Origin of the sequence: uncultured Halopseudomonas sp. (genome assembly GCF_963977355.1) — a bacterium.
Classification (GTDB): domain Bacteria; phylum Pseudomonadota; class Gammaproteobacteria; order Pseudomonadales; family Pseudomonadaceae; genus Halopseudomonas.
Map to the genome: position 1 here is coordinate 1 of NZ_CAXBOV010000023.1, position 57,671 is coordinate 57,671.

General features: G+C 59.3%; 30 protein-coding genes (1 of these 30 running past the window's edge). 19 read left to right on the top strand and 11 right to left on the bottom strand.

Annotated features, from left to right (window positions below; all coding sequences use genetic code 11):
* Positions 1 to 430: 430 nt before the first annotated feature.
* Genes cysP through AAC076_RS13075 form a run of 5 tightly spaced genes read left to right on the top strand, consistent with a single transcriptional unit; the run spans position 431 to position 4,969 of the window.
* Positions 431 to 1,456, top strand: a complete 1,026-nt coding sequence (gene cysP / locus AAC076_RS13055; RefSeq protein ID WP_339846355.1) for a thiosulfate ABC transporter substrate-binding protein CysP — start codon at positions 431 to 433, stop codon at positions 1,454 to 1,456.
* 24 nt (positions 1,457 to 1,480) lie between these two features.
* Positions 1,481 to 2,332 (top strand): sulfate/thiosulfate ABC transporter permease CysT, encoded by an 852-nt coding sequence (gene cysT / locus AAC076_RS13060; RefSeq protein ID WP_339846358.1) that lies wholly within the window; start codon positions 1,481 to 1,483, stop codon positions 2,330 to 2,332.
* Between the two features lie 7 nt (positions 2,333 to 2,339).
* On the top strand, positions 2,340 to 3,209 hold the full coding sequence (cysW, locus tag AAC076_RS13065; RefSeq protein ID WP_339846359.1) for a sulfate/thiosulfate ABC transporter permease CysW: 870 nt from the start codon (positions 2,340 to 2,342) through the stop codon (positions 3,207 to 3,209).
* Positions 3,209 to 4,306 carry a TOBE-like domain-containing protein gene (locus AAC076_RS13070; RefSeq protein ID WP_339846360.1) on the top strand — a complete coding sequence of 366 codons (1,098 nt, stop codon included), beginning with the start codon at positions 3,209 to 3,211 and terminating at the stop codon, positions 4,304 to 4,306. Before cysW ends, AAC076_RS13070 begins: the two co-directional genes overlap by 1 nt.
* A 42-nt stretch (positions 4,307 to 4,348) precedes the next feature.
* Entirely contained in the window at positions 4,349 to 4,969 is a 621-nt protein-coding gene (locus AAC076_RS13075) for a class I SAM-dependent methyltransferase (protein WP_339846363.1), read from the top strand.
* A 71-nt stretch (positions 4,970 to 5,040) separates the two neighbouring features.
* Here AAC076_RS13075 and AAC076_RS13080 read toward each other — a convergent pair whose 3' ends face one another.
* A complete protein-coding gene (locus AAC076_RS13080) occupies positions 5,041 to 6,066 on the bottom strand; it encodes an alpha/beta fold hydrolase (protein ID WP_339846365.1) in 1,026 nt (341 codons plus the stop codon).
* 151 nt (positions 6,067 to 6,217) lie between these two features.
* Between AAC076_RS13080 and glnT the strand changes: the two genes are divergently transcribed.
* From glnT to AAC076_RS13095, 3 genes are all read left to right on the top strand, one after another.
* Positions 6,218 to 7,579 (top strand): type III glutamate--ammonia ligase, encoded by a 1,362-nt coding sequence (gene glnT, locus AAC076_RS13085; protein ID WP_339846437.1) that lies wholly within the window; start codon positions 6,218 to 6,220, stop codon positions 7,577 to 7,579.
* Between the two features lie 178 nt (positions 7,580 to 7,757).
* Complete coding sequence (locus tag AAC076_RS13090) at positions 7,758 to 8,777, top strand: putative urea ABC transporter substrate-binding protein (RefSeq protein ID WP_339846439.1); 1,020 nt, start codon at positions 7,758 to 7,760, stop codon at positions 8,775 to 8,777.
* 60 nt (positions 8,778 to 8,837) lie between these two features.
* Positions 8,838 to 9,464 carry a TetR family transcriptional regulator gene (locus AAC076_RS13095; RefSeq protein WP_339846367.1) on the top strand — a complete coding sequence of 209 codons (627 nt, stop codon included), beginning with the start codon at positions 8,838 to 8,840 and terminating at the stop codon, positions 9,462 to 9,464.
* 43 nt (positions 9,465 to 9,507) lie between these two features.
* Here AAC076_RS13095 and AAC076_RS13100 read toward each other — a convergent pair whose 3' ends face one another.
* The gene (locus AAC076_RS13100; protein WP_339846369.1) at positions 9,508 to 11,472 is read right to left on the bottom strand and encodes an alkyl sulfatase dimerization domain-containing protein; all 1,965 of its coding nucleotides are present in this window, start codon (positions 11,470 to 11,472) and stop codon (positions 9,508 to 9,510) included.
* Between the two features lie 306 nt (positions 11,473 to 11,778).
* Here AAC076_RS13100 and AAC076_RS13105 point away from each other — a divergent pair, with 306 nt between their 5' ends.
* The 6 genes from AAC076_RS13105 (at position 11,779) to recD (ending at position 25,064) form a co-directional block, all read left to right on the top strand.
* On the top strand, positions 11,779 to 12,876 hold the full coding sequence (locus AAC076_RS13105; RefSeq protein WP_339846371.1) for a carboxynorspermidine decarboxylase: 1,098 nt from the start codon (positions 11,779 to 11,781) through the stop codon (positions 12,874 to 12,876).
* Between the two features lie 46 nt (positions 12,877 to 12,922).
* Positions 12,923 to 14,161, top strand: coding sequence for a saccharopine dehydrogenase family protein (locus AAC076_RS13110; protein WP_339846373.1), 1,239 nt, complete (start codon positions 12,923 to 12,925; stop codon positions 14,159 to 14,161).
* 229 nt (positions 14,162 to 14,390) lie between these two features.
* Positions 14,391 to 15,740, top strand: a complete 1,350-nt coding sequence (locus AAC076_RS13115) for a glutamine synthetase family protein (RefSeq protein WP_339846376.1) — start codon at positions 14,391 to 14,393, stop codon at positions 15,738 to 15,740.
* A gap of 86 nt (positions 15,741 to 15,826) precedes the next feature.
* Positions 15,827 to 19,315 carry an exodeoxyribonuclease V subunit gamma gene (gene recC / locus AAC076_RS13120; RefSeq protein ID WP_339846379.1) on the top strand — a complete coding sequence of 1,163 codons (3,489 nt, stop codon included), beginning with the start codon at positions 15,827 to 15,829 and terminating at the stop codon, positions 19,313 to 19,315.
* On the top strand, positions 19,312 to 22,971 hold the full coding sequence (gene recB / locus AAC076_RS13125; protein WP_339846382.1) for an exodeoxyribonuclease V subunit beta: 3,660 nt from the start codon (positions 19,312 to 19,314) through the stop codon (positions 22,969 to 22,971). The genes recC and recB overlap by 4 nt, the downstream gene beginning before the upstream one ends.
* Positions 22,968 to 25,064: an exodeoxyribonuclease V subunit alpha gene (recD, locus tag AAC076_RS13130; protein ID WP_339846384.1), complete on the top strand. Its 2,097-nt coding sequence runs from the start codon at positions 22,968 to 22,970 to the stop codon at positions 25,062 to 25,064. Before recB ends, recD begins: the two co-directional genes overlap by 4 nt.
* Here the strand turns inward: recD and AAC076_RS13135 are convergent.
* The 4 genes from AAC076_RS13135 to ggt are packed head-to-tail and all read right to left on the bottom strand — an operon-like array spanning position 25,042 to position 29,165.
* Positions 25,042 to 25,674, bottom strand: coding sequence for a YigZ family protein (locus AAC076_RS13135; RefSeq protein WP_339846386.1), 633 nt, complete (start codon positions 25,672 to 25,674; stop codon positions 25,042 to 25,044). The genes recD and AAC076_RS13135 overlap by 23 nt on opposite strands.
* 6 nt (positions 25,675 to 25,680) lie before the next feature.
* Positions 25,681 to 26,352, bottom strand: a complete 672-nt coding sequence (locus tag AAC076_RS13140; protein WP_339846389.1) for a gamma-glutamyl-gamma-aminobutyrate hydrolase family protein — start codon at positions 26,350 to 26,352, stop codon at positions 25,681 to 25,683.
* On the bottom strand, positions 26,349 to 27,350 hold the full coding sequence (locus AAC076_RS13145; RefSeq protein WP_339846391.1) for an amidoligase family protein: 1,002 nt from the start codon (positions 27,348 to 27,350) through the stop codon (positions 26,349 to 26,351). Before AAC076_RS13145 ends, AAC076_RS13140 begins: the two co-directional genes overlap by 4 nt.
* A gap of 60 nt (positions 27,351 to 27,410) precedes the next feature.
* Positions 27,411 to 29,165: a gamma-glutamyltransferase gene (gene ggt, locus AAC076_RS13150; RefSeq protein ID WP_339846394.1), complete on the bottom strand. Its 1,755-nt coding sequence runs from the start codon at positions 29,163 to 29,165 to the stop codon at positions 27,411 to 27,413.
* An 89-nt stretch (positions 29,166 to 29,254) separates the two neighbouring features.
* On the opposite strand from ggt, the gene AAC076_RS13155 reads away from it, so the two are divergent.
* On the top strand, positions 29,255 to 29,446 hold the full coding sequence (locus AAC076_RS13155; RefSeq protein WP_339846396.1) for a hypothetical protein: 192 nt from the start codon (positions 29,255 to 29,257) through the stop codon (positions 29,444 to 29,446).
* 287 nt (positions 29,447 to 29,733) lie between these two features.
* Positions 29,734 to 31,395, top strand: a complete 1,662-nt coding sequence (locus tag AAC076_RS13160; protein WP_339846399.1) for a BCCT family transporter — start codon at positions 29,734 to 29,736, stop codon at positions 31,393 to 31,395.
* 80 nt (positions 31,396 to 31,475) lie between these two features.
* Here the strand turns inward: AAC076_RS13160 and AAC076_RS13165 are convergent, their stop codons facing one another.
* Genes AAC076_RS13165 through AAC076_RS13175 form a run of 3 tightly spaced genes read right to left on the bottom strand, consistent with a single transcriptional unit; the run spans position 31,476 to position 34,757 of the window.
* The gene (locus tag AAC076_RS13165) at positions 31,476 to 32,213 is read right to left on the bottom strand and encodes a 3'-5' exonuclease (RefSeq protein ID WP_339846401.1); all 738 of its coding nucleotides are present in this window, start codon (positions 32,211 to 32,213) and stop codon (positions 31,476 to 31,478) included.
* Positions 32,210 to 34,108, bottom strand: a complete 1,899-nt coding sequence (locus AAC076_RS13170) for a DUF294 nucleotidyltransferase-like domain-containing protein (RefSeq protein ID WP_339846403.1) — start codon at positions 34,106 to 34,108, stop codon at positions 32,210 to 32,212. Before AAC076_RS13170 ends, AAC076_RS13165 begins: the two co-directional genes overlap by 4 nt.
* A 16-nt stretch (positions 34,109 to 34,124) precedes the next feature.
* Positions 34,125 to 34,757: a methyltransferase domain-containing protein gene (locus tag AAC076_RS13175; RefSeq protein WP_339846406.1), complete on the bottom strand. Its 633-nt coding sequence runs from the start codon at positions 34,755 to 34,757 to the stop codon at positions 34,125 to 34,127.
* Between the two features lie 364 nt (positions 34,758 to 35,121).
* Here AAC076_RS13175 and AAC076_RS13180 point away from each other — a divergent pair, with 364 nt between their 5' ends.
* The 3 genes from AAC076_RS13180 (at position 35,122) to AAC076_RS13190 (ending at position 53,662) form a co-directional block, all read left to right on the top strand.
* On the top strand, positions 35,122 to 35,835 hold the full coding sequence (locus AAC076_RS13180; protein WP_339846408.1) for a SapC family protein: 714 nt from the start codon (positions 35,122 to 35,124) through the stop codon (positions 35,833 to 35,835).
* Between the two features lie 244 nt (positions 35,836 to 36,079).
* Positions 36,080 to 51,985, top strand: coding sequence for a leukotoxin LktA family filamentous adhesin (locus AAC076_RS13185; RefSeq protein ID WP_339846411.1), 15,906 nt, complete (start codon positions 36,080 to 36,082; stop codon positions 51,983 to 51,985).
* A 42-nt stretch (positions 51,986 to 52,027) separates the two neighbouring features.
* Positions 52,028 to 53,662, top strand: a complete 1,635-nt coding sequence (locus AAC076_RS13190; RefSeq protein ID WP_339846414.1) for a ShlB/FhaC/HecB family hemolysin secretion/activation protein — start codon at positions 52,028 to 52,030, stop codon at positions 53,660 to 53,662.
* A gap of 32 nt (positions 53,663 to 53,694) precedes the next feature.
* Here the strand turns inward: AAC076_RS13190 and AAC076_RS13195 are convergent, their stop codons facing one another.
* Positions 53,695 to 56,508 (bottom strand): FAD-binding and (Fe-S)-binding domain-containing protein, encoded by a 2,814-nt coding sequence (locus AAC076_RS13195; protein WP_339846415.1) that lies wholly within the window; start codon positions 56,506 to 56,508, stop codon positions 53,695 to 53,697.
* A 28-nt stretch (positions 56,509 to 56,536) separates the two neighbouring features.
* Positions 56,537 to 57,671 carry the 3' portion of an FMN-dependent L-lactate dehydrogenase LldD gene (lldD, locus tag AAC076_RS13200; protein WP_339846418.1) on the bottom strand. It continues 11 nt past the right edge of the window, so only the last 1,135 of its 1,146 coding nucleotides appear in the window; its start codon lies beyond the right edge, outside the window; the stop codon is at positions 56,537 to 56,539.

Below are 57,671 nucleotides of genomic sequence, written 5' to 3' on the forward strand. Positions count from 1 at the left end.
AGCGCTATACCAAAACCCCGGTTATCGAAAGATGACCGGGGTTTTACTTTGGGCGGTGGAAAAGCGGCAACCAGCAAAGAACCCTAAAACCACAGTCGGGCACACCCCCGTCATCCTCGCGAACGCGGGGATCCATTAGGCCGGGACAGGCGCACATCAGCCAAATCATTACACCCGTGGTCCCTGGCCGCTTGGATTGCCGCCTGCGCGGGAATGACGTGAAGGTATGGCGGACTTCTGGGGGAGTAGAAGTCGATTAGTTGGATCCCAGCATCACACTGAACAGCTTCTAACTTACCTTATGCTTTAGAGGCTTAAGTAATAAGTAAAACCGTATAACCAGCAAGTTGTTATATATCGAGCGGTTCGATACCCTGTGCAGCCTGATCGGGAAGCCGTATGGCGTTCCCCCTACATCTTTGGAGGATTTATGGCTGGTAAATCGATACGTACTCGCATCAGCGCAGTCGCAGGTGGTTTGCTACTGGCGGCGGGTGCCGCTTTAACTCCGGTTCACGCTGCTGATCAGCAACTACTGAATTCTTCTTATGACATCGCTCGAGAGTTGTTCTCCGCCTACAACCAGCAGTTTGCTGAACATTGGCAGGAAAAAACGGGTAACTCCGTAGAAATCAGTCAGTCACACGGAGGCTCGTCCAAGCAGGCCCAGGCTATTATTCAAGGCCTGCGTGCTGATGTCGTGACCTACAATCAGGTGACTGATGTCGATATTCTGCATACCCGGGGCAATCTGATTCCTGAAGATTGGCGCCAACGTCTACCGAACGCAAGTTCGCCCTACTATTCGACCATGGCGTTTCTGGTTCGTGAAGGAAACCCCAAGAACATCCAGAACTGGGACGACCTGGCTCGGAATGATGTCAGCTCCATATTGCCTAACCCCAAAACCTCAGGTAATGGCCGTTACAGCTATCTAGCTGCACTGGGTTATGCGCAGAAAGCGTTTGCTGGTGATGAGGAAAAGATAGACCAGTTTCTGAAGACCATGCTGGGTAACGTTGCGGTATACGACACTGGTGGGCGTGGTGCGACTACCACTTTTATTGAGCGCGGAATCGGCGATGTGCTCCTAACGTTCGAGTCAGAAGTGAATAACATCGTCGCGCAGAACCCGGATGCTGGATATCAGGTTGTTGTTCCTAAAACGAGCTTCCTGGCAGAGTTTCCGGTTACCTGGATCGACCGCAATGTCGAGCGCAATGAAACCGAAGCCTTGGCGAAAAGCTATCTCGAATACCTGTATTCCGAGGATGCACAGCGTTTGATCGCCGGTTTCAATTACCGTGTTCACAATGAAACAGTAAAGGCTGAGTTCGCCGATCGTTTTCCTGATCTGGAACTACTACCGATCGAGGAAATTGCCGGTGACTGGGAAACAGCCATGAAAGTGCACTTCGCACCCGGCGGCAAACTTGATCAGTTGCAGCGCCGCTGATGCTGGCTACTTATGGATAAATCCATGACTGGAGCGCTGCCTATCAAACGCGGCGTTGCCAAGAGGGTATTGCCCGGGTTCGCTTTGAGCTTGGGCGTTTCCCTGCTTTTTATCAGCCTGGTTCTGTTGTTGCCGGTAACCGGGCTGATAGTACAGACCTCAGGCATGAGCCTGGCCGAGTACTGGACGGTGATCACCGACGAGCGGGTCGTTGCTTCCTACAAGGTTACCCTGTGGGCGGCAGGTATCGCGTCGATCATCAACGGCGTGGTCGGCTTGCTTATGGCCTGGGTACTGGTCCGTTACGACTTCTGGGGCAAGCGCCTGGTTGATGCATTGATGGACCTGCCCTTCGCACTGCCCACCGCTGTGGCGGGTATCACTCTCGCAGCCCTCTTTGCTGAAAACGGCTGGTATGGTCAGTATCTGGCTGAGCTTGCAATAAAGGTCGCATATACCCCCGTGGGCATTATTGTCGCGATGTCTTTCACCAGTCTGCCATTCGTGGTTCGGACGGTACAGCCGGTTCTCGAAGACCTGGCGCCGGAAGACGAGGAGGCCGCCATGAGTATGGGCGCTTCTGACCTGACGGTGTTCCGGCGAATTATTTTTCCTGCCTTGTGGCCAGCGCTGATGACCGGTGTTGCACTCTCTTTTACCCGTAGCCTTGGTGAGTTCGGCGCAGTGATCTTTATTGCCGGCAATACACCCTACGTCAGCGAAATAACCAGTCTGATGATTTTCGTCCGACTGCAGGAATTCGACTATGCGGCTGCCAGTGCAATCGCATCGGTAGTATTGATGGCTTCCTTGGTACTGCTGTTGGGTATCAATCTCTGGCAGGCGCGTTACCTCAAGCGCTTGCATGGTCGGTGAGGCAGTCATGAATCGATACCGGTCCAACCTACGAGTCGGTGAGCAGCCCTGGGCCAAGCGCCTGCTTATTGGTACAGCGCTAACGCTTACGCTGCTTATTCTGGTGATTCCGCTGGTACTGATCTTTTCCCAGGCGCTATCCGAGGGTGTGGGAATAGCCTGGACCAACCTCACCGACGCTTACACCTTGCATGCAATCGGTCTGACACTCTTTGTGGCCGCATTGACCGTGCCGATCAATCTGGTTTTCGGGGTGTTCCTGGCCTGGCTTGTAACTCGTTTCGAGTTTCCTGGACGCAAGGCTCTGATAACGTTAATCGATATCCCTTTCGCGGTTTCCCCCGTTGTCGCCGGTCTGCTCTATCTACTTCTGTACGGTACCAACGGCTGGCTGGGCAGTTGGCTGGCTGATCAGGATGTGCAATTGATGTTCGCCTGGCCTGGCATCGTCATGGTTACGGTGTTTGTCACCTGCCCGTTTGTTGCCCGTGAGCTGATTCCGCTGATGCAGCAGCAGGGTAGCGAAGAGGAAGAGGCCGGTGTGATTCTGGGTGCCAGCGGTTGGCAGTTATTCAGACGTGTAACGCTTCCAAATATCCGCTGGGCATTGATTTATGGCGTGGTGCTGACCAATGCCCGGGCCGTTGGTGAGTTTGGCGCGGTATCGGTGGTTGCCGGCAACATCCGCGGTCAGACCAATACATTGCCTTTGCATGTTGAGTTGCTCTACCAGGATTACAACGTGGTGGGGGCCTTTGTTGCCGCCTCGCTGTTGGCCGGTATCGCACTCCTCACGCTCTTGATCAAGAGCGTCGTCGAGTGGCGTCAGAGCAGGCAACAAGAAGTCCCCGAAAACAACCAGTCGGAAGTCCGCTGATGAGTATTACGGTCGAGCGCATCAACAAGTATTTTGGCTCCTTCCAGGCGCTCCGGGACATATCGCTGGAGATCCCTGATGGCAAATTGATTGGTTTGCTGGGTCCTTCAGGCTCGGGCAAAACCACTTTGCTAAGAGTGATCGCGGGTCTTGAGAATGCCGAAAGCGGGCGCATTCTGTTTCATGGAGAAGACGTCACTCCTCTGCATGTGCGTGAACGCCGAGTCGGATTTGTGTTTCAGCACTACGCACTTTTCCGGCATATGACTGTGGCGCAGAACATCGCTTTTGGCTTGGAGGTCATGCCGCGAAAGAACAGACCCGCAGCGCCCGAAATACGAAAGCGCGTTGGAGCCTTGCTGGAAATGGTGCAATTGTCCCATCTGGCCGATCGCTATCCAGCTCAGCTATCCGGCGGACAAAAACAGCGAATAGCCTTGGCTCGCGCCCTGGCGATGAAACCACAGATTTTGCTGCTGGATGAACCTTTTGGAGCCCTGGATGCGAAGGTACGCAAGGATCTACGCCGTTGGCTGCGCGCCTTGCACGACGAGCTGCACTTCACCAGCGTATTCGTGACCCACGATCAGGAGGAGGCGCTAGAGCTGTCTGATCAGGTAGTGGTCATGAGCGCCGGTAAGATAGAACAGGTCGATGATCCCCGGTCGCTCTATGCTCAGCCCGAAAGCCGATTTGTTTTCGACTTTCTTGGCCACGTAAATGTATTCGAGGGAAATCTGCAAGGACAGCGCCTGGCTCAGGGCAATGCTTGGGTTGATCTGCCCGAGAAATCGGAAGGCCAGGATGTACAGCTTTATCTCAGGCCTCACGAAGTACGTCTGCAGGATGAACCGGCAAGCCATGCTCATTTGCCGTTGCGTATTGATTCAATCAGCCTGATCGGTGCTGAAGTACGCCTGGAGCTTTCGCCCTGTGGCTGGCAAAGCGAGGAACCCTGGGAGGTTGGCATCAGCCACTCGGAGTTCAATCGGTGGCAACCCCAGCGGGGCGACCAATGCTATGCTGTTCCGGACGTCGCCCATCTGTTTGATTGCGAGGGGAAACCACCCCGTACGCTGAGCTGGGTGGGTCGCTGAATGAGGCTCCGATAGCGGCCTCGGGGCAAGCTGGGAGAGCCGATGAATCCATATGAACGTTACGTATTACCCCGCATGATCGATATCGCCTGTGGTATGGGTGATGTCATGAAGGCGCGGTCGAAGATTGTTCCGTTGGCCACCGGCGAGGTACTGGAGATCGGTATCGGCACCGGGCTCAACCTGCAGTTTTATAATCCGGACCAGGTCAGCTCGATTGTCGGGGTGGACCCGGCGGCGCAGATGCAAACGCTGGGACGCAAGCGTGCCGCGGCGATAAGTATTCCGGTTGATATGGTGGCGGTGGATGTCCAGGGTATCCATGCCGAAACAGACCGCTTCGATACTATCGTGATGACATTCACTCTTTGCAGTATCGCTGATCCCGTTCCGGCTCTGGAGGAGATGGTACGTGTTCTGAAGCCGGGTGGGCGACTGTTGTTCTGTGAGCATGGGTTGGCCCCCGACGCCTCTGTGGAGCGCTGGCAGCACCGATTGACGCCAATCTGGAAGCCGTTCGCCGGAGGCTGCCATCTCGATCGTAATATTCCGGCGCTGATAGAAGCCGGCGGCTTTTCTATAGAGCAATTACACCAGGAATATTTGCCCGGGCCGCGGCCCATGACCTATGTGTACAGCGGCTGGGCGCACCCAGCGGCCTAGACGCGGAAACCCTCAGCCAGATAGTCTGCCGCACACGGCGAGCATAAAGGGCGCCTCGCCATGATATGCGCTCATGACGAGGCAAGCAGCTCGGCGCAGGCGTCCAGAATACTGCGGGTATCCTTCGGATTGCGGCCTGGCGCCCCGGCGCAGTGGCCCCAGTCCGAAACGAGCGGACGACACTCGGCATTGGCCATCTGCTTCGCCTCCCAGGCAGCATCATATTCAGTGAAATACAGATCCGTACTGCAGGGCATTATCAGCGTGCGTGCCCGAATAGCCTGGAGCGCGGCGGTCAGATCACCAGCGTACTGCGCATTGGCGCTGATATCTGCATTTTGCCAACTGGCGAGTACAGCGAGGAGATTGTTCGCGTCCTGGCCAAGGTGGTCCTCCTCCCAGTAGGCCAGCAGTGCATCGATACTGTCATGGCCCAGTTCGCGATATAGCGCATTACGGAAGAAAGCCTGACTGTAGGCCCATCCCGCATAAACCCGGGCGAATGCTCTAAGCCCCGCTTCAGGTGCACGGGTATAAAAGCCGTCCTGCCAAGCCGAATCGCAAGTTAAAGCCGCTTTCACGCCTTCCAGAAAGACCTGATTGTGCGGCCAGCAGCGGGCTGTAGCGCAAACACTTATGATCCGGCGAACCTGGTCGGGAAAGCTGCAGCCCCACTGTAGCGCCTGCATGCCGCCCATAGACCAGCCCATTACCAACGCCAGGGTTGCATTGTCGAAACGTTCGACGACCAGCTTCTGCTGGGCCAGCACATTATCCAGCAGAGTGACTTGCGGGAAATGGCCGCCCATTTGGGTAGCGTGGGCAAAGGTAGGTGACGTGGAGCAGCCATTACCGATCAGGTTGGGAATCACGATGCAGTAATGTGCCGGATCCAGTGGCCCATGTGCACCAATAAGGGGCGTAATGCCCATGTGTGTTCCACCATAGTACGTCGGTAGCAGAATGAGGTTGTCTGCAGCGTCATTCAGTTCTCCGAACTGCAGATAGGAGAGTGTGGTATCACGAAGAAGAGCACCGCTTTGCAGGGGTAGGTCACCAACCGCAAACTGAAGCTCAACTCCTTTTAAATCAGTCATTTGTTCATCTCCTGGAGCATGGCTTCGTCGACCATACGATATTTACTTGGGCAGCTTTTCAACTTTATACATGCATGCTGGCATGTATGTTGAATGGAAGATTCGTACCAAGCTCGCCATTCCCGGCGAGATCACGATCTGGAGTGCAGTCATGACGGTACAGCCATCCGCCGAAAGCTTGAAGCAAACGCTCAGGGACAAGGGAGTCAAGTACGCTCTTGCCGGGTATGTCGACATCCACGGCATCATCAAGGGGAAGTTTGTACCTGTTGATCACCTGGACAGGATGCTCAAGGGCTCGGAGCTCTTTACCGGTGCCGCGCTGGACGGTGTCCCGCAGGAGATCAGCGATAACGAAGTGGCAGCGATGCCAGATACCGCCACCATGACCCAGTGCCCCTGGAACCCTGATCTTGCCTGGTTTGCCAGTGATCTGTATCTCGATGGCGCTCCGTTCGAAGCCTGCTCGCGCAATATTCTCAAGCGTCAGGTAGCCGAAGCTGCACAGATGGGTTACACCTTCAATCTGGGCATCGAGACCGAATTCTTCCTGTTCAAGGACTCTGCTGACGGTGGCTTCGAGCCGATAAGCGCACGCGATACTCTGGCCAAGCCCTGCTATGACCCGCGTAGCCTCGGCGACAATATGCATATAGTCGGGGAGCTGGTTGAAGCCATGAACAGCATGGGTTGGGACGTGTATTCCTTCGATCATGAAGACGCCAACGGCCAGTTTGAAACAGATTTTACCTACACCGATGCACTGGGCATGGCTGACAGGCTCGTGTTCTTCCGTTTGATGGCCGGTGAAATTGCCCGCAAGCACGGAGCCTTTGCCAGCTTCATGCCCAAGCCTTCGGCTACGCGCACCGGCAGCGGGGCTCACTACAACATGTCCCTGGCTGATCTGGAGACGGGCAAGAATCTGTTTGATACGGCCAACGGCGAGGATATCCACGGCTGTGGCGTGACCGAGATGGCCTATCACTTTATCGCTGGGATCATGAAGCACGCCAAGGCCATCAGTGCAGTTATCGCGCCCACGGTGAACAGCTACAAACGTCTGGTGCGCAAGGGCAGCATGTCCGGATCAACCTGGGCACCGGTATTTGTCTGTTACGGCAATAACAACCGCACCAATATGTTGCGCATTCCGTCCCAGGGCGCGCGCGTCGAATGTCGGGCAGCGGATATTGCCTGCAATCCTTACCTGGGCTCGGCAATGATCCTGGCGGCGGGCCTTGAAGGTATTCGCGAGGCTATGGATCCGGGCCAGCCGCACCGGGAGAACATGTACAGCTATACCGATCAGGAGGTTCGCGATATGGATATCGAGATGCTCCCGCAGAACCTGGGCGAGGCTATTGACGCCTTTGAAGCAGACCCGCTTTCCAGACAGGTATTCGGTGATGCGATGTTCGAAAGCTTTGTGCAGTACAAGCGTGAAGAGTGGACCAGTTACCACACCCACGTGTCTGATTGGGAAATCAACCGTTACCTCAAATTCTTCTGATGATGTCGCGCCAGGAAAAGCTGGCGCGGCTCTTGCTACGGTTTACCCCTATATGGACCCAAGATCTGGCAAATCGCCATATCCTTTCAGGAGTAGAAACATGAAAAAGCCTTTTGCATTCAAGCGCCGTCTCAAGCAGATACTCGGTGGCGCCTTTATCACCGCCGCTGTATCCACCATGCTGATTGTTCCTACAGCCAGTGCCCAGGAGCGTGACAGCTTCAAGATTGCCTGGAGTATCTACGCCGGCTGGATTCCGTGGAAGTACGTTGATGAATCCGGAATCATGAAGAAGTGGGCAGACAAGTACGGTATTGAGGTCGAGATCGTTCAGATCAACGACTATATCGAGTCGATCAACCAGTACACCGCTGGGGAGTTTGATGGGGTTGTGGCCACCAGCATGGATGCCCTGTCCATTCCTTCCGCCGGTGGGATAGACACCACAGCCTTGATTGTTGGTGACTATTCCAACGGTAACGACGGCCTGGTTATGAAGGGCAGCAGTGACGTAAAGGACCTGAAAGGTGAGCAGGTCAACCTGGTCGAGCTGTCTGTATCGCATTATCTGCTCGCACGCGCGCTGGACTCAGTGGGTATGAGCGAGCGTGACGTCACTGTAATAAACACCGGCGATGCTGATATGGTTGCAGCCTTCAGCACCGAAGGCGTCGAGAACGTGGTGACCTGGAACCCTCTGCTGGCAGATGTACTGGAAATGCCCAACGCCTACGGCGTATTTGATTCCAGCCAGATACCTGGCCACATCAAGGACCTGACCATTGTTAACACCCAGACCCTGGCGGAAAATCCGGCACTGGGCAAAGCGCTGGTAGGCGCCTGGTTCGAATTGATGGCCGAGATGAGTACTGACAGCGAAGCCGGGCAGGAAGCCAGAGCCTTTCTGGGTGAGGCATCAGGCACCGATCAGGCTGGCTACGAAGCGCAACTGGCCGGCATGAAGATGTTCTGGGAACCTGCCGATGCGGTAGCCTTCATCTCCAGTGAGATGGCTATGGAAGCAATGGACAGCGTTCGTCAGTTTTCCTACGAGAAAGGCTTGCTGGGCGAGGGCGCGAGCTCCGCTGATTTCGTTGGTATCTCTTTCCCCGATGGCAAGACCCTTGGCGACAGCGCTAATATAAAGCTGCGTTTTGATCCCACCTATATGCAGATGGCGGCGGACGACGCACTCTGATCTCAGCCCAAGCCCCCCATGTTCATCAGGCCGTGGGGGGTTGTCGCAAGCGGATAATTCATGCGCCGTACCAAGGAAGACGCCGAAAAGACGCGTCTTAAAATAATTGAAGCTGCGCTGACGCTGTTCAGTCGCAACGGTTACTCGAACACCACGCTGGGAATGATTGGCGCCGAGGCCGGTTATAGCCGCGGACCCATCTACTGGCACTTCAAGAACAAGGACGATCTCTATCAGGCCGTTCTCGCCTATTCGCAGGAACCGCTGGAAACACTAATCAACAATGCAGCCCGACCAGGTACTAATCCGTTTGAGGCGATAGATACCTTTGCGCGGCAATGGTTAGAACTGCTCGCGGACGATATCTGGTTCCGCCAGTCCTTCGAAATTCTCTTGAACAAGACAGAACTGACGGATGCGATAGCCCCCACCATCAAGCGGGAGAGGGAACTGACACGGCATATTGTCGATACCTTGTCTCACCTGGTAGCCAGGGCACAGGCATTACAACAGCTGCCTTCGACGGAGCCGGCCGACAAGCTCGGCTTGCTGATATATACCCACCTGATGGGCGTTACCCAGAGTTGGCTATTTGCGCCGGATCTATTCTGTCTGAGGCAGGAGCAGGATTTTTTCGTGGAGCGGCTGATGAACATGTTGATGCAACCCAAAGCCAGCAAAACATAAAAAAGCCGAGGCATTTGCCCCGGCTTTTTTCGCTTGCTCGACTTTACGGTTTGACCGGCTCAATGATCGGGAAGTTGGCCGGTGGCTCTTCGATCATCTGTAACAGACCAAAGAATGCCATCGGATTACCCGTCAGTTTAATATCGCCTGTCTTGACCGCATCAGGAAAGCTGATTTGGCGCAGGAAAATACGGTCCAGCGTTCCCCGCGTCATGCTCACGCTGGCGTCAGGATTGTCCTCCAGGCTGCCGGCCCGGTGGGTCAGCGTCGAGTTCTGCAGGTTAAGACGGTAGTTTTCGTCCCTATCCGTTAGCGTCCAGTTGATAACCAGATGCTTGCCCTCGGCTTTTTCAGCGTTTAGACGAACCGCCAGCAGGTCGAAGAACATGCCTGCCTCGAGTGCTTGCAGCAGATCGGGTGAAAGTGCATTTCCGCGACGCGGTTCGCCCTCGCCTTTACGCAGTTCCTGGGCGCCAGTCAGATAAGCGCCACGCCAGGTGCCTGCTTCAGCCTGGTAGCCCAGTTGTTCCAGCGCATCGGCTCCGAGTTCACGGGCGGCCTGGTTAGCTGGCTCGGCAAAGACGGCTTCACTCATCACCCAGGCTACCCAGCGATATTCGCCATTGGCAAAGTCCGCTCGCGCCTGCTCAAGCACCTTGTCCATCCCACCCATATAGCTGATGGTCTTTTTCGCATTTTCCTGCGGGGGCAGCGGGTCGAGGTGGGCTGGGTTCGCATCGTACCAGCCCATGTAACGCTGGTAGATGGCCCGTGCGTTGTGCTTCAGCGTGCCGTAATAGCCACGGGCATACCATTCCTGGTCAAGGCTCTCGGGCAGCTTGATGTTTTCAGCGATGTCGCCTGCAAGATGACCCTTGTTCATCATGCGCACGGATTGGTCGTGGATGTACTTGTACAGGTCGCGCTGTACCCCCAGAAAATGTTGAGCCTCTTCGCGCTTCCAGATTGGCCAATGGTGCTGGGCGACCAGAATGTCGGTGCGGTCACCAAAGCGTTCCAGCGCCTTGTCGATGTAGTGCGACCAGGCGCTTGCGTCGCGAATGGCGGCGCCGCGAATGGTGTAGATATTGTGCAGATGCTGACTGGTTATCTCGGCCGTGTTGAGCACCTTGAACTGCGGAAAGTACATCATCATTTCCGACTCGGCCTCGGTGCCATGGGCCATCTGGAATTCGATTTCGATACCGTCGATAGTCAGGGTTGCGTTGTCGGGTACGGTGTCAGTAGGGGCGATCAGTGTAATCGGGCCACTGGCCAGCGCCTTGCCCAGACCGGTGTCCACATGCCCACGCTCGCCTGGTGGGACTGACGCACCAAACTGATAGGTGGCCCGCCGCGTCATCGCGTTACCGGCGATCACATTCTCCGCTACCGCATGCTGCATGAAGCCGTAAGGTGCAAACACCTTCACCTTGCCCGAGCGCACGTCGGCTTCGCTGGTCACGCCTTTCACCCCGCCAAAATGGTCAGCATGGTTGTGCGTATAGAGCACTGCCACAACCGGCTTCTCGGGTCGATTCTGATAGTAGAGTTCAAGGCCCGCTTTGGCCGTAGCGGGGGTCAGTAGGGGGTCGATGATGATCAGGCCTGTTTCGCCTTCGATAATCGTCATGTTGGCCAGATCCATGCCGCGGATCTGATACATGCCTTCGGTCACCTCGAACAACCCGTGGATGGCGTTCAATTGCGCCTGACGCCATAGGCTCGGATTGACAGTGTCCGGTGCGGCCTTGCCGTTCAAAAAAGCGTATGCAGCCATGTTCCAGGCGACATTACCCTGACTGTCAATGACCTTGCCATCTGGCCATTGGGCAATAAAACCACGTCTGGCATCGTCAAAAGCCTGGGTGTTGGCAAAGGGCAGAGCCTCTAGAACAGCTACGTTTTTCTGAGCTGTGAAGCTTTCTGCGGGTTTTGGCTCGGCCAGGGCAGTCTGGGCGCAGCTTGCGACGAGAATGCTGGTCAGTAAAAGCGGGCGGTATCGCATGGGTGGGTACTCCCCTGTTGTTGTTATCGAATCTGAAGTGACGATATAAGCGCCAGGGTATATATGTCCAATGCGCTTTTTTCCTGTTTCCAATGCGTTTTGCGCATGGGAAGACCCTGTTTCCGTGAAGCCGTCTTGAAACCTGTTTTTAAATCGCCACACTAGGAAGCTAACCTGACCAGGGCGTAACGTTTTTTGCGTGTGCGTTTTCTCTCGAAGAGCAGGCTGTTTTTCACTATAATCGCGCGCTTTGCGTAGGCTGGGCATCTCCCGGTTTACCGGCAAGCAGCGGAGGGTCGTTGGGCCATGATCAAAACCCCGTACTACCTGATCGACAAGAGCAAATTGCTGCGCAACATGGAGCGTATCGCTTATGTGCGTGAGCATTCTGGTGCCAAGGCACTGCTGGCGTTGAAATGCTTTGCAACCTGGTCAGTGTTCGATCTGATGCAGCAGTACATGGATGGCACTACCTCCTCATCGCTCAATGAGGTCAAGTTGGGCCGCCTCAAGTTTGCCGGTGAAACCCATGCGTACAGCGTGGCTTACGCCGATGAAGAAATTCAGGAAGTCCTGGCTCATTCGGACAAGATCATCTTCAACTCCATTGGCCAGTTGCAGCGCTTTGCTGATGCGTCGGCAGACCATGTGCGCGGCTTGCGTCTGAACCCCGGTGTCAGCAGTTCGGAATTCTTGATCGCTGACCCTTCTCGGCCCTTTAGCCGACTGGGTGAGTGGGACGCCGGCAAGGTTGCCGAGGTGATCGATCAGGTCTCCGGGTTCATGATCCATAACAACTGCGAGAACAGTGATTTTGCTTTGTTTGATCAGATGCTCGGTCAGATTGAGGAGCGTTTCGGCAGTCTGCTGGAGCAGGTCGAATGGGTCAGCCTGGGTGGTGGTATTCACTTTACCGGTGACGGCTATCCGTTGGACGCATTCTGCGCGAGGCTAAAGGCGTTCTCCGAGCGGTTTGGCGTGCAGGTGTATCTCGAACCAGGTGAGGCTGCGATCACCATGAGCTCGTCGCTTGAAGTGACAGTGCTGGACACCCTTTACAACGGCAAGCATCTGGCGGTGGTAGACAGCTCTATCGAGGCGCACATGCTGGATCTGCTGATTTATCGGCAGCCTGCACGTATGGAGCCCTGTGAGGGCGACCATACCTATATGGTTTGCGGCAAGTCCTGCCTGGCCGGCGATATATTCGGTGAATTCCAGTTCGAGAAAGAACTGCAAATAGGTGACCGCCTCTCGTTTATTGATGCGGCCGGTTACACAATGGTCAAGAAAAACTGGTTCAATGGCGTACAAATGCCCTCAATAGCGGTGCGCCAGCTTGATGGCAGCGTTGAAGTGGTTCGCGAGTTCAGCTTTGACGATTTCGTAAACGGCCTCTCCTGAGGCGAATAAATCAGCCTTTTCCAAGGAGGCGTTTCGAGGAAGAGACATGAAGAAAAACGTTCTGATTATTGGTGCCGGTGGTGTTGCTCAGGTTGTCGCACACAAGTGCGCGCAGCATAACGATGTTCTGGGCAATATCCATATTGCTTCACGGACGGTTGAAAAGTGTCAGCAACTGGTCGAAAGCGTACGGGAGAAGGGCAGCCTCAAGGTTGCCGGTGAATTGCAGGCGCACGCCCTCGATGCACTTGATGTCGAGGCCACCAAGGCGCTGATCGACAAGACGCAGTCACAACTGGTCATCAATGTCGGATCGTCCTTCGTCAACATGTCGGTACTTCAGGCCTGCATTGAGACTGGCGCGGCTTACCTCGATACCGCGATCCACGAAGAGCCGGAAAAGATCTGCGAGACGCCGCCCTGGTATGCGAACTACGAGTGGAAGCGGCGGGAGCTATGCGAGGCCAATAATATCACTGCGATTCTGGGTATCGGCTTCGACCCAGGCGTGGTCAATGCCTATGCTGCCGTAGCTGTTAACGAGTACTTCGATAGTGTCAGCGATATCGATATCATCGACATCAACGCCGGTAGCCATGGCAAGTACTTCGCGACCAATTTTGATCCCGAGATCAATTTCCGCGAGTTCACCGGCGAGGTCTGGTCCTGGCAGAATAGCAACTGGGTCAGCAACCGGATGTTTGAGGTAAAGCGCACGGATGACCTTCCCGTCGTGGGTGAGCACACCAGTTACATGACCGGCCATGACGAGCTGCACTCGCTGTCGCAGAATCTGAACGTTCCCAACATCCGATTCTGGATGGGCTTTGGTGAGCACTACATCAATGTGTTTACCGTGCTGAACAATCTCGGATTGCTGTCCGAGCAGCCTGTGACCACGGCTGAAGGGCAGGAAGTGATTCCGCTCAAGGTGGTAAAAGCCGTGCTGCCCGATCCCTCTTCGCTGGCGCCAAACTATGAGGGGAAAACCTGCATTGGTGATCTGGTCAGGGGCAAGAAGGACGGCAAGGACAAGGAAGTATTCATCTACAATGTTGCTGACCACGCCGAAGCTTATCGGGAAGTGGGTAGCCAGGGTATTTCCTATACCGCGGGTGTGCCTGCCGTTGCTGCAGCAATCCTGATCGCCACCGGCGAGTGGGATGTGCAGAAGATGGTCAATGTAGAGGAGTTGCCGCCCAAGCCGTTTATCAACCTGCTGAACGGCATGGGTCTACCTTCGCGTATCCGGGATGAAGATGGCGACCGGGCGCTGAGCTTCTGATCCGTTGCTGTTGAACAAAGGCCAGCCTGTGTGTTCAGGCTGGCCTTTTTTATTGGGCAGCCATCAAGCAAGGCAGGTGCCATGCCAGGTTGTGCAACGCGCATGCTGCGCGGAAGGGCTTTTCCGCGTTCTGCCTCCGCGGGAAGAGCAGAGCGGTGACGCCCGTGTCGGGGCAGGCTATCATCCGTCCACGCATCAACAACCCCACTTCGGATCAAGGTATTTGCCCATGTCCTCGCCACTATCTGCGCTCTCGCTGGAAATGCGTCTGGCCGGAGTTTCCGACATCGAATGCGTGACGCCGGACCTAAACGGTATCCCCCGTGGCAAGGTGATGACGGTGGAGGGTTTTCTGGCAGGACGACGGTTGCAGATGGCCCGTGGCGTAATGCTCCAGGCGCTGATGGGCGGTTATCCCGAGCCACGCTTTTATGGCGATGACGACGGTGATCTGGAGCTGCGCGCGGTGCCCGAGCAGGTGCACGTTCTGCCCTGGGCCGATACGCCGCGCGCGTTGGCCGTCTGCGAGGCAGTTGAGCTGGATGGCTCTCTGTCCGGGCTCTCCAGCAGGGCTCTGCTCAAACAGGTAGTTGACCGATATACCGAGCGCAACTGGCAACCGATTGTCGCCACTGAGCTGGAGTTCTTCCTGTTTGAACGGCATACCGACGTCAACCAGCCATTCCAGCCACCGGTGGGTATCGACGGTCGCCGTGATCCTGGAAACGCCGCCTTCAGCGTTAGCTCCAGTAATGGCCTGCGGCCCTTCTTCGAAGAGATCAAAGTCGGCATGGCCGCGCTGGGTATCGCCCGTGACACCTTCATGCACGAGATGGGGGTGAGCCAGTTCGAGATCAACTTTGTGCATGGTGATCCACTGTTGATCGCCGATCAGACATTTCTGTTTAAACACATGTTGCACGAGGTCGCGCTCAAGCATGGTTTGATCGCGGTATGTATGGCCAAACCGCTGGCACGGGTGCCCGGCTGCTCCATGCACATCCATCAGAGCGTGATCGAAAAGACCCATGGCCGGAACATCTTCACTGATCCACGCAATGACGAGCCCACCTTCAGCTTTCCGCATTACATTGGTGGGCTGCAATTGTGCCTGGCCGATCTGACTCTGCTTATGGCGCCGAATATCAATTCCTATCAGCGCTTCTGTCATACCTATGCTTCGCCGAACAACCTGTGCTGGGCGCAGGATAACCGCAGTGCCGGTCTGCGCATTCCGGCCAGCACACCGGATGCGCGCAGGGTGGAAAACCGTTTGCCCGGGGCTGATGCCAATCCCTATCTGGCAATTGCAGCGAGTCTCGCTGCTGGGCTGCACGGCATTGATAATGAGATAGAACCGAGCGAGCCGGCCAGCGGTCAGTTTGATGCGCCCGATCACCTCAAGCTTCCGGGCTCACTGCACGAGGCGATCAACCGCCTGGGTCGCAGTACCCTGGCCCGGGAACTGTTCGATGACGAGTTCATCGATGGTTATATAGCGACCAAGACGCTGGAACTGGAGCACTTTCTCGACGAGATAACGCCCTGGGAGCGTCGCTATCTGGGCGCGCAGGTCTAGCTGCGACCTGATCTGTCGCGCCAACCCCTGATACTATGTTGATGACCTGCAATGCCCGTGCAGAGTCGATCGATCCAGGAGTACTGATGCACGACACTGCCAACCTCACTTCCTGCAGTCTGGCCCCCGGATTCATGGTCCTTCACGGTAACCATCTCGAGAGTCTGCGCCAGTTGGTGGTCGACTGGATGCGCGAGCATCCGCTTGGGCCGCTGGAGAATGAGGTGATCCTGGTGCAGAGCAACGGTATCGCCCAGTGGCTGCAAATGGCCCTGGCTGCTGATCCGGAGCATGGCGGCAGCGGCATCGCCGCTGCGCTCGATGTGCAGTTGCCGGCACGCTTTCTCTGGGACAGTTATCGCGGCGTGCTCGGGCGTGAAGCGGTGCCGGAACAGTCGCCGCTCGACAAGCAACCCTTGCTTTGGCGACTGATGCGCCTGTTGCCCGAGCTGTTGGCGCAACCCGCATTCGCGCCGTTGCAGCGCTTTCTCGCCGACGACAGCGACTGCCGCAAGCGCTATCAGCTGGCCGAGCGGCTGGCTGACCTGTTTGACCAATATCAGGTCTACCGTGCCGATTGGCTGAATGACTGGGCCGCCGGTCATGATCGCATCGGTCTGGCCCGCGAGGGTTATCGTCCGCTTGCCGAGGAGGAACTGTGGCAGCCGGCGCTCTGGCGTGCGGTGCTGGCAGACGTAGGCATTGAGCGACTGAGCGATAGCCGCGCCGGAATTCACCCACGCTTCGTCGAGCATCTGCTCGGTGCCGATCGGCGTCCGACAGCCCTGCCGCGCAGAGTCATTGTATTCGGTATTTCTTCACTTCCAGCGCAGACGCTGGAGGCGCTGGCGGTGATCGGGCGCTTCTCCCAGGTACTGCTGGGCGTGCTCAATCCCTGTCAGTATCACTGGAGCGACATCGTCGCCGACCAGGACCTGTTGCGGCATCAGTACCGTCGCCAGCAACGTCGGCCCGGTACGCCTGTTGTACTGGATGACAGCACGCTGCATCAGCATGCCCATCCACTGTTGGCAGCCTGGGGTAAACAGGGTCGCGACTATATCAATCTGCTCGACCAGCATGATGAGCGCGCCGCCTACGAGGCGCAGTTTGCCGACATCAACGGCGGCCGGGTGGACCTGTTCGAAGAGCCTTCAGGGCGCGGTCTGCTGGCGCAGTTACAAAGCGACATTCTCCAACTGCGCCCGCTGGCAGAAACCCGAAGCCAATGGCCTGCTGTAAAGCCTGGCGAGGATCACTCGTTGCGTTTTCACATCGCGCATAGCCCGCAGCGTGAGGTAGAGATCCTGCATGACCAGCTGCTCGCGGCCTTCGCCGGCGACGCCACGCTCAAGCCGCGCGACATCATCGTCATGGTGCCGGATGTGAACACCTACGCGCCGCATATTCAGGCGGTATTCGGCCAGTATGCTGCGGACGATCAGCGCGCCATCCCCTATACCCTGGCCGATCAGGGTCAGCGCGGCCAGGAGCCGCTGCTGATCGCGTTGGAACATCTGCTGCGGCTGCCAGACAGTCGGCTGCCGGTGAGCGAGGTATTCGATCTGCTGGACGTCCCCGCGTTGCGCAACCGCTTTGACCTGAGCGAAGCCGAGCTGCCGACCCTGCACCGCTGGATCGAAGGTGCGGGCGTACGCTGGGGAATGGATATGCAGCGGCGGGAGGCCCTGGGTCTGCCCGCCGGCCTGGAAGCCAACAGCTGGCGCTTCGGCCTGCGCCGCATGCTGCTTGGTTATGCCGGCGGCAGCGCGGCGGCCTGGCAGGAGATAGAACCCTATGATGAGGTGGGCGGGCTGGACGCAGCATTGATTGGTCCGCTCAGCCAGCTACTCCAGCACCTCGACCGGCATGAGCAGCAACTGCGTGAGCCGGCAGCACCTGCGATCTGGGGCGAGCGCCTACGTGAGTTGCTCGCGGACTTTTTCAGCGCCGAAACCGAGCGAGACCAGCTGTTGCTGGCGCAGTTGCAGGAGAGCCTGGCCAACTGGCTGGAGCTATGCGAGCGCGTGGCGCTGGAAACACCGCTGCCGCTGAATGTGGTCGCCGAAGCCTGGCTGGAAGGCGCCGGCCAGTCGCAGCTCAGCCAGCGCTTTCTGGCGGGCGCGGTAAACGTATGTACCTTGATGCCGATGCGTGCGATTCCCTTTCGGCACATCTGCCTGCTCGGCATGAACGATGGCGATTATCCGCGCGCACAGCCGCCGCTGGACTTCGACCTGATGGGCCGCGATTACCGCCCCGGGGATCGCTCGCGTCGTGAAGACGATCGTTACCTGTTGCTCGAGGCCCTGCTGTCGGCCCGCGACAGCCTGTATGTCAGTTGGGTGGGGCGCAGCATTCGTGACAATAGTGAGCGCCCGCCATCGGTACTGATCGGCCAGTTGCGTGACCATCTGGCGGCGGGCTGGCAACTGGCCGATGGCGGCGATCTGCTCACCGCGCTGACCACAGAACATCCGTTGCAGCCATTCAGTCGCAGCTACTTTGCTGCCGATTCCACGCTGTTCAGTTATGCCAGCGAATGGCGCGCCCTGCACGACGCCACGCAATTGGCGCCGGAGAATGCAGCGCTTCCGGAGCAGGCACTGGAAGCACCGATCGAGCTGGCCGCGCTGCAGCGTTTTCTGCGTCATCCGGTCGAGCATTTTTTCAACACCCGGCTCAAGGTCTGGCTACAAGAGCAGCACGCCAGCGCAGAGGATGACGAACCCTTCGCCCTCGATGGTCTGCAGCGGCATCAGCTCAGCCAGTGGCTGCTGGAGCGTGTACAGCAAGCGCCGCTGGATGCGGACTGGGATGCATTGCTGATCCACGAAGCGGCGCGCATGCGTCAGCGCGGCGAGCTGCCCCTGGCCGGCTTTGGTGAACTGCTGCGCGAACAATTGCTCGAGCCCTTGCAGGATCAGCTGCAGCGTTATCGGCAGCAGGCCCTGCTCTGGGATCAGGTGATGGCGCACCCGCTGCCGCTGGAAGCCAGGGCACCGGGGATCGAGGTGGTGAGCTGGCTGGCCGGCGTGCGCACCGCGGCAGACATACCGGGTCTGATGCGTCTGCAATTGCTGACCGGCAACGCACTGGACGCCAAGGGCAAGGCGCCACGCTGGCGCAAGCTGCTCAATGAACTGAGCCTGCATGTGCTGGCGGCTGCCAGCGGCCATCAATTGACCACTTGCCTGGTCAGTGCCGACGCCACTATTCAATTGCTGCCGCTGGAGCAGCCACGCGCAGTCAGCATCCTGCGTGACTGGTTGCTGGGCTGGCAGCAGGGCCTGTGTCAGCCGCTGCCTGTGGCGGTGGACACGGCCTTCGCCTTCCTGCTGGAGGCCGATGAAGACAAGGCGCTGGATAAAGCGCGGGCAGCCTATGAAGGCTCAAGCTACGCGCTGGGCGAGCGCGACAAGAGCGTGGCGCTGCAGCGCACTTACCCCGATTTCGCCAGCCTGATTGCTGGCGAGGAATTTGCCGGCTGGGCCGAGGCGTTGTACCGGCCACTGCTGAATGCCTGCGATGATGGTTGGCTCGAATTTCGGCCGGCCGGGGAGGGCGCCGCATGACTGCAATCCATTCACAATTGCCCCTGGCCCTGCGCTGTCCGTTACGCGGCAGCCGACTTATCGAGGCCAGCGCCGGCACCGGCAAGACGTTCACCATTTCGGCGCTTTACCTGCGCCTGGTGCTCGGGCATGGCGACGAGCACAGCGCCTTCGGCCGTGAACTGTTGCCACCGGACATACTGGTGGTCACCTTTACCGACGCCGCCACCCAGGAGTTGCGCGATCGCATCCGTGCGCGGCTGGTCGAGGCAGCGCAGGCGTTTCGCGGCGAGCTGGCTGACCCCGACCCGATTCTTGCGCATTTGCTTGCCGACACCGAGCACACGCAATGGTCCAGCTGCGCGCGCAAGCTGGAGATTGCCGCGCAATGGATGGACCAGGCGGCTGTCTCGACCATTCACAGTTGGTGCCAGCGTATGTTGCGCGAGCACGCCTTCGACAGCGGCAGTCTGTTTACCCAGACCCTGGAAACCGACCAGCGCGAGCTGTTGGCCGAGGTGGCGCGGGATTACTGGCGGCTGCACTGCTACCACCTGCAAGGCGATGCACTGCATTGGGTCGACAGCTGCTGGCAGCAGCCAGAAGCATTGCTGGCCAAGGCGCGAGTTCTGCTCGATCAGCCGCTGGCGCCTGGCGAGCCGGATCTGCATACGTTGATCGATACCGGTCTGCAGCAGTCCGCGCAGCAACTGACCGAACTCAAGGTGTCCTGGATTGGCTGGGTGGATGAGCTGGAAGCGCTGCTCGAGCAGGCCCGGGAAGCCAAGGCGTTCAATGCATCAAAGATGAATCGCGGCCATCTGGCTGGCTGGCTGGATAAGCTGCGCAGCTGGGCCGCTGATGATGACCAGATCAAACTGGATATCGGCAAGGGCTTCGAGCGGTTGACGCCGGACGGGCTCGCGGAGATCTGGAAGAACGGCTCGCCGCCAGCGCACCCGGCCCTGGATGCGATGGTGGGGTTGAAGGCATCGCTCGCAGCCATTCGCGGGCCCGAGCAGTCGGCCCTGCGGCATGCGGCGGCCTGGATCAAGGAACGTTTCGAGTCCGAAAAGCGCCGCCGCGCGCAGATGGGTTTCGATGACATGCTCACCCGTCTGGATGCAGCGTTGCAGGGCGCGAATGGCGAGCGACTGGCGCAGGTGATCCGTCAGCAGTTTCCGGTCGCGTTGATCGATGAGTTCCAGGACACCGATCCTCTGCAGTACCGGATTTTTGATCGCATCTATCGGCTACAGGACAACCATCAGGACAGCGCGCTGTTGCTGATTGGCGATCCCAAGCAGGCGATCTACGCCTTTCGCGGCGCCGACATTTTCACCTATCTGAGCGCCCGCGCCGCCACTGAAGGCCGGCACGAAAACCTGGATACCAACTTCCGCTCCAGCGACGCCATGGTCGCGGCGGTCAACCGCGTGTTTGCCCATGCCGAGGCGCAGTTCCCGCGAGCGGCTTTTCTGTTCCGCCAGGGTAAGGAGAATCCGTTGCCCTTTCTGCCGGTCAAGGCACGCGGACGCAAGGAGGTCTGGAGTATTGGCGGCGAGCCGGCGGCCGCGCTAACCGCCTGGTACCTGCCCAGCGAAGCGCCAATGAGCGGTGAGGCGTATCGCCGACAGATGGCCGAGCGCTGTGCCAGCGCCATGACCGAGCTGCTGCTCGCCGGGCAGCGCGGCGATGCCGGCTTTGCTCATCCCGAGCGCGGGCTGCAGCCAGTGCGGCCGGCAGACATGGCCGTGCTGGTACGGACCGGGCGCGAGGCGCAGGCGATTCGCCAGGCATTGGCGGCGCGGGATGTGCGCAGCGTGTATTTGTCGGACAAGGACTCGGTACTCAACACCCAGCAGGCCCAGGATGTGCTGCGCTGGTTGCGCGCCTGTGCCGAGCCGGGCAACGATCGCCTGCTGCGCGCCGCGCTGGCCAGCACCACGCTGGGACTGAGCTGGGCCGATGTGGAGCTGCTCAATCAGGACGAACGGCTGTGGGAGCAGCGCGTCGATCAGTTCCGCGACTATCGCCGGCGCTGGCAGCGACAGGGCGTGCTGCCGATGCTGCACCGCCTGCTGCATGACTTCCAGCTGCCAGCACGTTTGCTGCTGCAGAGCGATGGGGAGCGGAGCCTGACCAATCTGCTGCACCTGGCCGAATTGCTGCAACGTGCCGCCCGTGAACTGGACGGTGAGCAGGCACTGATCCGTCATCTGCGTGAGCTGATTCAGCAGGCCGCAGAGGGCGCTGGCGAGGATCAGGTGCTGCGGCTGGAAAGCGACGCCGAGCTGGTCAAAGTCGTCACCATCCACAAGTCCAAGGGGCTGGAATACCCGCTGGTGTTCCTGCCCTTCATCAGTCATAGCCGCCCGCCCAAGAAGGGCGAGCCGGTGCGCGTTCATGACGGCGAGCGCTCACGCCTGGAGCTTGAGCCCGATGAAGACACCCTGCGCCAGGCCGACCAGGAACGGCTGGGTGAAGATCTGCGCCTGCTGTATGTGGCTCTCACCCGCGCCCGACATGCCTGCTGGCTGGGCCTGGCGGACCTGAAAAGTGGTCAGAGCAAGGAGTCGGTACTGCACCACAGTGCCATCGCCTATCTGCTGGCCGGTGGCGAACGCTTGCCCACCAGCGAGGCGCTACCTGACTGGCTGCAGGCCTGGCAGCCGGATGGACAGGTGCTCAGCGTGGCCCCAGCACCCGAGGTTGACGGGCAGTGCTATCAGCCGCAGCTGATGCAAAGCACTAATCTGAGTGCGCGCACCCCCACTCATGCACGTTTTGCGTCCTGGTGGATCGGTTCCTACAGTGCGCTGACGATCAGCAGCGAGCAACCCGAGCTGGCGGTGGACAGCGCCCTGGCCGAGCGCATGACCGATGACGAACGCCAGTCCCGTTTCGTCCCGCTGCGCAAGGGCGAGCCGCCGAGTATTCATCGCTTCCCGCGTGGGCCGCAGCCCGGCACCTTCATTCACGGCTTGCTGGAGTTGGCGGCGGCGGAAGGCTTTGCCGTTCTTGCTGAACCGGCACAGGCACTGGATTGGCTCTACCCGCGTTGCCAGCGCCGCGGCTGGGGTGATTGGGCGCCCTGCCTGAGCGAGTGGCTGAGCGAGCTGTTGCGCCGCCCCGGTCTGGTGCCGGGTACGCAACTGGCGCTGGCGGCGCTGCAGCCCGGCCAATACCAGAGCGAGATGGAATTCATGTTCAGCGCCGCCCATGTGGATGTGCAGCAGATCGACCAGTTGGTGCAGGCCCGTACCCTGGACGGCATGGCGCGAGCGCCTCTGCAGCGTGACCGGCTCAATGGTCTGTTCAAAGGCTTTATCGATCTGGTGTTCGAGTACGAAGGCCGTTATTACGTTGTCGATTACAAGTCCAACTGGCTGGGGCAGGGCCCGGCGGACTATAGCGATGACGCCATGGCTTCTGCCATTGCCGAGCATCGCTATGACCTGCAATACGTATTCTACATTCTGGCGCTGCACCGCCAGCTGCGTGCGCGTCTGCCTGACTACGACTATGACCAGCATATCGGCGGCGCCCTTTACTGGTTCGTGCGCGGGATCGAGTCAGCCAATGGCGGGGTCTGGCAGGATCGTCCACCGCGCCGTTTGATAGAAACACTGGATCGGCTGTTCGCCGGTCAGTCTGTAGCGGAGGTCAGCGCATGATCGGCGATCAACTCGACTTGCTCGGTGAGTCCCTTGCCGGGCCAGCCACAGAGGCTATCGCACACCCTGGCGCGGATGCTTTTACCGACCCATTGAGCGACAGCTCCGCGCTTCTGGAGCTGCTCGGACAATGGCAGGCCAACGGCTGGTTGCGTGCGCTGGATATCGCTCTGGCCGACTTTCTGCTCGAGCAGGTAGCCGACACCCCTGCCAGCGTGCTGCTGGCTGCTGCGCTGGTCAGTCATCAGTTGGGCCATGGCCATGTCTGTCTGGATCTGCCGGCTACGCTGCAGGCGCCGGATTTTGCTCTTTCACTTCCACCCGAAGGCGAAAGTGCCGGCAACACTCCGCTACCCTCACAGTGTCTGGCCAACCTGGGCTTTGAGCAGTGGCAACGTGAGCTGGCGCAAAGCGGCGTGGTGGATGCGCATGACAGCGCACAGTCAGGCAGCCGGCCGTTGGTGCTGGTCGGGCAACGGCTATACCTGCGACGCTATTGGCAGTACGAGCAACAGGTCGTGGCTGGTCTGCGTGAGCGCCTGCAGCCCATGCCGGTGGCAGCGGATCTGCCGCAACGTCTGCAGACGCTGTTTGCGGATAGCCAGCAGCATCCCGATTGGCAGCGCATTGCCTGCGCGCTTGCGGCGCGCGGGCGTTTCAGCATCATCACCGGCGGCCCCGGCACCGGTAAGACTACTACCGTGGTCCGGCTACTGGCGTTGCTGCAGGCGCCAGCCGTCGAGAATGGCCAGCCGCTGCGCATTCGACTGGCGGCGCCGACCGGCAAGGCCGCGGCGCGTTTGACCGAATCCATCAGTAAACAGGTGGATCAGTTGCCAGTCGACCAATCGGTCCGGGACGCTATTCCGACCGAAGTGGGCACCTTGCACCGGCTACTCGGCAGCCTGCCGGATAGTCGGCATTTCCGTCATAATGCGGGTAATCCGCTGGCGCTGGATGTGCTGGTGGTGGATGAAGCCTCGATGATCGATCTGGAGATGATGGCCTGCGTGCTTGATGCCCTGCCGCCGGGCGCGAGGCTGATTCTGCTCGGCGACAAGGATCAGTTGGCGTCGGTCGAGGCCGGCGCGGTGCTCGGCGATCTGTGCCGGGATGCCGATGCCGGTTTTTACAGCGAGCAGACCCGTGACTGGATGGAGCAGATCAGTGGTCAGTCACTTTCTGGGGCCGGACTGCAGAACGGTGACCCGCAGGAGCATGCCCTGGCTCAGCAGACCGCCATGTTGCGACATTCCCACCGCTTTGTTGGCGATAGCGGCATTGGCGAGCTGGCTCGGGCGGTGAACCGCTGCGCCGCCGAGCCAGCCCGCGAACTGCTCAGCGGTGGTTCCTTCAAGGATATTCGCAGTCAACGCCTCAGCGGCCCATCTGATTCGGCCTTTGCTGCACTGGTACTCGGCGGGGACGATGGGCTGCCCGGTTACGCTGCCTATCTGCAAGTGCTGACGGGCAAACCGCGACCGGATGCCGACGTACCCGCCGGTGACCCGCAATGGCAAGTCTGGGCGCGCGCCGTACTGCAGGCGTTTGACCGCTTTCAGCTGCTATGCGCAGTGCGCCGTGGCGACTGGGGCGTGGAGGGGGTGAATCAACGCGTAGCTGCATTGCTGCAGCGGCGCGGTCTGTTGCGCAGCGACCCGCTCTGGTACGAAGGCCGGCCGGTGCTGGTGACGCGTAACGATTACAGTTTGGGATTGATGAACGGTGACATCGGCATCGCCCTGCGTATCCGCGAACCCGCGTTGGTGCCGGGGCAGGCCGAGACGGAGGCATTGCGTGTGGCCTTCGCGCGCAACGATGGCAGCGGTGGTATCCGCTTCGTGCTGCCCAGTCGTCTGCCCGAAGTCGAAACAGTATTTGCGATGACGGTGCACAAATCCCAGGGCTCGGAATTTGAGCACGCGGTGCTGGTGTTGCCCGAAGCGCGCAATCCGGTGCTGACCAAGGAACTGGTCTATACCGCGATTACCCGTGCCAGCAAGCATTTCACCCTGGTTGAAAGCCGTCCCGGGGTATTCGAGGAGGCGGTGCGCACACCGGTGCGCCGTATCAGTGGTCTGGCGCTGGACTGATTGGCCCTTGGCGGGGCTGATCGGCATCCATGTCGGTCCAGCACAGCTCCCCGCGACTGGCTGTTTTCAGTTGCTGCAGAAAATCCTCTGCAGCCGGAGCCGTCAGTTGCACCTCAAGTTGCACGGTGTCGCTGTGTTGCACATCTAGCAGCTCACCATCCAGTTGTTGCAGTAACCGCCGGGCCATACTTTCCTGGGCGAAGGGCAGTTGGCAGCGCAACAGGCGCTGACGAACCACCGGGATGCGCTCGGCCTGCAATAATGCCTGGGCAATGGCGTCGGTATAGGCTCGCACCAGGCCGCCGGCGCCGAGCTTGGTGCCTCCAAAATAGCGCACCACTGTTGCCAGAACACCCTCCAGTTCCTGATGTCTCAGCACCTCCAGCATTGGTCGCCCGGCCGTCCCGGAGGGCTCGCCATCATCCACCGCAGCACTGTGCCCGCCAGCCAATAGCGCCCAACAGACATGCGCCGCATCCGGATGCTCGGCGCGCAATTGAGCCACGCGTTCCAGTGCAGTTGCACGATCAAGAATGGGTTCGACATTGCCTATAAAACGGCTTTTACGAATTTCAATTGTGCTACTTACGGTGTGGGCGAGGCTGTACATGGGGCTCTAAAGTCGATCCCTGGCGGCCTCGATCAGGGCGCCGAACAGGCGCCGCTGCCGACCGTTGAAAAGCAGAAACTCCGGATGCCACTGCACACCCACCAGGAATGCACGGCCTGGGTCCTCCACTGCCTGGACAATGCCGTCCAGGTCGCGTCCGCTGACCTGCAGGTCAGTGCCTACGCGATCAATGGCCTGATTATGCAGGCTGTTGATTTTGCACCTGTCAGTGCGCAGCAGTTTGTTCAAATAACTTTCAGGTTCGGGGAGCAGGGTCTTGAGTGGCAGCAAAGTCCGCCTGTTGGAAGTCAGTTTGCGTTTTGACTTCAGGTCCTGAAACAGATTGCCGCCGCGTCGGGCATTGAGTAGCTGCGCACCACGGCATATGCCCAGCAGGGGGAGACCGCGCTCTAATGCGTCATCGATGACCGCGGATTCCAGTTCGTCGCGCTCCGGGTCGTACTTGGGGTGTACCTCAGGTTCCTCTGCATACAGGACCGGGTCGATATCGTGCCCGCCGGTCACGACCACGGCATCATATTGCAGCGCGTTGATGTCTTCGCCGGGGCGTACCTGCAAGGGTTTCGCCCCGTACCAGCGCACGGCACAGGAGACCATGAAGCGCGGACCAATAGCGCCACGGCGTGGGCCGGTGATGGCAATGACCGGTCTACTCATGCAGCGCCACTCAGCCACTTTTCCTGTACTTCATCCTCCCAGTTGTGCAGAAGTCGACCAACACCCCTGTCCAGATAAACACCGTAGGCCTGGCAGCACGCGTCAAGACGCTCTTGATCTGCAGCCAGTCGTTCCACTTCCACCCAATCGTTCCAGGCTACGTGGACACCCCAGTCCGGTTGGTCGATCAGGCAATCGGGGAGTCGGTAATGAAAGGTCGGGCGTGATTTGATGCGCTCATCACCCACCTTGCTGACTACCCGGTCCTCATCGATATGCTTGAAGAGCGGCAGCATATCGAGGGCGCGGTTGCGGGTCGGGTTGTCTATCAGGTAATCATCTATCAGTCCGCTCATGTCGGGCGCATAGTCTTTGTTGATTACCTTCCTGACATAGGGGGCCGGAAACGGATCAACGTAGCTGGTCAGGCGGCGGGTCATGTTGATATCGGCGCGGGTATTGAGCCAGTCAAACAGGCACAGGAACGCCTTGAGGTAAGCCGTAATAACCCCGGCTTCACAGGCGGGCACCTCGGGATTGAACTGCATGCCAAATGCGTTGGTTACCCGGTCCCCTGTGCCCTTAGCACCCGCCTTGCGAAGATGCGCTATCAGCTGATCGACTTGCGGTAGGCGGTCCATGGGCAAGGGTGGACTGACCAGTTCGTGGGGCACCAGCCCGTCGGCGAACCATTTGATCACGTCTTCGGCGCCACTCTTGATTTCATCGCCCAGGTCGCTTGCGACACGCTGTTCCCGACCCATTTTTTTCAATAACGTAAAGTCGAGCTCGACTATCCACTCACCCGCCGGATCGCCCTTGAGGGAGCGCTCATAGCGGCTGGTCTGCGTCACCTCGCAATTCAGAAAATCGGCTGTGAGCTGAGCTATCTCATCAAGCTCCAGGCCGTTCATTTCCAGCTCTATACCGACCCGGCGCAACTCGCCTTCTGTCGTGTTCTGCCAGGGCGGCAGTGCAAAATCACCTTCTTTGGTCATGCCTGCCTCCTTCGTCTAATGGAAATGTTTATAGCCTAGCATGGCCTATGGTTGAGCGGCTCATTCGCCACGTGCAACCCCATCAAGGCGGGGGTCAGCCCCGCCGCGCCAGCCTGTTTCGATTCGCTCGATACCGTGTAATCCACTGGTCATAGGCACTATGCTGACTTTGTGACCCAGGGCTTCAAGGGTGGGGGCATGCAGTTCGAGCGACGTTCCGGTCTCAAGTTCAATGCCGACCCCGCGATCAAGCGCATTAGGCAGGGCTATGGCGTCCTGTACATCCATATTCCAGTCAAGTACGGCGATAAGGGTTTTGACGACATAACCGATGATCCTGCTTCCGCCCCGCGAGCCGATGATCAGCTTGGGTTTGCCCTGTGCATCGAAAACCATGGTGGGTGCCATGGAGCTTCGGGGTCGCTTGCCCCCGGCTACGGCGTTGGGATGAGGCTTGCCATCTAACATCGGACTGAAATGAAAGTCAGTCAGTTGGTTGTTCAGTACAAATCCCTGACTCAGCATGCGGCTGCCAAAGGGCGCCTCGTTCGAGCTGGTCAAGGCCAACAGGTTGCCCTGGGCATCCACAACGCTGAAATGCGACGTACCTCGCTCGCCGACCTCAGGCAATACGTTTTTTTCGCTGATTTCAGCCCGGTGTCCCGGATCGCCAGGGTGAACTTCTTCGAGGGCGCGATCAGCACGGATCAGACTGGCGCGCTGGCGCAGGTAATCCGCATCCAGCAAGCGATCCACAGGTACCACCACAAAGGCCGGGTCGCCGATGTAATAGTTGCGATCGGCGAATGCCAGGCGGCTACTTTCGACAATCAGGTGCAGGGCAGCGCTGCCGTTGGGTTCCATTGCACCTAACGGGAAACTCTCGAGTATCCCCAGAATTTGTAACACGGTGATACCGCCAGATGAGGAGGGTGGGGCGCCACATACTGTCCATTGCCGATACGGACGACAAACGGCCTCTCGATTGATCGCCCGATAGTCCGTCAGGTCTTTCGCGGTCATGTCGTTAGCGCCCCAGCGTGCATCATCCAGGCGTTCCAGCAGGCCCTGTGCAATAGGACCCTGATAAAAGGCGTCCGGGCCAGCCTGAGCAATCAACCGCAAGGTCCTTGCCAGCTCGGCATTGCGCAGCATCGGCGGATCACTTTGTGCCTGGCGCCGGAAGTAGCGGCGTGTATCAGCGAACAGGCGCAGCGACAGATCCTGCTGGATCTGGCGCTGGAGTCGTTGCGGCATTGGCAAGCCTTGTTCGGCGAGTCTGATGGCGGGTATGAACAGTTCTTTCCAGGGTAAGCGTCCATGGTCGCGATGCGCCTTGGCTAGCATGGCTACCAGCCCCGGCACCCCTACCGACGACCCGCTGGGAATGGCCAAGGCCAGGGGCATGTCCATGCCCAGAATCTGAAAGCGGTCGGGCCGTGCGGCAGCGGGCGCGGTTTCACGGCCGTCGTAAAGTCGGGTTTCCCCCGCGTCCTTGTCATGCAGCAACAGATATCCGCCGCCACCTATGCCGGTTTCAGGCGCCTCGATAAAAGCCAGAACCATCTGCACGGCTATCGCAGCGTCAACCGCGTGGCCGCCCCGGCGCAGCATCTGCAGACCGGCCTCAACCGCTGCGGGGTGGGCGGCTGCAACCATCATGTGCGCGGCCTGTCGATCCTCGATGGGCTGTTCTGTTCTTGAGCTGGTCGCTGGATCGGTACCGCTGCATGCGGCAAGTCCGCCGATCAGGATTGCAATGAGGCCAGGGATGATGATGCTGCGCAGGGCGATAGGTGAGGAAAGATGAATCATGCTCGAAAGCTTAGACGTTACCCACCCCAGCGTCTAATACGGCATCTTTGGTGTAGAATTCGTAAAACCATTACAGAGCAGGAATTATTATGACCAATCTAGCCGAATTCCGTGCCGCGGAACGCAAATTGGCGCAACAGCTGGCACAACTCGAGACCATGAAGCAGGATGCGGGATTGCAGGAGGAAATGGCCTTCAATGAGAAGCTGCATACGCTGATGGAAAGCTATGGCTATTCACCAGCCAGGGTTCTGGCCATCCTGCGGTCGTCGCCAGAGTAGTAAATCAGGTCGCTTTTCCTCCTCCGCGTCCTCTGTAAAGCACAGTCAGGAAAGTCATCCTTTGGCTGTCTGATGGCAATCTGATTTCCCTATTGTTCCTCTAATGTCTATCATATGTACCGATTGATGAAAAAGTTCATCAAATGGCTGTTGATCGACAATCCCTTTGTCGGTGTTCCGTCACCTAAGGTTGAGTTACCTATCTGGCTGGACATTGAGTTTATTTGCGCGTTTTGAAGTGCAATGCCTCGTGAGTAGCCCTGACACCAAATCAGGAGTGTTTTCCGATGGATAAAGATCCTATCAAAGATCTGAGCGACAAGCCGGTAGTGGAGACCGTGCAGGCAATACCCGCGCCTTCGGGCGATTCCACGCTTATCGACACCGATTATGTGATTGGCCAGGACAACGTTAAGGGTCAGTTTTCCTTTTCGCTGGATATTCACGGCAAGGTATTCACTATCTCCGCGATCACCATTCTGGTGTTTGTGTTTTTAACCCTGGCTCTACAGAACGATGTTGCTCCGCTCTTCGGCGCGCTGCGTGGATGGCTGACCTCCAACCTGGCCTGGTTCTTTATCGGTGCGGCAAATATCTTCGTTATTCTCTGCCTGGTACTGATCGTGTCCCCGCTGGGCAAGGTACGCCTGGGAGGCATGGAAGCAAAAGCTGACTATACCTATCTGGGCTGGTTCTCGATGCTGTTTGCCGCAGGCATGGGCATCGGTCTGATGTTCTATGGCGTTTCCGAACCTATGTCGCATTTCTCCTCGGCATTGGGCGGGACCGTCATGGAGAATGGCGTACGTACGGACTGGGCGCCTCTGGGCGGTGCTGCCGGTGATGTTGAGGCTGCTGCCCGATTGGGCATGGCCGCGACGATCTTCCACTGGGGTCTTCACCCCTGGGCGATCTATGCCGTTGTGGCGTTGGCGCTGGCGCTGTTTTCCTTCAACAAGGGCCTGCCACTGAGCATCCGCTCGATCTTCTATCCGATTCTGGGTGAGCGTGTCTGGGGCTGGCCGGGTCATGTGATCGATATTCTTGCAGTGTTCGCTACCCTGTTTGGGCTTGCAACATCCCTGGGCATTGGCGCCGAGCAGGCAGCCGGGGGTATTGATTTTCTGTTTGGTATCACGGCAAACAACACCAGTAAGGTGCTGCTGATTGCCGGTATCACCGCCATCGCGCTGGTATCGGTGCTTGCCGGGCTCGACAAGGGCGTCAAGCGTCTGTCCGAACTGAATCTGGGCCTGGCCATTCTACTTCTGGGGTTCGTTATCCTGGTCGGGCCTACCATGGCCATCTTTACCGGCTTCTTCGACAACCTGGGTGCATACCTGCAATACCTGCCAGCGCTGTCCAATCCGATCGGTCGTGAAGATGCCAACTTCAGCCAGGGCTGGACTGCCTTTTACTGGGCCTGGTGGATCAGCTGGTCGCCCTTTGTCGGTATGTTTATCGCGCGGGTCAGTCGTGGACGCACAGTGAGGGAGTTCCTGATTGCGGTACTGCTGGTACCTTCGCTGGTTTCGGTATTGTGGATGACCGCACTTGGCGGCACCGGTATCGATCAGCTGGTTGGCGGCTACACCGGTGTCAAGGATGCGGCGCTGGAGCTGCAGTTGTTTACCATGTTGAGTGAACTGCCCCTGGCATCAATAACCTCCTTCGTCGGCATTGTTCTGGTGATCGTGTTCTTCGTCACCTCTTCGGATTCGGGTTCGCTGGTTATCGACACCATTACCGCAGGCGGTAAGGTCAATGCGCCGGTGCCTCAGCGGGTTTTCTGGGTCATCATTGAAGGTGTTATCGCCATCGCACTGTTGCTTGGTGGTGGATTGGTGGCATTGCAGGCCATGTCGGTTTCGACCGGTCTGCCGTTCACCATCGTGCTGCTTGTAGGCTGCATATCGATCGTCAAAGGACTGATGTCCGAACCTCGCTAGGCTCGGCGTAGTACAAAAAAGGCGCGGCCATTAATGGCCGCGCCTTTTTTTGTGTCCCTTGGGGTGCCCGCTTGCGTGGACTAATCCCAGAGGTCGCCAACTGGCGTGCCGGGTTCAAAATGACTGGCGATCTGCGCTTGCAGGAGCTCGGCGGTTGCCAGCGCGTCGGTCAGCGCATGGTGCGCCTGGTATAGCGGCAATCCATAACGCAAGCGACTCTCGGCCAGTCGTATAGATACCTCTTTCCTGCCGCGCAACCGATCAAACCAACCGGGACGATTGGCGCCGCGATGCATGCGGGCTTCCAGCTCCATGGTATCGATGACCGGAAAGTGAAGGTTTTCGTTGAGATAATGGCGCACTGTTTCGTCAAGGAAGCCACGTTCGATACTGCGGTAGTGCGCCACCACAACACGTCCGGCCATAACGTCCAAGATTTCTCCCAGCAGACTGTCCAGCCTGGGCGCCTGGCTCAGGTCGCTGTGAGTGATCCGGTGGAAGGCCACTGACTCGGCGTTCAGCTCGGATATTGGCTTGACTACATGGTACCGAGCGTCAGCGCAGCGAATGCGCTGCAGGCTGAAGGGCATCAGACCAATGCTGACGATCGCATCGCGTTTCGGATCCAGGCCCGTGGTTTCCACATCCAGGGCCACCAGTGGCACTTCTTCGATCGGCGTTTGCAGACTGACCGCGCCCGCCTGATAGAAGCGCTGCAGCTGCGCATTGCGCGCTGTCTGAGCCAGGCTGGCGAATAATGTTCTCCAGTTGGGGCTCTCGTAACCCTGTGGTCGGGCTGGATTGCGCCGGGTACTCATAGGGTGCGCGTCGCTTGCAGGGCGGGATAGCGAAATCGCATGAACTTCTGGGCGTTGCTGAGAACCTGGAATGCTTCCTTCAGGTTATGGCGTTCGGCCGTCGATATCTTCTCCGGCTCGATATAGTTGTTCGGCTCGCGTCCCTCTTCCAGCTCCAGAGCCTGGTGACGGATGCGCACGCTGGTTAGAAACTCCAGGGAGTAACGAAGCCGCGTGACTGCATCAGGCGGCATCAGGCGTGTGGTGGCAATGGCATCAAGACGGTCGAAGGAGTTCTGTGCCTTGGAACCGCAGGCCAAGGCATGGACCCGGATCAGGTCGGTCAGGGGCGCGGTGCCGCGCCCTTTGAGATTGATGATGTTCTTTTGTGCGCCGTCCTGCTCCATAACAAAGGTACGGAAGAATCCCAGGGGCGGTGTGCGGTTCAGGGCATTACGCGCGAGCGCCGCGAGAAAGGGCTCGTTGGCACTTGCGCTGGTGGCGAGCAGGTCCTTCAGCTCTTCTACCAGTTCGGCCTGGCCGTAAACACTGTCGAGATCGAAGAAGATCGAGCTGTTGAGCAGCGTCTCGGGGTTGGGTCTGGTAATCCACTGCGTGAAATACTTTTTCCACACACTCAGGGGCTGCCGCCACTTGGGGTTGGTGGCCATGATGCCACCCTTGCAGTAGGTGTATCCGCAGGCTGCCAGGCCGTCGCTGACGAAACTGGCGAGCTTGAAAAAATACTCGTCATGCTGCTTCGGATCGAAACTGTCATCCAGCACCAGCGCGTTGTCCTGGTCGGTAACAACCAGCTGCTCGTCTCGGGCCATCGAGCCCAGCGCCATGAAACAGTAAGGTACAGGGGGTGGGCCCAGTGAGGCCTCTGCCAGCTCCAGCAAACGCCGGCTAAAACTGCGGCCAATACCGGCCATGGTGCTGCCGATCATGTGCGAGGAAACCTCATCGGTGGCCATGCGCACAAAGGTCGCCCGAATATCCGGCAACAGGCCCTGCAGTGCCTCGACGTTCTGCTTGTTGTGAATATTACTGACCAGATACAGGCTGCTTTGCGATTCATATTTGATCACGTCGCGCAGATTGACCACGCCAATCGGGCGGCCACGCTGCATCACCGGCAAATGGTGGATGTTATGACGCAACATCGACAGCATGGTTTCGAACATCGAGTCATCAGCCTGCACCACGATTGGGTCCGGGGTCATTACTTCTCTTATTGGGGTATCCGCCTGCAAGCCTGCCGCAACCACTCGGCTGCGGAAGTCCCGGTCGGTTACGATGCCGATCATCGAACCCGCTCCGCGATGGCTTTCGTGCCGGTCAGTGGCGTCTGACACGACCACCAGTGACGATACGCTGTGGTCGATCATGATTTGCGCTGCCAGCATTACCGACGTATCGGCGGTCACCGTTACCGGCAGTCGCTCGATCAGCTTGCGCACTCGCAGCTTCATCATTTCGCCGGCTTTGCTATCACTCTCAACCGCGGTCTTGAGTCGCGACTGGCCCTCTGCCTCGACAAAATCCGCAAAGGCGTCGTGTTCATCACAAAGCGTCTGGAACAGCGGGCCTGGAATAAAGTAAACCAGGCTGTCTTCAATTGCAGTGGCAGGGAAGCGAACCTTGTTGTTACGCAGCAGGCCAAAATGGCCAAAAATATCGCCTTCAGTCAAACGGTTGTAAAGATCACCGTTGCGCCGGAATACGTCCACTGCGCCGCTGCGCAGGTAGTGCAGAAACTGGATGTCATCATTGAAATGCAGAATCTCGGTGCCAGCCTTGAAGTAGCTGACTTCGACATGCCGGGCGATATTATCCAGGGTTTCTTCCGGCAGGGTTTCAAAGGGTGGGAAGCGCTTCAGGTGGTCACGTATTTCGATCAGCTCGACATCCACTCTCGGACCTCCGGGTTCAGTTGTTATCGCTAACGGACATGGCCACAAAACGGGCCATCTGGGTGGAACTTCCGTGCTGGGGATCAAATTCGCCTATGTCGACGAAGCTGACCCGGTAGCTGTTGCGTTCGGCTACGCCGCGTGCCCATTGGCGGAACCGTGCCCGACTCCATTCGAATCGATGGTCGGGATGTCGTTTCTCGCCGGGCGGCATGCCATGCAGTACGTTGTATTCGACGTTGGGTGTGGTGACAAATATCACGCCTGGCCGCATGCCTCCGAATACTGCAGTCTCGACCCGAGACAAGCGACCAGGGTCGATATGCTCGATAGTCTCTACCAGCGTAGCAGCATCAAAGCCATTGAGCAGTGAATCCGGCTCCTCGAAGGATCCATAGCGAACCTGAATACGATCGCAGTCTTCCAGCAGGTCAAGGCCGAGTGCACGGCGGGCCAGTCTCAGGCTGACCTCATCGATATCTATACCGACAATTCGCTCGAATTGACCCTGCAAAGCCAAACGCTGTAACAGTTCGCCGCCACCGCAACCCAGATCCAATACTTTGCATGCCTTGGTTTCCAGCAAGTGCTGGACGACTATGTCCAGGCGCTCATCATGCAGACTGCTTTCCTGAAACCTTCCTCTCATGAGTTACCTGTGCGGGGATAGATGCTGTTTTGGGCTACACGGGACCGTGTGTGCAGCGCGCAATATATATAGTGGTGATTATAGGACATGGGGCAGAGGGTAGGCTGAATTCGTTTGCTAAAAGTTCGGCCTGACCCTGTGGCTGATCCCCTTTTTTTTGACTTGTCCATTGGCAGTTGATTGATGGTTCAGGATGGACGTGCCATTAAAAAGGCGCCAACTTATGCGCTTTTGTGGGCGAATTTGCGGGGATTGTCCGCGAAGGACCAGTTAATTTCAGCAAAGTTCATTATCTATGTCTATTTGCCCCAGATAGGTCTATAAAAAGGATACATATAAATATACGTGGTAATGGATTCCCATAATGTCTGAACTCTTGTTCTATCAGCGCCCCACTGTCCTGAATAAAGAAGCCCATAAAGCCCTGCGCTTTTCCCCGGTGACCGATTTCGGATTCACCAGCAACGTCAATTCCGTTCCGCTTCTCGCCATCGAGTTTTTCGAGTCCAGCCGTGATCTGCCGGTGCTGTTCAGCCAGGATCAGCAAGGTCAATATTTTCCCATAGCCTTGTTGTCTCTGAAGAATCAGGGGCACGAACAGATCGACGAGGCGGGAGTATGGCTGGGTAATTACACGCCGGCTTTCATTCGTCGCTATCCCTTTGTTCTGAGCAGCGACAAGAACGTCTGTTTTGATGCCGATTACACCGGGCTGCAAGAAACGGAAAGTGAAGGCGAACCGCTGTTTACCGACGACGGCGCCTATAGCGACGCGTTGACCAGAATTATCGAGTTCGTGACGAACTTTGAAGCAGAGCACGTACGCACGCGTGAGTTCTGCACGGCAGCCACCGAGCAGGACGTGTTCAAACCTTTTGTCTTGCAGGTCATCACTGCAGACAAGAAGCCCCTGCGTCTTGATGGTCTGTTTGTTATCGACGAGAAAAAACTCATGGCCCTGGACGACGCAGTCGTCACGCAGTGGTTCCGCCAGGGTTATCTCGCCTGGGCCTATGCCCACCTCCATTCTCTGGGTGCGCTCCAGCGCTTGAGCGAGAAGCTCGATACCCGCTCCTGACCGGATGGAAGTCGCGTCCGGGTGACCGGATGGCTATCAGTTTTATTCGCCTCGGCGCCGCCGAATCGTTGGTCTTTCATAATTAAAAGTTGGGCAGAAAATGAACTTTCCTCGCCATCCGTTAGCAGTAGCAATTGGTCATTGCAATCCATTTGCACGATCGCTAGCGGCACGAACAGCGGCGTGGGGAGCGTTTCTGTCTACTGCATCGCTGCAAGCGCTGGCAGCATCACCGCACAACATCGTGGTCGACGCCAGTACGGCGAATATCGCTACCACGGGCTTGGCGCAGACTATCCAGAACGCTAATAGGGTCGGCGGTGTGCCGGTCAATGTGTTCAAGCATTTTGTTGTTGGCGAGCTCAATACTGTGAATCTGGTCGTGCCTGACGATGCCAGCAAGCTGGTGAACATCGTCAAGGACAGCAAGGCGGAGATCCATGGCGTTCTCAACAGCTATCAGAACGGCACGCTTGGCGGCAACGTGGTATTTGCCAGCTCCCAGGGTTTTCTGGTGGGCGCCTCGGGCGTCGTCAATGTGGGGCAACTGACGGTTCGCACACCCACTGCTGATGATCTCGACGAGCTCATCGCCGGTACCAAAGCGGTCGACGATACGCTGGCCGTCTCGTCCGACGGTCTAATCACAATCGATGGCAAGATCAACGCCAGTGATGGTATTGATCTGCAGGGCGATGGAGTCAATGTTGGCAGCAGCGGCAAGCTGATCGCCGGCAACGCCCTAAACGCCAATTATGTAGCCACCGCTGCGGTCAATACCGGCGACTACTCGGCGCCTACTGCCCTGATCAAGGATGGCGGCACTATCCATATTGTGGCGGGCGGTGCGCTTGGTACCAGTGATGCGCTGATTGCCGGCGACCTGCTGGCCGATGGCGGTATCACCATTGCAGCTTCAAGTATCGACATCACCAGCACCGGCCTGCTCGATGCGCGCGACAAGGTCACCACCAATACCCACGGCAATGTCACGCTCACTGCCAGCAGCGTCCAGGAAGTAGGTATGGGCATAGCGCTGGCGGAGTCATCCGTCACGCTGGCAGGGCAGGTACATGCCAATGATGTGACCGCCACGGCAAAGAGCACTGCGACGGCGTCGTTCTATGAGGATCCAACCGCCGGTCTGGTCATCATGGCCCTGGGGCCCTTCACCGGCGCAGGTTTTTACCTGATGGCGGCCGACGCCGAAGCAACGGTGAACGTGGAAGGCACAGCGAACGTTCAGGCCAGTGGTAACGTGACGATGGCCTCCGAATCCCATGCGTTGAGCCAGGCCAGCCAGATCAACACCTCTGGCGGCAAGGGCTCGTTATCGGCCATCTACAACACCAGCGACGCGACAAGTACCACCCGCATCAAGAGCGGTGCGACCGTTCAGTCGGAGGGTGATTTGGCGGTAACTGCCCATAACGAAGCCTTCATCGCTGCCAGCGCGCTGGATGTGATTGCCGCAGATGCGAATAAGGTGGTGATAGCCATTGCGGTGGGTGAGTCGGATGTCGACGCTACCGCCGTGATTGAAAGCGGTGCCGTGCTCGGCGCAGATAGCCTGGTGCTGGCTGCGGAGAACCAGAATTATTACTCGGTCTCGGCCAGTGCCATGGGCCTGAAGGATACCGAGTACGGTATCGCCGTGGCGGTAGGAGATTTCAATACCAATGCCACCGCGGAAATGGGTGCCTCGCTGGGCACCGCTACAGCGAAGACCGGCGATGTCAGCATCACTGCGCTGGACCGCACCGTACACCAGCAGGTCAAGTCGGGTGTCACGGTGGGCAGCAACACGCTGTTCCGCACTGTCGGGGCCAAGCCGATAGCGGGTGTCGCTGCGATGCAGAACGGCGTGAACAACCTGATCGACAGTAAAAAGCCCTCGGGTATCGACGTACCCAAGGACGGCGATGGCAAGATCTCCTTCAAGGGCGGCCTGGCCTTTACCATGAACCTGTCCGATCACGAGGCCTATGCCTTCCTGGGCAACAACCAGGCCGGCCAGGCGCAGGCGCCGAGCATACAGTCCACGGGCAATCTGCTGCTCGCCAGCGCTATTGACCTGGGCACGGACAACGCCTCGATTGCCGGCGGCAATGACAATGCGGCGCATGGTGACGACCAGGGCGCCTGGCGCACCTCGGCCGAGGCAGCGGTGGCTTCGCCGAGTAGCAGGACCACCGGCAGTAACCAGACCGGCTCCTCGGAAAAGAGCCTGGCGGTGGCCCTGAATTTTGCCATCAACAGTGGCGATGCCGTGGCTGAAATAGGCGACTACGTTGAGATTTCAGCGGCCAATGTCGGTGTGCTGGCGCGCCAGAAAGTGCCCATTTCTTCCAGTTACGACAAATGGGACTCCTTCTCCGATGTGTTGAGTAAGTTCAACGGCATTGGCGGCATGCAGAACAATATTCTTTCGTCCTTCGCCAATGCCGGCACGTCGGCAGACAATTCGGCTACCGGCGGCTCCGTGAACGTGGTCATCAACGATCTGGATACCAAGGCGTGGATCGGTGACAACGCCAAGATCACCACCACGGGCACGGCCGACTGGTCTGCCGGCCGGATAGTGGCCGGCAACATGGTCGCGCCTACATTGTTTGATACCACCATTCCGTTCAAGACCATCGACTACAGCTTCGATTTCACCGGCTCCGTGGATGTGCAGGCCTACAACCTGAACGAGAGTGTTCACCTGGCCGGCAACCTGGGTACCCTGGGTCTCTTGCCGAACGGCAATGGCACCAATGAAAAGGGTAAATCCGTCGGCGGCAGCATCAGCTTTGTCCAGCAGACAGCGACCGCTGTAGCCGGAATTGGCGCTGCCACCCTGTCGGCGGCGGGGGATGTGCGTATTCAGGCACACACGGACGAACGCCATTTTCTGATTACGCCCTCGTCCGGTTCGGGCAAGGGCGTGGGATTCAACGGCGTCATGGCGATTCTCAACAGCGAGTCGCTCACCCACGCTTCGCTTAGCAATCAGGCCAGAGTCAATACGACGGGCCTGGATGTGCTGGCTGATCATGACTTTGGCAACTGGGCCGCGTCCGGCGCATTCGATAAATCAGACGAATCGGCCATGGGCTTGTCCGTAGCGATCAACATCGCCCAAGGCGATACCAAGGCGTTTATCGGCGACAACAGCGGCGAGCAAGCCAAGGTCGGCTTCAGGAACGGATCACAGCCTGCCCCTGACGCACCCACGACTCCGGCACCGGATCCACGGGGTATTGTGGCCAATGAAGTACGTGTCAGGGCGCGCAGTGCAGGCACCAACGGCTCACTGGCCGTGGCGGGTGCGGTTGTCACCGAGCCCAATAACGATCCGGGAAAAGCGGAGCAGTTCGAGAACTGGTGGAACCGGTTGGGAAGCAAGGCGGCGGACAGCCATAGCGCTGCAGTCTCAGGCGCGGGCGCAGCCTCGATTGGCAGTGCGGCAGGTGACGGCGCAAACGAGCCGGCCAATCCGCCCGCTGGCGGGGATGCGCAGGTCGACGCTGACAAGACGGGCCTCGCCGCCGCCGGCAGTCTGACAGTCTCGGTGAATAATCTGGACGCCAAAGCGCTGATCGACAATGCGGTTATCAGTGGCAAGGGTGGCGCCGATGTTGATGTAACTGTGCAGGCCCTGGAGAAGGTGATTTCTGCCTCGGCTTCGGGTGGCGCAGCCCTGGCCAAACTGGGTGCCAATTCGCCCTCCAACCAGAACACCATCGCCGGTGCTATTGCCTACCAGATCAGCTTCAACGACGCGCTGGCGCATGTCCGCAACAGCACTATCACCAATGCCGGTGATGTGAATGTGCAGGCGCTGCATGGCGGCGAGCTCACGTCCGTGGCCCTTGCGCTGGCGGTCACCAGCTCGAACCAGAACACACAGAACAGCAACAACGGCGCACTGTCGATCTCCGGTGCGCAAATCTATGATGGCACCTCGGCGCGTATCGATAACAGCTCGATCACCAGTAACGGTGGCGGTGACGACAGTCTTGAAGTGTCTGCCTACAACAATGCGTCTATCGGTGTGGGCGGCGGTTCACTATACGTGGGCGGCAAGAAGGGTGGCGGATTGGCCATTACCTTTGCCGAAATCAATGACCCCGGCGCCATGCTGGCAGGGGTCAATCCGGACGCCAACAATGTGCTGAGCTCGGCACATAACGAGGATGTATACAGCGGCTCGGCAGTCGAGGCGGTTATCAGTGGGGTTGATGGCAGGCGCAGCACCCTGACCGATTTTGATAGCGTCACCGTCTCTGCCAGCGCCGTGAACAGGATCGGTCTCGGCGCGGCAGGTGGCGGCTACAACGGCGGCGTGGAAAACTCCAAGGGGTTTGCCGGCAGCTTTGCCGTGGGCTCGATTGGCGCCGACACCAAGGCTTTGATCAGCAAGACCGACATAAACGGCGTGCAGACCCTGCATGTGAACGCCAGCGGTGAAGACGATGCCGCGCTGGACGCACTGCTGGCCAGTCTGGGTAGCAGCACGATCAACAGTGATTTCGACTTCAGTGGCGCGGATGCCATTGATAACACCAATATATTCACCGCCGAAGACGGCAGCGAGTCGTCCTACGCCTATACCTCTGCGGGCAAGCGGATTATCGCCGTGGCCGGTGTCGTGCAGGTGGGCAAGAGCAACCTGGGTATTTCCTACGCCCACGCCGACGTGAAAAGCGATACCTCGGCGCGCATGGCGGATGTGAAGATCAATCAGGGCGTTCCCAGTACCGCGGATGTGGCCGTCAATGCGCGCGACAATTCCCTGCTATATACCGTGGCGATCGGCGTCGGCGTCAGTACCGGTAAATATGCCGGTGTAGGTTCGGTGGCGGTCAATCGCCTGAACAATCGAGTGATTGCGGAAATCGGCGATTGGGACGGGGCAGACAGCGGCAGCGTCAATGCCGAAACGGTTGCCGTCACGGCCACCAACGACATGGACATGATCAACGTCGCCGGTGCGGTGGCTGTGGGTACACCCGGCGCTAGCGGGCAGGCAGGTGGCCTGGCGGTCGCGCTGAACCTGGTCGGCACGGACGAGCACTCGACCAGGGCGCATATTGCCAATACCGCTCTGCAGGCCTCCGGCAACGTAATCGTCAAGGCCACCAGTGGCGCGTCCGATGACCACAACCTGCTGGTCGGCAACGCCATTGCCATCGGTGCTACCGGCGGCTCGGGATTGGCCTTTGCCGGTGCCTTCGGCGTAAACAATGTGGATCAGCTGGTCGAAGCCGGCATCAAGGACGCAGGCACCAATCGCACTACCGATGCCAGTGCCACCGAAGGCGGCACGGTCACTGTTCAGGCGTACGACTTTACTGACAGCGTGGCGACGGCCTGGATGGGCGCAGGCTCCGGCACCGGCTCTGCCGGGGGTATTGCCGTGGCGACCAACAGGGTCGACTCGGATGTCGATGCAGCGGTCCTTGGCGATAATGTTACGGTCGGCAGTACGACGCTGAAGGTGCAGAATCTGATTGTCGATGCGGCTCGAGACAACTGGCTTCTGAGCATCAGCGCAGGGGTTGCGGCCTCACCCAAGCAGAGTGCGCTCGCCGGATCGGTAAGCACCGGCATCGTTGATGGTGATGTCAGCGCGCGTATCGCTGAAGGGGCACGGGTCAAGGCCTGGAACAATGTAGCGGTGAACGCCGATGCGCTCAGCGTGAATCTGGTGGGCAGTGGCGCACTGGGCATCGGTCTGGGTAGCGGCGCTGGCGCTGTAGCCGTCGCGACGGCCCTCGAATACGGCAACACCTCGGCCTTGATTGTTAACGCGAACGTTATCGCCGAAGGCAAAGGTGCGAGCATCAGCGTGGACAGCGGCGCGCTGGCCAATTACGGCACCTTGCCTGACCTGTCGACCTCGGGTCAGGCCGAGGATGATGGCGATGACAGTAACGCCAACCCGGTTGACCGCGACACGCTGACAACCGGCTTTGCGCTGCTCAATCTGGACAAATCCACGCAAAGCGTCGATGGTCTGGCGGTCAATGCCACCAGCCGCACCAAGCAGCAGGCTATCAATGTGGGCGGCGCAGGGGCCGAGTCACTGGCGATCAGCGTCAATGTGGCGACCAACAATTCATCCAATGAAACCACCGCCAAGATCACCAACAGCACGATCAATGCGGGCATCAGCAATCAGAGCGGTGCCGATGTGCTGGTGCGGGCCAACGCCCATGAAGCCGGGCTGGCCGTATCGGCGGGTATTGCCATATCCGGCAAGAATTCGGGTGTCGGCGGATTCGCCACAAACAGCCAGAAGAAGGCGGCCAAGGCAACGATCGACACCAGTACCGTCAATGGTGATGCAGTCAGTATCGATGCCAACAGCTCGAAGGTTGCCCAGGCAGTGTCTGCGGGCGTGGCCGCGGGCGGGAGTGGTCTGGGCGCCGCCGGCTCGATAGTGATTACCGAACAGTTGGGCGACACCCAGGCCTGGCTGCGCGGCGGCACGCTGACAGCCAACGAATTGACCGTTGCTTCCGACCGTCGTCAGGAAGCCAACGTTGCAGCCGGTGCCGTCGGTATCGGTGGGAAGGCCGGCATCGGTTTCGGCATGGCGGTTAACATCGTCGGCGGTGACAGCAAGGCGCTGATCGGCAACGACCTGAGCGATGCAGCCGATACCCGCACTACGCTGGTCAAGGTCACTGACCTGACGGTGGATGCGCAGCGGTTGGAAAATGTGAATAGCCACGCCTTCGGAGCGGGTATTTCTGCTGGCTTTGGCGGGGCGGCAATGATTGATGTCACCGAGTTCCGCGGCGAGACGCGTGCAGGCATCTTTGGCAAGCCCGGCGGTGGCGGCTTTACTACCCGTGTTCGTGGCAAGAACGGCCTCCAGGCGGCTTCTAGCGTCACCCTCAGCGCCCAGGAAATTCTTGACGCGAGGCAGTTTGCCCTGGGTATCGGCGTAGGCGCGAAGGTGGGCGTTGGCGTCGTTGCCAACGTGGTGTTGGGCCGCAGTCAGGTGTACAGCGAAGTGGTGGGTGGTGATATCAAGGCCACGCTGCTGGATATCGATGCCACCTCTCAGCGCCAGTCCGACCTGACCAGCATCGCCGGCGCGGGCGGAGTAGCCAGCGCAGCCATCAGTATTGGTGTCGCTTTGTTTGGTCAGGGTGACAGCACAGCTGATGATGGCACCAATGCCGAAGACGAGTTTGATGCCTCACGGGTTGTTGCCAATACGGTACTGCAAACCGACACGACCAGTTTCAACAGTCACCTGTCCAGCGATGATCTGGCCGCCATGGGTACTGATGCCGGCTCGACCCTGCAGCGCACGGCAGCGCCCGCTTCTACCACGACCACCGATGCCGGCAAGTCACTGAAGTTGTCCGGTGAAAATGTTACTGCGGCGCGAATTTCCGGCGGCGTGATTGATGTTGATAGCCTGAATGTGAACAGCCGCGCCCTGCTGCACGTCAATCAACTGCTCGGCGCCGCACAGGTATCGGCAGTGGGTATTGCCGGGGTGATTGGCATTACCCGCATGTATGACATGAGTATTGCCACGGTCGACAGCAGCGTGACGGCCGACAACGTGGTGGTGGGCGCCACGGTCGAGAATGTCTCCGACGAAGATGCTGCCGGCGAATCGAAATCGGTGGTGATCGGGCTGGGCGGCGTCAGTGTGGTGGTCAACTACGTCGATATCCGCTCGGCAAACCGAGTGGTTGCAGGTGTTACCGCCGCCAGCGGTTCGGATACCGGCGACCTGATCGTCACCGCGGCCGATACCACGGAGCTGCGCATTGGTGATGTCGATCCTGGCCGCCCCGATGCGGCTACGGACGGTTCGATGAATGTGAATCTCGGTAGCGCCGCGATTGGCGTCAGTTTTGGCTATGTGGAGAAGGCCAGCGAAGTAGACGCCTGGCTGGGTAAGGCCGGCAGGCTGGTCGACGGCTATGACAACATGACTGTCAGCGCCAACAGTTCGGGTATGGTCAAGAGCACGGCATTTTCCTTGGCCGGTGGCATTGGTGCCGGTATCCAGGGCGTGGTGACCGACGCCAACGACGACTCCCACGCCGATGCCACCCTGTTTGGCACCATCGGTACCGGCAGCGGACTGGTCAATGTGTCTGCGCAGGTAGTGCCGGAACTCTATTCGAGCGCCTACGGTGTGACCGTATCCGGTGGCTACTCCATGGGCGGCTCCTTCGCCTATGCCATGACCGAGGCCGAAGCACGGGCTAGCGTCGCTGATGGCGTCACCTTCACCGGCAGCGGTAATGTCCTGGTGCGCAGCGAAACCGGGAATGGATCGGATGCCGATTACGAGACCGCGCACGCCGCGGCCTTTGCTGCTTCCGGCGGCTTGATGTTGGGGGTAGCTGGCACCGAGGCCCGCGCGAGCAATAATGCGCAGTCGATTGCCAGTGTGGGCGACTATGTCACGATTCCGGACGCCGACTTTGAAGTCTATGCCCGGCATACCGGGGTGCAGATCGCAGATGCCGATGGCTTCTTTGTCGGTGCCTTTGCCGGCGGTTACCAGGTAGGCCTGGCCGAGTCCTTCAGTTCGACTCGCGTCGAGTTCGGCAAGGATCCCAACGCCACGCTTGAGCGCACGGGCGATCTGATCCTGGATGCCAGCAGCCAGAATGAAAACCAGGCATTCACCACCGCCGGTGGTGGCGGTTTTGTGTCCGGGAGTGCGGCTGAAGCCGTGGTCGAGGCCGGTGACCACGCCAACGGCAATTACGCTGCCGCAGTGCTGGTGGATGACTGGTTCAGCGGGTACCGCGCGGTACCCATTGACGCGGGTAACGTGATTATCCGCGCAAGTAATGAAGTCCATTTCTTTGCCGGCACAGACTCGACCACAGTCTCGGTGGTGGGCGGGTCAGGCGCAGAGTCCGATGTCGAGGTCGATACCAACGTCAAGGTGGTCCTGGGCAAGAATGTCAGCCTGAATGCGCTGGACATTGATGTTGCAGCACTCAACCAGGCCAGGCAGATACAAACCCCTTGGGATACCAGCTACACCTCCAGCGTTTACGGCGCAGGTGGTGGCGGTGCGAACGGTACCGCTGCGCTGTCGACACAGAACCTCAAGAACCTGCGCGCGGCGGTAGAGATTGGCGAGAACGCAGTGCTGCGAATCTCCGATCTAGCCTGGATGTACGACGGCTATCGCAATGGCATTACCCTGGATGCGGGCACCGAGTTCTTCGTCTACGACAAGGCCGTGATCGAAGTGGGTGGAGCCTTGCAGGGCGCTGGCGCGGAGTCGAATGTTGATGTACAGGCGCGGAACCAGGTGACCCTGGCTGATGGTGTGGCGCTGCGCAACGCCTGGGGCAAGATAGGTCTGGGTACCTATTCCCGGGGCAGTGCCGCGGCGGAAGCCAATGTCAGCGTCTGGGCCGTGGCGGGGGTCGCCGGTGGCGTGTCGGATGTGCATATCGATGTCGCTAACAGCGTGACGCTGGGCAACAGCGTTGTGATTGATGCCTACGATCAGATCAGCCTCTTTGCCGGTCGTGGTTCTGACGGTCTGAACCAGAACCAACTGGTGGCCGACGCCCGCAGCAATATCTACAACTGGACCGCGGTGCCGATCCCTGCCGGGAATGATGCCGAGGGCGACATCGTGCTGAACAACCGGGTGTCGTTTGGCGACAACTTTGCCATCGGCAGCGATGGCCATGTGGCTATCGGCGCAATCGAGGGCGCCCTCAGTGCTAGGGGAACGGGCGTCGAGAAAAACCCCTACCTTGAGCTGTTCAGCACGGAGAACACCTTCGGCTCCAGCAACAAGACGGTAAGCAATGTACTCAATTTTGCTGGCAGCGGCAGCGTTACCGCAGGCCAGTACGCCTACCAGTCGGTGAGTATCAACCAGGCGGGCGGTATTACCCGCCAGCTCTATCGCTATGGCTCAGCCGAGCAGCAGGCGGCCAAGTACTCATCGCGGGCCGAACTGCAGGTCTACATTGACGACCTGAATGCACAAATTGCCGAACTGCAGGCCTGGAACACCACTGAGGTGGTGACCGATGGCACCACACTCGCTGATGGCAACGGCGCAGCGACCGGCACCAGCACGGGCACAGACAGCACGGGTGTGACCAGTGTCGGCAGCAATCCCTATGCTAACGAGATCAACGAGCTGCAGACCCAGGTGGTGCTGCTGTCGGCTATTGTCAACGACTTCTCACCGCAGGAAAACTTCGCGATCAAGGTGGCCGACGTCCGGGCCTCGGCGGGCAATGTCAGCCTGACTGCCGGTGCCATCAACATGGCTGCTGGTGTGACGCCGACCTTTACTGCCAAGGGCAACGCGAGCATCACGATCGACAATCTGTCTGATCGTCACCTGATGCTGGCGAATCTGGAGATAGCCAACCAGACCGGAGGCAATGTATTCGTCAACGGCGGTGCCAATCTGGGCAGCGCCTTTATCGACGAGCAAGCGGGCAGTCGCTCGGGGATATACGTCAATCATGCCCCCACCGGGGCGAACTTCAAGAGTGCCGACGTTATCGTCAACGGCAATCTGACCAACCTGCTGTCCAGCGTGAATATTGCGGTGGCCGAAGGCGACCTGATTCAGCAGGCGCTGATTCAGGCAAATGCGGTCAATCTGAACGTGGACAACGGCAGCCTGCTGCTGAATAACCCGAATCTCGAACAGACCTATGGCCGCGACCCTGACGCACTGGTCAATTACACGCGCCAGTGGAAGCCCTCCAGCGCCACGGATTTTGTCCAGTTCTATCTCAACGACAAATATTCCACAGCGATAAACGCCACTGGTGCCGCTGCATTCAATGACTGGTTTACCGGTCGTGCGCTGAGCATCGGTGGTATTCAGAATCCCTACTACCAGTCGGCAGCCTACGGCTACGACGAGATGAACATCTACTTCAACTGGGGCTTCAGCGATTCCGCGGAATACAACGGGGCCAATCCGGTAGTGTTCCTCATGGCCTCGGGCGACAGCTCGCGCGGTGGCCAGTTCTGGAAATTCCGGCCGGTCCTTGATTACCAGAACAAGCTGACCAAGACCGCCAGCTACGCCGAGGTGAAAAAACAGCTGGGCTCCACCGGCACCTCGATCATCTCCAACAAGGTGATCATCAATGCCAAGCGGCTGGACATCAACGGCGCCATCGTTGTGGGTACGGACAACAGCTGGTCGGTCGACGTGGGTTCGGGGTTCGATAGCAAGATCCAGCAGTTTGTTCAGGATGCCGGTCTGTCTGCGGGCGACAGCGTCAACCTGACCGCCGGAGAAACCAAGACCCTCCGCGTGCGCAATCCGGATTATCAGCCCTATCCCTGGCTGGCGAATTACAGCCCGTTCTATTATCAGATCAAGAACTATACGTTCGATATCGCCAACACGGCGGGCACCTCGGATATCAAGCTGAAGTACGACGTTGGCTCAGGCACCCTGGGAATCGACGACGTGCCGGTCAGCGGCGGTGGCTATGTGGCCATCCGGGCGGCTATCTCTTCGACCGGGGCGGACGGCAAGATCATCGTCAAGGACGGACTAGGTCAGATCGACATCAACAACGACTCCAATACTCAGCTGAATATTGGCCGGTTGAGCGCCGGAGATGACGCCACAGGTGTGATTCGCATCACTGACCTGAACAAGTCGAGCACGGTGTCACAATGGTATATCCACAACCCGGGCAGTCAGATCAGCCAGTATCAGACCGATGCCTGGGCGGTATCGCACCTTGACCCCGAGTCGTCGATATTCCGGGGCAACTTCGGCGGGACCGGCACCACCTCGAGCGTGAGCTACAACCCGCTCGCCGGGCAGCTGTACTACATACGCGAAGGGGCTACCGTCGGCCGATCCTATACGCGGCCGGCAGACGGCTACCTGTCGAAGTACCCGACCACGGTCGGCGACTGGGTATACACCACCGACTGGAATACCGAGACGAGCTACTTCACCAGCTGTGCGCTCAAGCCTGAAGCATGCTCCGGCGGCGTCGCTGCGCAATACCTGAAGCAGACCTATGACTACGGCAGCCAGTCCACCACGGGCTTTGGCTGGAATATCAGTTACAGCGCCTACTACGGCAGCGGTCTGACCAACGCGGATCCCTTCGTGCGCATTCCGACGCGAATGGATATGGATGCCCATACCTTCGTGAAGGCAGATCACTCGATCCTCTTCCAGTTCAACGGTGTGGCGGAAGGCAATATCGACATTGACTCCCGTGCCCCGATTCAGCTGACCGGTAACATCTACAACCCCAGCGGCAGGAGTAGTATCGTTACCGATGCCGACTTCAGCGCATCCAGTGCGTCCTCCATCACCTCCGGCATCACGCGTATTCGTGCTAATGGCGACATCGGAACCGCGGGTAACTCCCTGTCGATCACCACCAACGAACTCTCCCTGCAATCCGACAACGGCTCGCTGGCTTTCAACGCCACGGCCATGGGCTCGGCGCTGACTGTCGACACGCTGTCGGCCCGGTACGGTCTGGTCGGAACGGCGGATAAAGACATTGTCGCCAAGGATGGCAACACGCTGATCTCGGCCAACACCATCGATCTCAGCAGTCTGTCGGGCAGTATTGGTAGCCTGGGTACGCTGGGCGATCCGGCCACTTACAACTTCGTCAATATCGCCTCCACCGGCGCCGTTTCACTGCGAGCGGCCAACGACATCGTGGTGTCTCAAGCCACAGGTGATCTGCAGGTTGAGCGCATCGAGGCGAACGATAACGTCGTGCTTCGACTGGGCAATGGCAGCCTGACCAATGCGCTGGGGCAGCAACAGAAGTCGGAGCAGGAGCTGGCTTACGAGGCTTCAGTCTGGGATTCCCTGAATCTGCTCGATGGCACTGCTGGCGAGCGGGCCGTAACGGCCTATGAAAACCAGTTCAACAGCAAATACCACACCTACTGGATGCTCAGGCAGCGTTTGGCCGATGCCAGTGACAGCGGTTTTGCGATTGACGCTGTGTACCTGGATGCCATGAAGATTCGCTACGGCACTACAGACGTTGCGCAACTGACCGCCAAGGTCAAGGCTGAATATCAGGCCCTGGACGCCTGGTTTATTGACCAGGTGGCCACGCCGGACAGTTACGCCAACGTGGCCGATGCGATCGGCAAGGAACAGAAAGGCACGCTGGTTGGCTATGATTATGGCGCGCTGTTAACCAGTGCCTACGACGACAGCTTCCGGCTGGAGATTGATAAAGCAAGCAGCCGATACGCCAGGATGGTGGAAGGCTCTACCTGGAAGCAGAGCCAGCTGGATATCAGTATTTCTGCTGCGGCATTGAGCGCCGACGCGTCGGGGCAGCTGACCGATCGCGAGGCCAATATCGTCTCCTCGAACATTGATCTGCAAGCCAACAGCGGCAGCGTTGGCAAGAATCTGGCCGATCTGGTCTTCAGTGTGCCGCGTGACAACACGGCCACGATCACCAACGAGCAAAAATCTGCACTGCTGTCGGCGGGCCCGGGGGATATTTCCACCGTGGTGACCGATAACACGGTCACCCTGACCGTCAAGCAGGTGGATCCGATCAAGGTTGATACCTCCGGTGCGCTCAATGTCGCCGCGCGGGGTGCCATCTTTATCGAATCAGCCTCCTCTCTGACCGTGGGTGAAATAGCCTCCACCGATGAAGACGTGCGTCTGATCGTGGATGGGGCCATCGCTGCACAGGCCGGGGTCAATAACATCAAGGCGCGCGATCTGTACCTGGCCAACACCCAGGGTGATATCGGTTCGGCGGCCCAGGCCATGAACCTGCAACTCTCGGGTGCCTTGCGTCAGGCGGCCTCCGCTGGCGGTCTCTATCTCAAGCACAGTGGCGGTAACCTGCGGGTCGGCTCAGTGGCTGCCGGCGGTACGCTCTCGTTGACCAATGATGGCGATATTCTCGGCTACGATGCCAACCACTTCCTGCAGGGCGCGGGTATTGCGCTCGACGCAGACAGTGGCGACCTCGGCAGCTCAGCGGCTCGGTTGAACGTCAAGCTGTCCGGTGCGGATCAGCTGACCGTGAAGTCAGCCAACGGCTGGCTGGATGTGCGCGATACCACGCGGTTTGCGCTGGGCAGGGTGGTGGTCGATCAGCGCTTTGATCTGAGCTCGGTTGGCGCGGTGGATCTCGCCGGCGATATCACCTCCGGCAGTCTCGGCCTGGATCTGGGGAGCACGCTGGATGCTGGCGGAAGCTCGCGCATCGACGTGACAGAGGATCTGACAATAGCGGCCGCCGGCATCCAGCTGACGCCGGTGGTAATCACTGCCGGCGCAGCAACCCTGCAGGCAAGGGCGGGTGCGCTGGGTATCGGTGCCCTCAACACAACCAACGGCGACCTGGCTTTGCTGGCCACTGGCGCGCTGAGTACGGCAGGCGCAGTGGATGTAAAAGGCGCGCTGGTCGCCGATGCCCAGCGCATCAGCATGGGTAGCGGCTCTTCCTGGCAGGGCACGGGCAAGGCAACGCTGACGGCTATAGAGGGACTTTCACTGCAGGCGCTTGGCTTCGGCGGCGATCTGGATGTCGACTCGAGCACGGGCAATGCGGTCTTCGCCGGTCCGGTGAGCGCCCAGGCTATCGACGTACTCACCGCCACCGGCATTGAAGCGCAATCAACCGTGACAGGTCGCTCGCTGCTGCTCAATGGTGGTGCCGGCGATCTAGTGGCCGGGAGTGCCGCGCGTCTGACCTCGACTACCGGCAGTATCGCACTCAGCGGTAGCGGCATTGCACTGGATGCACAGTCGCAGATCAGCAGTGCCGGTGATCTCGATATTGTCAGCCGCACAGGTGATGTGGTGCTGGGCCGCGCGACGGCTGGCGGGCGAGTCACAGTCAACAGTGCAGGCAGCCTGTTGCTCAACAGGGCAGTCGCCAGCACGGATGACCTGGATTTGCGTGCCGTTGGGGCCATTTCCGTGGCCGACGGTGCGCTGGTCGCATCCGCTGCCAAGGCCGATGTGCACGGGGCCAGTATGTCGATGGGCGCGGGCTCACGCCTCGATTCGGCCGGTCAGATGCACATTTCGACCACGGGCGACATGCAACTGGCGGCCCTGCAGACCGACTGGGACGGTACCGACGCGGTTCGCCTGATCAGTGGTGGCAATATTGTCGGCCGCACTGACACCCCTGTGCACCTGCGCGCTACCGGCGCCAATGCCCAGGGCAGCATCAGTGCCGTGACCGGTATTGGTGATCCGCTGGTAATCGATATGCCCTGGCTGTCGGCAGAAACCCTGAACGGCGATATCAATATTGTCGCTGAACAGGGCCTCTATTCACCCTTCCTGCGGGCCCGTAATGGCAATGTCACCCTGCGCGTGGATGGCAGCCTGACCTTCGGTGAGCTGATCGGTAATCCCTACCTGTGGGTAGATGGCGCCCTGGACGGTGATCTGATTGTCATGCAGCAAGGCAAGCTGGCGTCGAGCCAGGGCCTGAATGTGCGACAGATCGAGCTCAATGGCGGTGGGCCTCTGGTACTGGAGGCGCCGACTATTGATGTCGGAGTGGACAGCAAGGGCGCCGCCGATACCTTCATTACTCTTAGCGGATTCGAGGGCGGCATTGCCGACCGGATCAATGTGCAGGTGGTCAACACCGGCAAACTTAATGTGGCGGGTTACAGATCCAGTACGGGATCGTTGAGCGTGGACGGCGAGCTGAATCTGGATGAAGCGCTGGTGGTCCGGAGCCTGGCAATCAGAACGGCCGGCCTGACGCTGGACATGAACAATTACGACCCCCGCCCACTGAATGTGAACGGCCAGCTGATGTCGCCGGACGCGGTGTTCTGGCTGGATACGCTGGGCTTTGAACTGCGCACCAATGCACTGCCAACGCGCTATGCCGATCCACTGGTGATGTTCCTGTACAAGCCGGGCGTGCCGCAGGATCTGCAGGTGCTTGCCTTCCAGCGCCTGAGTGCCGAGTACAACATGCTGACCCGGCTCAACGACTCCCAGTTCTGGGAGGCGGGCCTCGGCATGCCCGGGTTCCCGAATACGGCGACCTACCAGAGCCCGATGACACCTGGCTCAGGATCGGTCAATACGGGTGAGCCCGGGGTTGACCAGGGCGTTGATCTGCCGCCGGCAGATGAGGAGTTGCTGGAAATTTCGTCCAGATAACCAGCCGATCACGGATGGCCGTTTCACAACCAGGAATATCGAATGAATTATTGGCGTCTAAGTTGGCAGGTGATCTTACTCAGCATGCTCATTCCGAGCGTCCAGGCTCAGACCCTGTCGGGGGTAGCTGATCCTGCCGGGCGGGAAAGGGAATTGCTGCGCCGGGAGCAGAACCTGCAGGAACGCAGGCAGTTGCAGGAGCGTGAAGAGTCGCCGATTGCGCCCGAGGTTAGCGATACGCCCGATGAGGGGCCCGCGTTTATCCTCAATAGCGTGCGTTTTACCCAGTCGGAGTTGCTCTTGGCTGAGGAGCTGAGAACCATTGTGCTGCCCTACCTGGGTCAGCCCACGCAGTTATCCGATCTGAACCGGATGGTTACCCAGATCAACGCCGCCTACAGGGAAAAAGGCGTTTATACCGCGACGGCACTGCTGCCCAGGCAGTCCATAACGGATGGGGTGGTGGTTATTCGCCTGGTGGAAGGCAAGCTGGGCGAGATGGTGATCGAAGGCAACACCTACCTTGACGAGCCCTATGTGCGGGAGTGGGTGCCCTTTGCGGCCGACGAGACGCTGGTGGACATGAACGCCCTGGAAAGCAATATCCTGGAGTTCAACCGGGTCAACGATGCGCGCCTGCAGGCCGAGTTGCGCGCCGGCAAGGACTTCGGGCTGACGGATATTGTCGTGGCCGTGGATGAGCCCTTGCGCAACACAGTCCAGCTGTTTGTCGACAACTATGGTTATGAAAGCTCCGGGGTGGCCGAAGTGGGCGCAATCTATCGCCGTCAGGGGGTCTTCACCGGCAATGACCGCGGCCTGTTGTATGCGCTCGCGTCGGCAGGTAACCAGTCCGTTACCGCCATCTATAGCGCACCGGTCAAAGCCAGCCGCTGGCGCCTGGGTGGCAGTCTCGCCGTCAACCAGTCAGAGGTGACCGAGGGCGATTTCGAGGATCTCTCGGTAGAGGGCGATTCAACCAGTATCACCCTTGATGCGTCCTGGCTCGCCATCTCGTCCAATCATTTCTGGCTTAACGCGCTTGGCTCGGCGATGTATTCGAGCTCTGCGACCTCGGTGCTCGGGGCGGACATCAGTGACTACACCATCAGCAAGCTGAGTTCCGGTGCGCAAATGACCTGGCTAGGTTCTGGCTGGCAGATTTCAGCCCGGCAACTGGTCGGTTGGGTGAACGCGCAGAACCGCGCCGCCACTGACGGAGACTCGAGCTTCGCGGTGTTGAATGGCGATGCGAGCGCCTATTACCAGTACGGCCAGTCCGACTGGTACGGGTTGGCGCAGATGGATTATCAATACACCAATGAAGAGGCGCTACCCGGCGCTGTAGCCTATTCCATCGGCGGGCCGACATCGGTGCGTGGTTACGCGCCAGGGCTTATCAGCGGTGACTACGGCATCCAGACCAGTCTCGAAACCCACTACAGTGGCATGAGCGCACTGGGCGGTGATCTCGATCCCTTTGTTTTCTATGATTTTGGCACGGTGCTCTCGAAGAACCCTTCCCAGACAGCCCAGGCGGTGGGTGTGGGCCTTGGCTGGACGGGTGTAAAGGGCTTCTCGGCCAATATGACCTATGCCAATGCTCTGGACGATGTTCTGCCCGACCAGGATGACTGGGTCCTTTACGCCCGTTTGAGTTGGGAGTGGGGCAGGTAACAGCGCTGCGCTGAATCTGCCCGCCCTGGCGGCTAGGGATTGAGTCTCGGCCGGGTCACCCGGTCCACCAGATAGACCAGCCCGTGGTAGTCGATGCCGCCATGCTGGCTCAGACCAATCTCGCAGGTACGGCTGGTGCTGATGCCTTCTCCGCAGTATTGCACCGCGTCCCTGAGGTTACGCAGGGCATGGGCGTTCAGCTCCGGTGTGCTGAAACCCTTGTCGCCGGCAAAAGCGCAGCAGTGGATACCCTCGGGAATCACTACCTCGTTTGTGCAGCGCCGGACGATATCGATCAGACCCTCGGCTTCGCCCAGGTGCTGGGTGCTGCAGGTCACGTGCACTGCGATGGGCGCCTGTTGTGGCGTGAAATCCAGGCGCTGTAATAGGTGCTCGCGGATAAAGCGTACCGGATCATAGACATCCAGCCGCGGATCGGCGCCCTCCTGCAGCAGGCTCAGGGTGCAGGGCGAGGTGTCACAGTAGACCGGGTCCAAACCGCCACGGCTGGCTTCGAGCAGGGCGGCTATCAGTTCCTGCCTCTTCCGCTCGGCCTGCTCGGCATAGCCCTTGGAAGCAAAGGGCTGACCGCAGCACAGGCTATCCAGTGCCGCAGGAAGCACCACCTGGTAGCCCGCCTTTTCCAGTAGCAGGCGCGTCTTGTCCATCAACGGCACCTGCTCGGCATCCGTCGCCGCCGGGCCCATGGCGCGGGAAACACAGGCGGCCAGATACACCACCCTGGGTCGCGAGTCGTCGTTAGTGACGGGCAAGCGCATGTGCCGGGCCGGTTCCGGCATGGCTGGCGTCCATTGCGGAACGCGCCCGCGGCTGGCCTTGCTCAGGGCGGCCGAGGTGCGGGCCAGCAATGGCGCGCCCAGGGTCGCACGGGCGCCGCTGGCCAGATAGAGCATGGCGCGGCTGGCGCCGACTGCGGCACGGAAGTGGTCTGCCAGCAGGTTGGCGGTGCGCACACTGTTCGCGTCCCGTGCGCGCAACTTGCGCACCAGATCGCCGGTATTGATGCCCACCGGACAGCGCTGGGCGCACAGGCCGGTGGCGGCGCAGGTATCGATGCCCTGGTAGCGGTAGTCACGTTCCAGCGCAGTGGTATCGATACCGGCGCGTTTCTTCGCCTGGATATCACGCCAGATCACGATGCGCTGGCGCGGGCTCAGGGTAAGCCCCTGTGACGGGCAGACCGGCTCGCAGAAACCGCACTCGATGCACTTGTCGACTATCTCCTCGGCGGCGGGCAGCGGCTTGAGGTGTTTGAGGTGAATCTGTGGATCCTCGCTGAGCACCACATCGGGGTTGAGAATGCCCTGGGGGTCGAGCAGGCGCTTGATCTGCCACATCAGCTGATAGGCGTCGCTACCCCATTCCAACTCGACAAAGGGGGCCATGTTACGGCCGGTGCCGTGTTCGGCCTTTAGCGAGCCGCCGAATTCCACTGCGACCAGTTGCGCTACGTCGTGCATGAAGGCTTCGTAGCGGGCCACCTGGGCCGGATCGTCAAAACCCTGGGTGAAGACGAAATGCAGATTGCCCTCAAGGGCGTGGCCGAAGATGATTGCCTCGTCATAGCCATGGCGCTCGAACAGCTCGATCAGGCGGTTGACGCCCTGGGCCAGTTGTTCGATGGGGAAGGTCACGTCTTCGATGATCACCGTGGTGCCGGTCTGACGCACTGCACCCACGGCAGGGAAGGTGTCCTTGCGGATCTTCCACAACTGATTGTAGACCAGCGGGTCTTCACTGAACTCCACGCATTTTTCCAGCGCGAAGTCGGCGATCGAGGCCATGATCAGCGCCAGTTGTTCATGCAGTAGGGACTGGCTGGCGGCACGGGATTCGATCAGCAGCGCGCAGGCGTTTGCCGAAAGGTCCTTCACCCAGGTGGGCATGCCCGGCTGGTTTTCCACCGAGCGCAGGCTGCGCCGGTCCAGCAGCTCGACTGCCGAGACCGGCTGCGGCTTGAGCACGGTCACCGCGCGGCAGCAGCTCTGCACATCGGGAAATATCAGCAGGGCGCTGGCTTTGAATGGATAGTCCGGAACGGTGTTGTAGGTCACCGCGCTGATGAAGCCCAGGGTGCCCTCGGAGCCGACCATCAGGTGGCTGAGAATATCCAGTGGCTGGTCGAAATCGACCAGGGCATTGAGCGACAGTCCGGTGGTGTTTTTCAGGCGGTACTTGTGCCGGATACGGTCGGACAGAGCCGTGTCGGCCCGGGTGCGCCGGCCCAGCTCACCCAGTTGCTCGAGCAGCGATGCATGGCTGGACTCGAAGGCCGCCACGCTCTGCGCATCCTCGGTATCAAGCACGCTGCCATCGGCCAGCACCAGACGGATGCCTGCCAGGGTGTGATAGGTATTCTGCGCGGTGCCGCAACACATCCCGCTGGCGTTGTTGGCGACAATGCCGCCGATCTTGCAGGCATTGATCGACGCCGGGTCGGGGCCGATCTTGCGCTGGAATGGCAGCAGCACCGAGTTGGCATGGGCGCCGATCACGCCCGGTTGCAGGCGGATCTGCCGACCCTCGTCGCGTACCTCGCGGGCGCCCCAGTGGTCGCCCAGCACGATCAGCAATGAGTCGGAAATCGCCTGACCGGACAGACTTGTGCCCGCGGCGCGGAAGGTCACCGGCACCCGATGGCTGCCCGCCAGTTGCAGCAGTTGCACCACCTCCTGTTCCGACTCGACGCGCACCACCAACTTGGGTATCAGCCGGTAAAAGCTGGCGTCGGTGCCGAACGCCAGCGTCGAAAGCGGGTCATCAAAACGCCGCTCCTTCGGCACAATGTCCTGTACGGCAGTCAGAAAGGCGGCGGGCAGACTCATGGCGACTCCGGATTGGGTGGGTGGCAGCTCAGTGGCCCAGTTCGCGGACCAGCGAATCGGCGCTGATCTCGCTGATGGTCTTGGCACCCGTCAGTACCATGGCCACGCGCATCTCCTTGTCGATCAGCTCCAGCAGATTGCTCACACCCGCGCCGCCAGCGGCGGCCAGCGCATAGATATAAGCACGCCCGAGCATCACGGTGTCGGCTCCCAGGGCCAGCATGCGTACCACATCCAGACCAGTGCGTACGCCTGAGTCGGCCAGTATGGTCAGATCGCCCTTTACTGCATCGGCGATCGAGGGCAGGGCGCGGGCGCTGGACAGGGCGCCATCGAGCTGCCGCCCACCGTGGTTGGAGACGACGATGCCGTCGGCACCAAAACGCACTGCATCGCGGGCGTCTTCCGGATCGAGAATACCCTTGATGACCATCGGGCCGTCCCAGAATTCACGAATCCACTCCAGGTCCTTCCACGAAATCGAGGGATCGAAATTCTCGCCCAGCCAGCCGATGTAATCGGCCAAGCCGGTGGGGTTGCCACGGTAGGTCGAGATATTACCCAGGTCGTGGGGGCGGCCAAGCAAGCCCACGTCCCAGGCCCAGGCCGGGTGCGTTGCCGTCTGCAGCATGCGGCGCATGGGCGCGTTGGGGCCGCTCATGCCGGAATGCGCATCACGGTAGCGGGCACCGGGCACCGGCATATCCACGGTAAACACCAGGGTGGTCACACCGGCCGCCTTGGCGCGCTCAAGTGCATTCTTCATGAAGCCCCGGTCCTTGAGCACATACAGCTGGAACCACATGGGCCGGTCGATGGCCGGCGCCACTTCTTCGATAGGGCATACCGAAACGGTGGACAGGGTAAAGGGAATGCCCTTGGCCGCTGCCGCCTTGGCTGCCTGCACCTCGCCGCGCCGGGCATACATGCCGGTCAGCCCCACCGGTGCCAGCGCCACTGGCATGGCCAATGTCTCGTTGAACAGTCGGGTCTCCAGGCTCAGTTCCGACATGTTGCGCAGCACGCGCTGGCGCAAGGCGATACCGGACAGGTCCTCGACGTTGCGTCTTAAAGTGTGCTCGGCATAGGAGCCACCATCGATGTAGTGGAACAGGAACGGCGGCAGTTTGCGTTGGGCTGCGGCGCGGTAATCGGTGGAGGCG

Excerpts from the sequence above, each read along its gene's own strand:
- cysP (WP_339846355.1), top strand. The coding sequence starts at position 431 with ATGGCTGGTAAATCGATACGTACTCGCATCAGCGCAGTCGCAGGTGGT.
- cysT (WP_339846358.1), top strand. The coding sequence starts at position 1,481 with ATGACTGGAGCGCTGCCTATCAAACGCGGCGTTGCCAAGAGGGTATTG.
- cysW (WP_339846359.1), top strand. The coding sequence starts at position 2,340 with ATGAATCGATACCGGTCCAACCTACGAGTCGGTGAGCAGCCCTGGGCC.
- AAC076_RS13070 (WP_339846360.1), top strand. The coding sequence starts at position 3,209 with ATGAGTATTACGGTCGAGCGCATCAACAAGTATTTTGGCTCCTTCCAG.
- AAC076_RS13075 (WP_339846363.1), top strand. The coding sequence starts at position 4,349 with ATGAATCCATATGAACGTTACGTATTACCCCGCATGATCGATATCGCC.
- AAC076_RS13080 (WP_339846365.1), bottom strand. The coding sequence starts at position 6,066 with ATGACTGATTTAAAAGGAGTTGAGCTTCAGTTTGCGGTTGGTGACCTA.
- glnT (WP_339846437.1), top strand. The coding sequence starts at position 6,218 with ATGACGGTACAGCCATCCGCCGAAAGCTTGAAGCAAACGCTCAGGGAC.
- AAC076_RS13090 (WP_339846439.1), top strand. The coding sequence starts at position 7,758 with ATGCTGATTGTTCCTACAGCCAGTGCCCAGGAGCGTGACAGCTTCAAG.
- AAC076_RS13095 (WP_339846367.1), top strand. The coding sequence starts at position 8,838 with ATGCGCCGTACCAAGGAAGACGCCGAAAAGACGCGTCTTAAAATAATT.
- AAC076_RS13100 (WP_339846369.1), bottom strand. The coding sequence starts at position 11,472 with ATGCGATACCGCCCGCTTTTACTGACCAGCATTCTCGTCGCAAGCTGC.
- AAC076_RS13105 (WP_339846371.1), top strand. The coding sequence starts at position 11,779 with ATGATCAAAACCCCGTACTACCTGATCGACAAGAGCAAATTGCTGCGC.
- AAC076_RS13110 (WP_339846373.1), top strand. The coding sequence starts at position 12,923 with ATGAAGAAAAACGTTCTGATTATTGGTGCCGGTGGTGTTGCTCAGGTT.
- AAC076_RS13115 (WP_339846376.1), top strand. The coding sequence starts at position 14,391 with ATGTCCTCGCCACTATCTGCGCTCTCGCTGGAAATGCGTCTGGCCGGA.
- recC (WP_339846379.1), top strand. The coding sequence starts at position 15,827 with ATGCACGACACTGCCAACCTCACTTCCTGCAGTCTGGCCCCCGGATTC.
- recB (WP_339846382.1), top strand. The coding sequence starts at position 19,312 with ATGACTGCAATCCATTCACAATTGCCCCTGGCCCTGCGCTGTCCGTTA.
- recD (WP_339846384.1), top strand. The coding sequence starts at position 22,968 with ATGATCGGCGATCAACTCGACTTGCTCGGTGAGTCCCTTGCCGGGCCA.
- AAC076_RS13135 (WP_339846386.1), bottom strand. The coding sequence starts at position 25,674 with ATGTACAGCCTCGCCCACACCGTAAGTAGCACAATTGAAATTCGTAAA.
- AAC076_RS13140 (WP_339846389.1), bottom strand. The coding sequence starts at position 26,352 with ATGAGTAGACCGGTCATTGCCATCACCGGCCCACGCCGTGGCGCTATT.
- AAC076_RS13145 (WP_339846391.1), bottom strand. The coding sequence starts at position 27,350 with ATGACCAAAGAAGGTGATTTTGCACTGCCGCCCTGGCAGAACACGACA.
- ggt (WP_339846394.1), bottom strand. The coding sequence starts at position 29,165 with ATGATTCATCTTTCCTCACCTATCGCCCTGCGCAGCATCATCATCCCT.
- AAC076_RS13155 (WP_339846396.1), top strand. The coding sequence starts at position 29,255 with ATGACCAATCTAGCCGAATTCCGTGCCGCGGAACGCAAATTGGCGCAA.
- AAC076_RS13160 (WP_339846399.1), top strand. The coding sequence starts at position 29,734 with ATGGATAAAGATCCTATCAAAGATCTGAGCGACAAGCCGGTAGTGGAG.
- AAC076_RS13165 (WP_339846401.1), bottom strand. The coding sequence starts at position 32,213 with ATGAGTACCCGGCGCAATCCAGCCCGACCACAGGGTTACGAGAGCCCC.
- AAC076_RS13175 (WP_339846406.1), bottom strand. The coding sequence starts at position 34,757 with ATGAGAGGAAGGTTTCAGGAAAGCAGTCTGCATGATGAGCGCCTGGAC.
- AAC076_RS13180 (WP_339846408.1), top strand. The coding sequence starts at position 35,122 with ATGTCTGAACTCTTGTTCTATCAGCGCCCCACTGTCCTGAATAAAGAA.
- AAC076_RS13190 (WP_339846414.1), top strand. The coding sequence starts at position 52,028 with ATGAATTATTGGCGTCTAAGTTGGCAGGTGATCTTACTCAGCATGCTC.
- AAC076_RS13195 (WP_339846415.1), bottom strand. The coding sequence starts at position 56,508 with ATGAGTCTGCCCGCCGCCTTTCTGACTGCCGTACAGGACATTGTGCCG.